The 56,682-nt window shown below is 52.6% G+C and carries 53 protein-coding genes, 1 tRNA gene, 1 other RNA gene and 1 pseudogene (2 of these 56 running past the window's edge); 30 read left to right on the forward strand and 26 right to left on the reverse strand.

Annotated elements, in window-relative coordinates; all coding sequences use genetic code 11:
• Positions 1-567: the 3' portion of a tryptophan synthase subunit alpha gene (gene trpA / locus GEAM_RS09805; RefSeq protein ID WP_034790994.1), read on the forward strand. Its footprint begins 240 nt before the window's first position; the window shows 567 of its 807 coding nt (coding positions 241-807); the start codon falls outside the window, past its left edge; it ends in the stop codon at positions 565-567.
• A gap of 238 nt (positions 568-805) precedes the next feature.
• On the forward strand, positions 806-1,120 hold the full coding sequence (locus GEAM_RS09810; RefSeq protein WP_034790995.1) for a BON domain-containing protein: 315 nt from the start codon (positions 806-808) through the stop codon (positions 1,118-1,120).
• An 83-nt stretch (positions 1,121-1,203) separates the two neighbouring features.
• On the opposite strand, the gene ompW is transcribed toward GEAM_RS09810, so the two are convergent.
• Positions 1,204-1,836, reverse strand: a complete 633-nt coding sequence (gene ompW, locus GEAM_RS09815; RefSeq protein ID WP_034790997.1) for an outer membrane protein OmpW — start codon at positions 1,834-1,836, stop codon at positions 1,204-1,206.
• Positions 1,837-2,124: 288 nt separating this feature from the next.
• On the opposite strand from ompW, the gene GEAM_RS09820 reads away from it, so the two are divergent.
• The 4 genes and pseudogenes from GEAM_RS09820 (at position 2,125) to yciA (ending at position 4,523) form a co-directional block, all read left to right on the forward strand.
• Complete coding sequence (locus GEAM_RS09820; protein WP_051899469.1) at positions 2,125-2,523, forward strand: YkgJ family cysteine cluster protein; 399 nt, start codon at positions 2,125-2,127, stop codon at positions 2,521-2,523.
• Between the two features lie 102 nt (positions 2,524-2,625).
• Positions 2,626-3,378 carry a YciC family protein gene (locus GEAM_RS09825; RefSeq protein WP_034791000.1) on the forward strand — a complete coding sequence of 251 codons (753 nt, stop codon included), beginning with the start codon at positions 2,626-2,628 and terminating at the stop codon, positions 3,376-3,378.
• A gap of 96 nt (positions 3,379-3,474) precedes the next feature.
• Positions 3,475-4,013: pseudogene (locus GEAM_RS09830) on the forward strand (septation protein A).
• 69 nt (positions 4,014-4,082) lie between these two features.
• The gene (yciA, locus tag GEAM_RS09835) at positions 4,083-4,523 is read left to right on the forward strand and encodes an acyl-CoA thioester hydrolase YciA (RefSeq protein WP_034791002.1); all 441 of its coding nucleotides are present in this window, start codon (positions 4,083-4,085) and stop codon (positions 4,521-4,523) included.
• 78 nt (positions 4,524-4,601) lie between these two features.
• Here the strand turns inward: yciA and GEAM_RS09840 are convergent, their stop codons facing one another.
• The gene (locus GEAM_RS09840; RefSeq protein WP_034791004.1) at positions 4,602-5,351 is read right to left on the reverse strand and encodes an energy transducer TonB; all 750 of its coding nucleotides are present in this window, start codon (positions 5,349-5,351) and stop codon (positions 4,602-4,604) included.
• A 214-nt stretch (positions 5,352-5,565) separates the two neighbouring features.
• Here GEAM_RS09840 and GEAM_RS09845 point away from each other — a divergent pair, with 214 nt between their 5' ends.
• A complete protein-coding gene (locus GEAM_RS09845; RefSeq protein WP_034791005.1) occupies positions 5,566-5,862 on the forward strand; it encodes a YciI family protein in 297 nt (98 codons plus the stop codon).
• A 172-nt stretch (positions 5,863-6,034) separates the two neighbouring features.
• Positions 6,035-6,196 (forward strand): YnfU family zinc-binding protein, encoded by a 162-nt coding sequence (locus GEAM_RS23435; RefSeq protein ID WP_218586968.1) that lies wholly within the window; start codon positions 6,035-6,037, stop codon positions 6,194-6,196.
• On the opposite strand, the gene GEAM_RS09850 is transcribed toward GEAM_RS23435, so the two are convergent.
• The gene (locus GEAM_RS09850; RefSeq protein WP_072009887.1) at positions 6,197-6,379 is read right to left on the reverse strand and encodes a YciY family protein; all 183 of its coding nucleotides are present in this window, start codon (positions 6,377-6,379) and stop codon (positions 6,197-6,199) included.
• A 271-nt stretch (positions 6,380-6,650) separates the two neighbouring features.
• On the opposite strand from GEAM_RS09850, the gene cls reads away from it, so the two are divergent.
• Both cls and GEAM_RS09860 read left to right on the forward strand, forming a co-directional pair.
• Positions 6,651-8,111, forward strand: coding sequence for a cardiolipin synthase (gene cls, locus GEAM_RS09855; RefSeq protein WP_034791010.1), 1,461 nt, complete (start codon positions 6,651-6,653; stop codon positions 8,109-8,111).
• Between the two features lie 71 nt (positions 8,112-8,182).
• Positions 8,183-8,506, forward strand: a complete 324-nt coding sequence (locus GEAM_RS09860; RefSeq protein ID WP_013575941.1) for an HI1450 family dsDNA-mimic protein — start codon at positions 8,183-8,185, stop codon at positions 8,504-8,506.
• A gap of 141 nt (positions 8,507-8,647) precedes the next feature.
• Here the strand turns inward: GEAM_RS09860 and oppF are convergent, their stop codons facing one another.
• From oppF to GEAM_RS09890, 6 genes are all read right to left on the reverse strand, one after another.
• A complete protein-coding gene (gene oppF, locus GEAM_RS09865) occupies positions 8,648-9,685 on the reverse strand; it encodes a murein tripeptide/oligopeptide ABC transporter ATP binding protein OppF (protein WP_051899470.1) in 1,038 nt (345 codons plus the stop codon).
• Entirely contained in the window at positions 9,682-10,707 is a 1,026-nt protein-coding gene (oppD, locus tag GEAM_RS09870; RefSeq protein WP_034791017.1) for an ABC transporter ATP-binding protein, read from the reverse strand. Before oppD ends, oppF begins: the two co-directional genes overlap by 4 nt.
• An 11-nt stretch (positions 10,708-10,718) precedes the next feature.
• Positions 10,719-11,627, reverse strand: coding sequence for an oligopeptide ABC transporter permease OppC (gene oppC / locus GEAM_RS09875; protein ID WP_034791020.1), 909 nt, complete (start codon positions 11,625-11,627; stop codon positions 10,719-10,721).
• 15 nt (positions 11,628-11,642) lie between these two features.
• Positions 11,643-12,563 carry an oligopeptide ABC transporter permease OppB gene (gene oppB / locus GEAM_RS09880; RefSeq protein WP_034791023.1) on the reverse strand — a complete coding sequence of 307 codons (921 nt, stop codon included), beginning with the start codon at positions 12,561-12,563 and terminating at the stop codon, positions 11,643-11,645.
• A gap of 175 nt (positions 12,564-12,738) precedes the next feature.
• Positions 12,739-14,385 carry an oligopeptide ABC transporter substrate-binding protein OppA gene (gene oppA, locus GEAM_RS09885; RefSeq protein ID WP_034791026.1) on the reverse strand — a complete coding sequence of 549 codons (1,647 nt, stop codon included), beginning with the start codon at positions 14,383-14,385 and terminating at the stop codon, positions 12,739-12,741.
• A 1,163-nt stretch (positions 14,386-15,548) separates the two neighbouring features.
• On the reverse strand, positions 15,549-16,196 hold the full coding sequence (locus tag GEAM_RS09890) for a YchE family NAAT transporter (RefSeq protein WP_034791030.1): 648 nt from the start codon (positions 16,194-16,196) through the stop codon (positions 15,549-15,551).
• Positions 16,197-16,726: 530 nt separating this feature from the next.
• Between GEAM_RS09890 and adhE the strand changes: the two genes are divergently transcribed.
• Complete coding sequence (gene adhE, locus GEAM_RS09895) at positions 16,727-19,402, forward strand: bifunctional acetaldehyde-CoA/alcohol dehydrogenase (RefSeq protein ID WP_034791032.1); 2,676 nt, start codon at positions 16,727-16,729, stop codon at positions 19,400-19,402.
• Between the two features lie 104 nt (positions 19,403-19,506).
• Here adhE and GEAM_RS09900 read toward each other — a convergent pair whose 3' ends face one another.
• Entirely contained in the window at positions 19,507-20,109 is a 603-nt protein-coding gene (locus GEAM_RS09900; protein ID WP_034791034.1) for a thymidine kinase, read from the reverse strand.
• 658 nt (positions 20,110-20,767) lie between these two features.
• Between GEAM_RS09900 and hns the strand changes: the two genes are divergently transcribed.
• Positions 20,768-21,175 carry a histone-like nucleoid-structuring protein H-NS gene (gene hns / locus GEAM_RS09905; RefSeq protein WP_034791036.1) on the forward strand — a complete coding sequence of 136 codons (408 nt, stop codon included), beginning with the start codon at positions 20,768-20,770 and terminating at the stop codon, positions 21,173-21,175.
• 221 nt (positions 21,176-21,396) lie between these two features.
• On the opposite strand, the gene GEAM_RS09910 is transcribed toward hns, so the two are convergent.
• The 3 genes from GEAM_RS09910 to rssB all read right to left on the reverse strand — a co-directional run bounded on the left by GEAM_RS09910 (position 21,397) and on the right by rssB (position 24,990).
• Positions 21,397-22,404 (reverse strand): NAD-dependent epimerase, encoded by a 1,008-nt coding sequence (locus GEAM_RS09910; RefSeq protein WP_034791038.1) that lies wholly within the window; start codon positions 22,402-22,404, stop codon positions 21,397-21,399.
• 8 nt (positions 22,405-22,412) lie between these two features.
• Entirely contained in the window at positions 22,413-23,756 is a 1,344-nt protein-coding gene (locus tag GEAM_RS09915; protein WP_034791040.1) for a UDP-glucose dehydrogenase family protein, read from the reverse strand.
• Between the two features lie 220 nt (positions 23,757-23,976).
• A complete protein-coding gene (gene rssB / locus GEAM_RS09920; protein WP_034791042.1) occupies positions 23,977-24,990 on the reverse strand; it encodes a two-component system response regulator RssB in 1,014 nt (337 codons plus the stop codon).
• A 209-nt stretch (positions 24,991-25,199) separates the two neighbouring features.
• Here rssB and GEAM_RS09925 point away from each other — a divergent pair, with 209 nt between their 5' ends.
• From GEAM_RS09925 to GEAM_RS22660, 4 genes are all read left to right on the forward strand, one after another.
• Positions 25,200-25,664 (forward strand): YchJ family protein, encoded by a 465-nt coding sequence (locus GEAM_RS09925; RefSeq protein WP_034791044.1) that lies wholly within the window; start codon positions 25,200-25,202, stop codon positions 25,662-25,664.
• A gap of 59 nt (positions 25,665-25,723) precedes the next feature.
• Positions 25,724-26,572 carry a formyltetrahydrofolate deformylase gene (purU, locus tag GEAM_RS09930; RefSeq protein ID WP_034791047.1) on the forward strand — a complete coding sequence of 283 codons (849 nt, stop codon included), beginning with the start codon at positions 25,724-25,726 and terminating at the stop codon, positions 26,570-26,572.
• A gap of 189 nt (positions 26,573-26,761) precedes the next feature.
• A tRNA-Tyr gene (locus GEAM_RS09935) sits at positions 26,762-26,846 on the forward strand.
• A 44-nt stretch (positions 26,847-26,890) separates the two neighbouring features.
• A non-coding RNA gene (locus tag GEAM_RS22660) (RtT sRNA) lies at positions 26,891-27,019 on the forward strand.
• 148 nt (positions 27,020-27,167) lie between these two features.
• Here GEAM_RS22660 and GEAM_RS09945 read toward each other — a convergent pair.
• Complete coding sequence (locus tag GEAM_RS09945) at positions 27,168-29,267, reverse strand: peptidase domain-containing ABC transporter (protein ID WP_034791051.1); 2,100 nt, start codon at positions 29,265-29,267, stop codon at positions 27,168-27,170.
• Complete coding sequence (locus GEAM_RS09950; RefSeq protein WP_034791053.1) at positions 29,254-30,540, reverse strand: HlyD family secretion protein; 1,287 nt, start codon at positions 30,538-30,540, stop codon at positions 29,254-29,256. The genes GEAM_RS09945 and GEAM_RS09950 overlap by 14 nt, the downstream gene beginning before the upstream one ends.
• Before the next feature lie 576 nt (positions 30,541-31,116).
• Between GEAM_RS09950 and GEAM_RS09955 the strand changes: the two genes are divergently transcribed.
• Positions 31,117-31,308, forward strand: coding sequence for a hypothetical protein (locus GEAM_RS09955; RefSeq protein WP_034791055.1), 192 nt, complete (start codon positions 31,117-31,119; stop codon positions 31,306-31,308).
• A 136-nt stretch (positions 31,309-31,444) separates the two neighbouring features.
• Here the strand turns inward: GEAM_RS09955 and GEAM_RS09960 are convergent, their stop codons facing one another.
• The 6 genes from GEAM_RS09960 to pspA all read right to left on the reverse strand — a co-directional run bounded on the left by GEAM_RS09960 (position 31,445) and on the right by pspA (position 35,562).
• Positions 31,445-32,512 carry a YcjF family protein gene (locus GEAM_RS09960; RefSeq protein ID WP_034791056.1) on the reverse strand — a complete coding sequence of 356 codons (1,068 nt, stop codon included), beginning with the start codon at positions 32,510-32,512 and terminating at the stop codon, positions 31,445-31,447.
• The gene (locus GEAM_RS09965; RefSeq protein WP_034791058.1) at positions 32,509-33,906 is read right to left on the reverse strand and encodes a YcjX family GTP-binding protein; all 1,398 of its coding nucleotides are present in this window, start codon (positions 33,904-33,906) and stop codon (positions 32,509-32,511) included. Before GEAM_RS09965 ends, GEAM_RS09960 begins: the two co-directional genes overlap by 4 nt.
• Entirely contained in the window at positions 33,881-34,129 is a 249-nt protein-coding gene (locus tag GEAM_RS09970) for a phage shock protein PspD (RefSeq protein ID WP_034791061.1), read from the reverse strand. The genes GEAM_RS09965 and GEAM_RS09970 overlap by 26 nt, the downstream gene beginning before the upstream one ends.
• Positions 34,130-34,216: 87 nt before the next feature.
• A complete protein-coding gene (pspC, locus tag GEAM_RS09975) occupies positions 34,217-34,576 on the reverse strand; it encodes an envelope stress response membrane protein PspC (protein WP_034791063.1) in 360 nt (119 codons plus the stop codon).
• Positions 34,576-34,803: an envelope stress response membrane protein PspB gene (pspB, locus tag GEAM_RS09980; protein WP_034791064.1), complete on the reverse strand. Its 228-nt coding sequence runs from the start codon at positions 34,801-34,803 to the stop codon at positions 34,576-34,578. Before pspB ends, pspC begins: the two co-directional genes overlap by 1 nt.
• An 87-nt stretch (positions 34,804-34,890) precedes the next feature.
• Positions 34,891-35,562: a phage shock protein PspA gene (gene pspA, locus GEAM_RS09985; RefSeq protein WP_034791066.1), complete on the reverse strand. Its 672-nt coding sequence runs from the start codon at positions 35,560-35,562 to the stop codon at positions 34,891-34,893.
• A 290-nt stretch (positions 35,563-35,852) separates the two neighbouring features.
• Between pspA and pspF the strand changes: the two genes are divergently transcribed.
• Complete coding sequence (gene pspF, locus GEAM_RS09990) at positions 35,853-36,863, forward strand: phage shock protein operon transcriptional activator (protein ID WP_034791067.1); 1,011 nt, start codon at positions 35,853-35,855, stop codon at positions 36,861-36,863.
• A gap of 232 nt (positions 36,864-37,095) precedes the next feature.
• Here pspF and zigA read toward each other — a convergent pair whose 3' ends face one another.
• The gene (zigA, locus tag GEAM_RS09995; protein ID WP_034791069.1) at positions 37,096-38,283 is read right to left on the reverse strand and encodes a zinc metallochaperone GTPase ZigA; all 1,188 of its coding nucleotides are present in this window, start codon (positions 38,281-38,283) and stop codon (positions 37,096-37,098) included.
• A 227-nt stretch (positions 38,284-38,510) separates the two neighbouring features.
• On the opposite strand from zigA, the gene sapA reads away from it, so the two are divergent.
• The 7 genes from sapA (at position 38,511) to dtpA (ending at position 47,392) form a co-directional block, all read left to right on the forward strand.
• Complete coding sequence (gene sapA / locus GEAM_RS10000; protein WP_034791072.1) at positions 38,511-40,181, forward strand: ABC transporter substrate-binding protein SapA; 1,671 nt, start codon at positions 38,511-38,513, stop codon at positions 40,179-40,181.
• Positions 40,178-41,143 carry a putrescine export ABC transporter permease SapB gene (gene sapB, locus GEAM_RS10005; RefSeq protein ID WP_034791074.1) on the forward strand — a complete coding sequence of 322 codons (966 nt, stop codon included), beginning with the start codon at positions 40,178-40,180 and terminating at the stop codon, positions 41,141-41,143. Before sapA ends, sapB begins: the two co-directional genes overlap by 4 nt.
• Positions 41,130-42,020 carry a putrescine export ABC transporter permease SapC gene (sapC, locus tag GEAM_RS10010; protein ID WP_034791076.1) on the forward strand — a complete coding sequence of 297 codons (891 nt, stop codon included), beginning with the start codon at positions 41,130-41,132 and terminating at the stop codon, positions 42,018-42,020. The genes sapB and sapC overlap by 14 nt, the downstream gene beginning before the upstream one ends.
• On the forward strand, positions 42,020-43,012 hold the full coding sequence (sapD, locus tag GEAM_RS10015) for a putrescine export ABC transporter ATP-binding protein SapD (protein ID WP_034791078.1): 993 nt from the start codon (positions 42,020-42,022) through the stop codon (positions 43,010-43,012). The genes sapC and sapD overlap by 1 nt, the downstream gene beginning before the upstream one ends.
• Positions 43,012-43,827 carry a putrescine export ABC transporter ATP-binding protein SapF gene (gene sapF / locus GEAM_RS10020; protein WP_034791080.1) on the forward strand — a complete coding sequence of 272 codons (816 nt, stop codon included), beginning with the start codon at positions 43,012-43,014 and terminating at the stop codon, positions 43,825-43,827. Before sapD ends, sapF begins: the two co-directional genes overlap by 1 nt.
• A gap of 254 nt (positions 43,828-44,081) precedes the next feature.
• Positions 44,082-45,293 carry a CMD domain-containing protein gene (locus tag GEAM_RS10025; protein WP_034791082.1) on the forward strand — a complete coding sequence of 404 codons (1,212 nt, stop codon included), beginning with the start codon at positions 44,082-44,084 and terminating at the stop codon, positions 45,291-45,293.
• 581 nt (positions 45,294-45,874) lie between these two features.
• A complete protein-coding gene (dtpA, locus tag GEAM_RS10030; protein ID WP_034791084.1) occupies positions 45,875-47,392 on the forward strand; it encodes a dipeptide/tripeptide permease DtpA in 1,518 nt (505 codons plus the stop codon).
• Positions 47,393-47,459: 67 nt separating this feature from the next.
• Here dtpA and GEAM_RS10035 read toward each other — a convergent pair whose 3' ends face one another.
• Positions 47,460-48,446 carry an alpha/beta hydrolase gene (locus tag GEAM_RS10035; RefSeq protein WP_034791086.1) on the reverse strand — a complete coding sequence of 329 codons (987 nt, stop codon included), beginning with the start codon at positions 48,444-48,446 and terminating at the stop codon, positions 47,460-47,462.
• Between the two features lie 17 nt (positions 48,447-48,463).
• Entirely contained in the window at positions 48,464-49,366 is a 903-nt protein-coding gene (locus GEAM_RS10040; protein WP_034791088.1) for an MBL fold metallo-hydrolase, read from the reverse strand.
• Positions 49,367-49,440: 74 nt separating this feature from the next.
• On the opposite strand from GEAM_RS10040, the gene GEAM_RS10045 reads away from it, so the two are divergent.
• From GEAM_RS10045 to gstA, 5 genes are all read left to right on the forward strand, one after another.
• A complete protein-coding gene (locus GEAM_RS10045) occupies positions 49,441-50,388 on the forward strand; it encodes a LysR family transcriptional regulator (protein WP_034791090.1) in 948 nt (315 codons plus the stop codon).
• Between the two features lie 120 nt (positions 50,389-50,508).
• Entirely contained in the window at positions 50,509-50,772 is a 264-nt protein-coding gene (locus tag GEAM_RS10050; RefSeq protein ID WP_034791092.1) for a hypothetical protein, read from the forward strand.
• A gap of 215 nt (positions 50,773-50,987) precedes the next feature.
• Positions 50,988-52,661 carry a sensor domain-containing protein gene (locus tag GEAM_RS10055; RefSeq protein ID WP_034791094.1) on the forward strand — a complete coding sequence of 558 codons (1,674 nt, stop codon included), beginning with the start codon at positions 50,988-50,990 and terminating at the stop codon, positions 52,659-52,661.
• A 112-nt stretch (positions 52,662-52,773) separates the two neighbouring features.
• Positions 52,774-53,640 (forward strand): 4-hydroxy-tetrahydrodipicolinate synthase, encoded by an 867-nt coding sequence (dapA, locus tag GEAM_RS10060; RefSeq protein WP_034791096.1) that lies wholly within the window; start codon positions 52,774-52,776, stop codon positions 53,638-53,640.
• A gap of 137 nt (positions 53,641-53,777) precedes the next feature.
• Positions 53,778-54,383 carry a glutathione transferase GstA gene (gene gstA / locus GEAM_RS10065; protein WP_034791098.1) on the forward strand — a complete coding sequence of 202 codons (606 nt, stop codon included), beginning with the start codon at positions 53,778-53,780 and terminating at the stop codon, positions 54,381-54,383.
• An 87-nt stretch (positions 54,384-54,470) separates the two neighbouring features.
• Here gstA and pdxY read toward each other — a convergent pair whose 3' ends face one another.
• Together pdxY and tyrS are read right to left on the reverse strand one after the other, a co-directional pair.
• A complete protein-coding gene (gene pdxY, locus GEAM_RS10070; RefSeq protein WP_034791100.1) occupies positions 54,471-55,331 on the reverse strand; it encodes a pyridoxal kinase PdxY in 861 nt (286 codons plus the stop codon).
• A 115-nt stretch (positions 55,332-55,446) separates the two neighbouring features.
• Positions 55,447-56,682, reverse strand: partial view of a tyrosine--tRNA ligase gene (gene tyrS, locus GEAM_RS10075; protein WP_034791103.1) — the 3' portion only. It continues 39 nt past the right edge of the window; the window shows 1,236 of its 1,275 coding nt (coding positions 40-1,275); its start codon lies off the right edge, out of view; the stop codon is at positions 55,447-55,449.

Genomic DNA, 56,682 nt, shown 5'->3' on the forward strand with positions numbered 1-56,682 from the left:
TGCTTTGGCATGCTGCAACGCATCCGTGAAAAGCACCCGGATATCCCGATTGGCCTGCTGATGTACGCCAATCTGGTGTTCCACAACGGCATTGATACTTTCTATCAGCGCTGCGCCGAAGTGGGCGTGGACTCGGTGCTGGTCGCCGACGTGCCATTTGAAGAGTCAGCGCCATTCCGTGCAGCAGCCATGCGCCACGGCATTGCGCCCATCTTCATCTGCCCGCCAAACGCTTCAGATGACCTGCTGCGCGAGATCTCTTCTCACGGCCGTGGCTACACCTATCTGCTGTCACGCGCGGGCGTTACGGGTACAGAGAAACGCGGTCTGCTGCCATTGAACCACTTGGTCGATAAGCTGCGTGAATACAACGCGGCTCCGCCACTGCAAGGCTTCGGTATCTCCGAACCTTCACAAGTGAAAGAGACGCTGGCCGCTGGCGCAGCTGGCGCTATCTCCGGCTCTGCTACCGTGCGCATCATCGAGAACAATGTCCACCAGCCGTCCGAAATGCTGGCACAGCTCTCGCGCTTCACCAGTGAAATGAAAGCCGCCACCCGCGCTTAAGTCATTTCCCACTTTTTAGAAGCCCAAGGCCTTATCTGTTTGCGCGGATAAGGCCTTGTTTCTTTATGGGTAAAATGAGGCGGAATGTGCTTTTTTAGCGTGGTGGATTTGTATATCCCGCGACCTTAAACCACAATCATACTACCCGCAGGATCAGTTCGGTTTTAGTGACCGCGCGGGAAGTGCGCGTTATGAATGATAAATGGTGAGTTTCAAACCTAGCATGGAGAGTTATTTTATGAAGCTATTCAAGACTTTGTCGGCATTTTGCATGGCAGCGGTGGTGGTAATGTCCGTTGCGGCCTGTGCGCCAACACAGAAATCTGAAGGGACTGGCGGATATATCGACGACACCGTGGTCACCACTAAAGTTAAGTCTGCACTGTTAGCTGACAAAAACATTAAATCTCGTGAAATCAGCGTGGAAACCTTCAAAGGCCGCGTGCAGTTGAGTGGCTTTGTGACCTCAACGGCTGAGGCGAATCGCGCAGTAGAAGTGACGCGTGGCGTGGCGGGTGTGAAATCTATCGAAAATGATACCCGGGTAAAATAACCCGAGTTTTAATGCACCACGTCAAACATCATAGAGGCGCCGAGAGCGCCTCTTTTTTTGGATATTCACACCAGACCGATTGATTAGAAACGATAACCCGCGGCGAACATAAATACCCAAGGGTCGATGCGCGTATGGATTGACTGGTCTTCCCCTGCCGCTTTGAATTTGATGTCAGTGTCGATGTCCATCCACCAGACCGACATGTTCAGCAGCCAGTTGTCGTTCAGGTTGTAATCCATCCCGACCTGCGTCGCCACGCCCCACGAGTCTTTAACACTCAAATCTGACAATCCGGCATCGCGCCCGGTTTGGTTGAAATCAGCATCATAGAAAGTGGTGTAGTTGACGCCTAGACCGACATAAGGACGCAGTTTGTCCTGACGGTCGCCAAAGTAGTATTGCGCCATTAATGAAGGAGGCAGCTGTTTCACTTCAGCAATGGTGCCGGTGCTGTTCAGGCCGACTTTGTGCTTGAAAGGCGTGGCGCCCAGTAACTCCACCCCAATGTTGTCGGTGAACATATACCCCAGCGTTAACCCCATCTGAGTATTGTTATCAATGTTGAACGATCCCAGACCCATTACGTTGTCAGACCCTTCGGTCGGACGTACCGTTGCGGTACCAACGCGGAAAATGATATCTCCAGCCTGATTGGCACTGGCGATTGACGGCAAAGCTGCCGCCGCGAGAAGAACCCAAGATGCTGCTTTCATATCCATTCCCTTTGTGTGGATTTATAACCAGCACGAATATACCTATTCTGGGTTAGGTATTGATCCGTGTCGGATCACATCTTTAAATGATTTATTAAGAAAATGCATCCCTAGCAATTCATTCTAAACTATTAAAAAACAAGGAATTGATCTAGATCAAAAACGGCCCCTCATCCGCTACCTCTCAACCTTGATAAATATCTATTGCTTAAAAAAAATGGCCTGAGTAATTTGCTTGCTCCTAGGTTGGTTTTGGGTCAGTGCCGTAAGGAGTCGGTGGCTTCCAAGATGAGCGAAATTAACAATCCCTGTGTTTCTTGTGGCGCGTGCTGCGCTTATTTCCGCGTTTCCTTTTATTGGGCTGAATCTGAAGAAGCCGGTGGCGTCGTCCCGCAAGCTTTGACGGAGCAAGTCACTCCTTTTCTAAGTTGTATGCAAGGCACCAACAGTAAATCTCCGCGCTGCGTGGCGTTGGAGGGTGAAATTGGCCAGTCTGTGTCTTGTTCTATCTATCTGAATCGCCCGACGCCCTGCCGAGAGTTCGACCAATCGGGTTTGAACGGCATCGGCAACGAATCCTGTGACCGCGCGCGGGCCAAATATGGTTTGCCGCCGCTGGAAATAGAGATCCCTATGCCACTGGTCGCCGCCGCAATGGCAACTCCCCTCACTTATCACGTCGATTGATAAGAAATCAGTGAGATAACCTATGGCGGGGTGCCACCTGTCCACATTACAGGGTACAATCCCCGCCTGATTGTCTTTTGATTATTTTGCCAAGGAGCGTTCATGCCTATCGCGGCCAATACCTTGTACCGTGACAGTTTCAATTTCCTGCGTAATCAGTTCACCAGCATCCTGCTGTTGGCGTTGCTGACCGCGCTGATCACCGTCATTTTGAATCAGATTTTCACTCCGAGCGCTGAGCAACTCAGCCTGCTGAGTGCTAACAGCGATGATTTGTCCGGTACCGCAGGCATGAGCCTTCAGGAACTTATCCAGAACATGTCGCCTGAGCAGCAGATGGTGCTGTTGAAAGTCTCCGGCGCGGCCACCTTCTCGGCGCTGGTCGGCAATGTGCTGTTAGTGGGCGGCATGCTGACGCTGATTCAGATGGTGTCCAGCGGGATGCGCACCAGCGCCCTGCGCTCAATTGGTGCTTCCACCCCAATCCTGCCTCGCCTGCTGGGCCTGATGCTGCTCTGTACCCTGCTGGTGCAGTTGGGTATCACCCTGTTTGTGGTGCCGGGCGTGCTGATCGCAGTGGCGGTTTCGCTGTCGCCGGTGATTAGCAGCGTCGAAAGAATGGGCGTGTTTAAGTCGATTAAAGTCAGCAGCAAGCTGGCCTTTAGCAATGCGCGTCTGGTGCTGCCAGCGATTATGTTCTGGCTGGCTGCCAAGATGCTGGTGTTGCTGGCGGTGAGCCATCTGAGCGCCCTGCCAACCATGGCAGCGACCATCGTGTTAAGTACGTTGAGCAACCTGATTTCAGCTTTCCTGCTGATCTACCTGTTCCGTCTGTACTCGAAGTTGCGTGCCTAATCTCGGCGATGACAAAAGGGTGCTCTGGCGCCCTTTTCTTTTGTCGAAGAAATGATTCCGGTATAGTCAAACCCTACATTAGATATGGAATGAAGTATGAAGCAGCTCCTCGATTTTCTTCCCCTGGTGGTTTTTTTGTTTTTTATAAGCTTTACGACATTTACTACGCGTCCGGTGCGCTGATTGTTGCCACCGCTCTTGCGCTGATTTTCACTTGGATTAAATACCGTAAAGTGGAGAAGATGACGCTGATCACCTTCGCCATGGTGGCCATTTTCGGCACCCTGACATTGGTCTTCCATAATGACGAATTCATTAAATGGAAAGTGACGGTGATTTACGTTCTGTTCTCCGGCGCGCTGCTGGTTAGCCAGTTGATCCTGAAAAAGCCGCTGATTCAACGCATGCTGGGCAAAGAACTGACGCTGCCGGATCATGTCTGGAATAAGCTGAACGTCAGTTGGGCCATCTTCTTCCTGCTGTGCGGTTTAGCAAATATTTACGTTGCGTTCTGGTTACCGCAAGAAGTATGGGTTAACTTCAAAGTGTTCGGCCTGACCGTGCTCACGCTGGTCTTTACCCTGCTGAGTGGGGTCTACATCTACCGGCATATGCCGGATGAAGAAAAAAAATAAGCATTCTCCTGCATGGGTCTTTCTGGTTGAAAGACCTTAATTTTGATTAATTCAGTGTGAAGCAACTCAATGAACGAAAAACATAGCTTACCTAATGGTGAAATGGTGTTGCGTACACTGGCTATGCCAGCGGATACCAACGCTAACGGTGATATTTTTGGTGGATGGCTGATGTCACAGATGGACATGGGCGGCGCTATTCAGGCGAAGGAAATCGCTAAAGGCCGCGTGGTGACTGTCCGTGTTGACGGCATGACGTTTCTCAAGCCCGTTGCTGTAGGTGATGTCGTATGTTGCTACGCGCGTTGTATTCGAACTGGGAACAGTTCGATCACCATCAATGTGGAAGTGTGGGTGAAGAAGGTCTCTTCTGAGCCGATTGGTCAGCGCTACCGCGCCACCGAGGCCGTGTTTACCTACGTGGCGGTCGATGACGAAGGTAAGTCGCGCAAGCTGCCGGATGGCAGAAGCAACTTCAGCGTGGACTCTGACGGCGTGTCGCAAGACTAAGCCGCCGGTTTTAAGCCGCGCCATAAAGCAAAAGGTCGCCCTCGAAGGCGACCTTTTTGTTTTCACCCAGTGAAAATCTTACTCGACGGATGACCCGCCGTTGATTTTGAACACCAGGTTTACCACCAGATTGTTGGCAGCTTTCGGCTCATAGCGCCATTTGCGCATCGCCTGTTTCACTTCGCGTTCAAACATATTGCGCGGCTCGGCGGACAGAATGCGGATGTTATCCACCCGACCGTCGCTGTCGACGTCAAACTGCACGCGAACGCGCCCTTCTATCTGTAACGCGAAGGCTCGGGCCGGATACTGTGGCTTAGAGCGATCTAACGGGCGCGGCCCGCTGCTGGCACTTGGCGTGGACTGCGCTGGCGGCTGGGCCGCGGGCTTGACGTCCGGCTTGCTGTTGTTGAACGGCGACGCGTCATCAGTGACTTTCGGCTTATCAACCTTCTGCACCGGCTTCTCAACAGGTTTAACTTTTGGCTTCGGCTTCTCAACCGGCTTTTTGACCGGCTTAGGTTTTGGCTTTGGCTCAGGAAGTGCGACGGCCTCTGGCGGCGGTGGCGGCTCAGGCTTCACTTCTGGCTCGGGTTCAGGTTCGGGCTCTGGCTCCGGTTGCGGCTGAATCTGTGGTTTCGGCGGCGGAGCGAAATCCGCTGGGTTCACCATAGTGACGCTCATGACCTGCTGCTCTTGTTTGGGCAGTGTTACGGCGTCTTTCATGGTGACATAAAGCAAGGTGCCAATAACCGCGCTGTGGAAGGCGACAGAAAATACCAGTGGCAGTGTGACCTTGCGAACAAATCTAAACTTTTTTAGCGGCATAATGAGTCTGTTTCCCCGTGAAGCCGCAAGTTTAAATGCAAATAGCAATCATATTCAACACCGCAATGACAACTATTCTCAAATCAAAGCTGAATTGATCCAACGCAAAGCACTTTCCTACGACTACGGGTTTCGCTATGGTGTTAACACCTGCCGTGATGACAGGCATTTTCGCGTTATTCCCTGTTAAAGCTAATGATTTTAAAGGTGATGCATGCTCTATGTAATTTATTCTGAAGATGTACCCGACTCTTTGGAAAAACGTGCCGCTGCGCGTCCTGCACACGTCGAACGTCTGCAAAAGCTTCATGATGAAGGCCGTGTGATCGTCGCTGGCCCAACGCCTGCGATTGATAGCGCAGATCCGGGCGCGGCAGGTATGTCAGGTTCCGTGGTTATCATTGAATTTGAAACCCTGAAAGATGCCCAGACTTGGGCCGATGCAGACCCTTATGTCGCCGCTGGGGTCTATAAGAGCGTGACCGTGAAGCCGTTTAAGCGCGTTTTCTAATTCCGCACTTATTTACCCGCAATTAATTCCCCGCGCTATAAATGACAAAGGCCACTCATGTGGCCTATTTTTTTGCGGGTACTCTGGGATATGTCATAGACGCAAAAGCAATCACAGTGCGCGAGCCGTTGCTGTGATAGACTGCTTTCCCCTACCCCAGAGGTAAGCTCTTATGTCATTCTTCGACGGATTGAAGTTTCTTTCTAGCCAGAAAACCAAAGTCACCTGCCCGGAATGCAAAGCAGTGAGTGAACAGATGAGCACCAAAGTGCGCAAGAACTCAACGCTGGTCTGCCCTAAATGCGGTGCTTTATTTCAGCCGAAATCACAGTGATCACGAACGCCATTCGTAAGTAACGGCATATAAAGAAAGACGTTGATGTTGCTGGTGGTGGATCTGCCGAATGCGGTAGATGTGGCGATAACGTCTTGATTGACCTTCCAGCCAGCGGCTTCTGCGGCGCTGAGACTGGCGTAGCATGCGCCAGCGACCAACTTCATTCTTACTACGTTTCATGCACATTGTTCCCGTTGACAACTTTCCCTGCGTTTTAAAACGCAGAATGCGTGCACATTATAGGCCGATGAAATTGTGATCCAAGCCCTGTTTCACCCTAATGTGTCAGTTATCAGCTACCCTTGATGACAATCAGATGAAATTCACGGTTTCTGATAATGATTTCAGAGGTAGCTGATTGATTGAAAGGTTTAAATTCGTTAAAAAGTTTCCCCTTTCATCGACTCTGCGTACACTCTCTCAACGGCTCGCGAACAGGACTTTTCGCCCAATGACAACTTTTTATGCGGTAATTAGCTGGCTTCTTATTTTTGGCTACTGGTTACTGATTGCCGGCGTGACGCTGCGCATTTTAATGAAGCGCCGCGCGGTGCCTTCGGCTATGGCATGGCTGCTAATCATCTATATTATTCCGCTGGTTGGAATTATTGCTTACCTGTCGTTTGGCGAACTGCATCTCGGGAAACGCCGTGCAGAGCGCGCCAAGGCAATGTGGCCTTCTACCGCACGCTGGCTGAATGACCTCAAAGGCTGTCACCGAATTTTCGCCACCGAAAATAGCGAGATTGCCAGCTCACTGTTCCAGCTTTGCGAACGCCGTCAGGGCATCGCGGGGGTGAAAGGTAATCAGCTGCAACTGCTGACCACCAGCGACGACACCCTGCACGCCATGATGCGTGACATCGAGCTGGCGCGGCATAACATCGAGATGGTGTTTTACATCTGGCAGCCCGGCGGTTTGGTTGACCAAGTGGCTGAATCCCTGATGGCGGCCTCGCGCCGCGGCATTCATTGCCGCCTGATGCTCGACTCCGCGGGCAGCGTGGCCTTCTTCCGCAGCCCTTATCCCGCCATGATGCGCAATGCCGGGATTGAAGTGGTCGAGGCGCTGAAGGTCAGCCTGTGGCGTGTCTTCTTACGCCGCATGGACTTGCGCCAGCACCGTAAAGTGGTGCTGATTGACAACTACGTGGCATACACCGGCAGCATGAACATGGTCGATCCGCGCTATTTCAAGCAGGACGCGGGCGTGGGCCAGTGGGTCGATTTGATGGCGCGTATGGAAGGCCCGGTCGCCACCACCATGGGTATCGTCTACTCCTGCGACTGGGAAATCGAAACCGGCAAACGCATTCTGCCGCCGGAGCCTGACGTCAATCAGATGCCGTTTGAGCAAGAGAGCGGCCACACCATTCAGGTTATCGCCTCCGGTCCGGGCTTCCCTGAGGATATGATTCATCAGGCGCTGCTCACCGCCTCCTATTCGGCGCGCGAGCAGTTGGTGATGACCACCCCTTACTTCGTGCCGAGTGACGATTTGCTGCATGCGATTTGTACCGCAGCCCAGCGCGGCGTTGACGTCAGCATCGTGATGCCGATGAAGAACGACTCGATGATGGTTGGCTGGGCCAGCCGCGCCTTCTTCAACGAGCTGCTGGAAGCCGGTGTGAAGATTTACCAGTTCGAAGATGGTTTGCTGCATACCAAGAGCATTTTGGTCGACGGCCAGCTGAGTCTGGTAGGCACCGTGAACCTTGATATGCGCAGCCTGTGGCTGAATTTCGAAATCACGCTGGTAATTGATGATGATGGTTTTGGCAACGATTTGGCGCAGGTTCAGGCTGATTATATCGCCCGTTCGCACCTGCTGGACGTCGAGGCTTGGTTAAAACGCCCATTCTGGCATCGCATTATTGAACGGCTGTTCTACTTTTTCAGCCCGCTGCTGTAAAAGCCGCAGCGAGAATGTTCTAATAGCGCGAGACACACTTTTACTGATTAACATTTATTGATGGGAACGTTATGGATTTAAATAACCGCCTGACCGAAGACGAAACCCTTGAGCAAGCCTACGACATTTTTCTGGAACTGGCGGGCGACAATCTCGATCCGGCGGATATCTTGATCTTCAATCTGCAATTTGAAGAACGCGGCGGCGCCGAGCTGTATGACCCAGCCGAAGATTGGGTTGAGCACGTCGATTTCGACCTGAACCCGGACTTCTTCGCCGAAGTGGTTATCGGGCTGGCCGATGCTGAAGATCAGCCAATTAATGATATTTTCGCGCGCGTTCTGCTGTGCCGCGAAAAAGACCACAAGCTGTGCCATATTTTGTGGAAAGAATAATCCTCCTGCATCCTTCAACCTGACTCGGCGTTGGCTGCCGGCTTGATTCAGGTCGAATGATTTTGGGTATGCAGTTAATTTATAAAAAGAAAAACCTGCCAATGGCAGGTTTTTTTATGCTTCAACACTGACGCCAGTGGCTTAGAGCGGGTCCACTTTCAAGCAAGAGACGGCGTGGCGGAAGCTGCCTTCCAGCAGTGGGCGAGTTACCGCGCACTCTGGGCCAGCAATCGGGCAGCGGGTGCGGAACACGCAGCCTGACGGCGGGTTGATTGGCGACGGCAAGTCCCCTTCCAACAGCTGAATCACTTTATTGCGCTCTTTGTCTGGATCTGGCACCGGCACGGCTGACATCAATGCGCGGGTGTAAGGGTGCTGAGGATTGTGGTAAACCTCATCGTAAGTCCCTAACTCCACGGCGTGACCGAGGTACATCACCAGCACGCGGTCGGAGATGTGTTTCACCACAGCCAAGTCGTGCGCGATGAAGATCAGCGACAGGCCCATCTCACGCTGCAAGTCTTGCAGCAGGTTAACCACCTGTGCCTGAATCGACACGTCGAGTGCAGAAACCGGCTCGTCACAGATAATCAGTTTCGGCTCGAGGATCAGCGCACGGGCGATACCAATACGCTGACACTGGCCGCCGGAGAACTCGTGCGGGTAACGGTTGATCAGGTTTGGCAGCAGGCCAACCTTCAGCATCATCGCCTTCACTTTCTCTTTAACCTGAGAGCGAGGCATTTTCGGATGATAGGTTTTCAGCGGCTCAGCAATGATTTCGCCGATAGTCATACGCGGGTTAAGCGATGCCAGCGGGTCCTGAAAAATCATCTGGATATCGCTACGGGTGTGTTGCCACTCCGCCGCAGACATGCCCAGCAGGTCTTTACCCAACCACGCCACTTTGCCGTCGGTGGCTTTCACCAGACCGATAATGGCGCGGGCGAAGGTCGATTTACCGCAGCCTGACTCGCCTACTACGCCCAGAGTTTCCCCTTCGTAGAGACGTAGCGTCACGCCATCAACCGCTTTCAGGGTTTTGGACGGCTGCCAGAACCACTGTTTGCCATCTTTGATATCAAAGTGGACTTTTAAATCAGCCACTTCCAGCAGAACTTTTTTGTCTGGTGGCGCTTCGTGCTTAGACGGGCTGTGAATTACTGTGTGATCTGTCATACCAACTCCTCAACCGGCTTAAAGCAGGCGCGCAAACGCCCTTCACCGAAACGCTCCAGCGGAGGTGCGGTGTTACAGATTTCCATCGCGTGCTGGCAGCGAGGCTGGAATGGGCAGCCTTTAGGCAAGCGCAGCAGGTTTGGCGGGTTACCGGCAATGGTGGTCATCATGCCACCCTCGGAATCCAAACGAGGAACGGCATTAAGCAGGCCGATGGAGTACGGGTGAGACGGCTGGTAGAACACGTCGCGCGCCTGACCATATTCCATGGTGCGCCCGGCATACATCACCAGCACTTTGTCACAGATCCCAGCGACCACGCCCAGATCATGGGTGATCATGATGATGGCGGTGTTGAACTCGCTTTTCAGCTCATTCAGCAGGGTCATGATCTGCGCCTGAACGGTCACGTCCAGTGCGGTAGTCGGTTCGTCGGCAATCAGCAGTTTTGGACGGCACAGCAGCGCCATCGCAATCATCACGCGCTGGCGCATACCGCCAGAGAACTCGTGCGGGAACATCTTCATGCGCTTGCGCGCTTCAGGCATTTTTACCGCGTCGAGCATGCGTACAGACTCATCGAAGGCTTCACGACGGCTCATGTGCTTGTGCAGCATCAGGACTTCCATCAACTGCTCGCCAACACGCATGTACGGGTTCAGCGAGGTCATTGGGTCCTGGAAAATCATCGAAATCTGCTCGGCACGCAGCTTGTTCAGCTCGCGTGGCGGCAGGTTGAGGATTTCACGGCCATTAAATTTAGCCGAACCGCCGATGCGGCCGTTGCTGGCCAGCAGCCCCATCAGCGCGAACGCGGTCTGAGATTTACCCGAGCCGGACTCGCCCACGATGCCCAATGTTTCACCGGCGCGCAGGTCGAAGTTCAGGTCGTTAACCGCCGTCACGTCGCCGTCTGGCGTGCCGAAAGTGACGCGCAGGTCTTTCACATCAAGCAGGATTGGCGGCACTTTGCCGTCAACGGACGCCGATGACGCCAACGTTGTATGTTCAATGGTGCTCATGATTGCACTCCTTAACGATCTTTCGGGTCGAGGGCATCACGCAGGCCATCGCCGATAAAATTGAAACAGAACAGAGTTACAACCAGGAAGCCTGCCGGGAACAGCAGTAACCAAGGTGAAACTTCCATAGAGTTGGCGCCGTCGCTCAGCAACGCACCCCAACTGCTTAACGGCTCTTGCGTACCCAACCCTAAGAAGCTGAGGAAGGATTCGAATAAGATCATGCTCGGTACCAGCAGGGAGGCGTAAACCACCACCACGCCCAGTACGTTTGGCACGATGTGACGCAGAACGATATTGCGGGTAGACACCCCGCTCACCAGCGCCGCTTCGATGAACTCTTTACGCTTCAGGCTCAGGGTCTGTCCACGCACGATACGCGCCATGTCCAGCCATGAAACCATGCCGATGGCGACGAAAATCAGCAAAATGTTTTGGCCGAAGAAGGTCACCAGCAGGATAACGAAGAACATGAATGGGAAGGAGTTGAGGATCTCCAGGAAACGCATCATCGCGGAGTCAATTTTGCCGCCAAGGTAGCCGGAAACTGTGCCGTATAAGGTGCCCAAGATAACCGCGACCAGTGCCGCCGCCACGCCAACCATCAGAGAGATACGCCCGCCGATTGCCACGCGAACCAGCAAGTCACGGCCCGAGGAGTCGGTACCGAAATAGTGGTGAGACGCAAAGTCCGGCGCAGCTGACATCATGTTCCAGTCAGTATCTGCGTAGGCAAATTGTGAAATCATTGGCGCGAAGGTCACGAATAACGCAATCACCGCCAACACGATCAGGCTGGTAACAGCCGCGCGGTTGCTGATGAAGCGACGACGCGCGTCCTGCCATAAGCTGCGCCCTTCAACTTCCATCTTCTCGGTGAAGTTTTCCAGAGCTTCGCTGTTTTTCTTACTTAACATCATTGACAAGCTCCAGCATTAATAACGGATTTTTGGATCGATAACGGCGTAAAGCACGTCGACGATCGCATTGAACAAAATGGTCAGTGCGCCAACCAAAATGGTCAGACTCAGAACCAGCGAGTAGTCACGGTTAAGTGCGCCGTTAACAAACAGCTGGCCGATGCCCGGCAATCCGAAAATGCTTTCGATAACCATTGAGCCGGTGATGATACCGACGAAGGCAGGTCCCATATAGGACAGTACCGGCAACAGTGCAGGCTTCAACGCGTGGCGCAGAATAATGCGGCGCAGCGGCAAACCTTTAGCACGAGCTGTACGGATAAAGTTGGAGTGCAAGACTTCAATCATTGAACCGCGGGTAATACGCGCGATGCTGGCGATATAAGCCAGTGACAGAGCCACCATTGGCAAAATCATAAATTTGATCCCACCGCCGTTCCAACCGCCGCCCGGTAACCACTTCAGGGTAATGGCGAAAATCAGCACCAATAAAGGTGCAACCACAAAGCTCGGGATAACAACGCCGGTCATGGCTACCCCCATTACCGTGTAATCCCATTTAGTGTTCTGATTAAGCGCGGCAATCACGCCGGCGGAAACACCAAATACAATCGCCATGATGAAAGCAGCCAGACCCAATTTCGCAGAAACCGGGAAAGAAGCGGCTACCAGATCATTAACGGTATAGTCTTTATATTTGAACGACGGGCCGAAATCACCTTTCGCCAGTTGCCCTAAATAGTTGAAGTACTGCTTATAGATTGGATCATTGAGGTGATATTTCGCCTCAATGTTCGCCATAACTTCTGGCGGAAGATTACGCTCACCTGAAAATGGACTTCCCGGTGCGAGACGCATCATAAAAAACGAGATGGTAATTAAGATGAATAGCGTCGGAATCGCTTCCAGACAGCGGCGTAAAATAAACTTTAACATTGCCCGTACCTGTTTCTAAGCCTGCACTACAGCTTGATAGTTTTGGCTTTATCGTCGCAATAATAAAAATATTGCGACGGTGGCTCTCTGCTTCAGCGCTGAAACGGTCAGCGCCAAGAACGATACCTTTATCAAAATAGGCAGGGCATCTCGGGGATACCCTGCCAGTCACTAATTAGTGTTTGATAATGTACAGATCTTTAACGTAGACGTTGTCCTGTGGATCTTTACCGGTGTAGCCACCCACGTATGGTTTCACCAGACGGGCGTTCACGTAGTAATAAACAGGAACGATGGCGGAATCTTTATCCAGTTGCTGTTCAGCTTTCTGGTACAAAGATGCGCGCTCTTCGTCAGTCTTGGCAGTCAGAGTGTCAGCAATCGCTTTGTCGAAGGCTGCGCTCTTGTAGTGAGCCGTGTTGTTGCTGCTGTCAGACAACAGCATGTTCAGGAAGGATGAAGGTTCGTTGTAGTCAGAACACCATGCCGCACGAGAAACATCGAAGTTACCCTGATGACGGGTATCCAGGAAGGTTTTCCACTCTTGGTTTTCCAGTTGAACGTTCACACCCAGGTTTTTCTTCCAGATTGCAGCAGCGGCGATAGCCAGCTTCTTGTGCAGGTCAGAAGTGTTGTAAAGCAGTTTGAAGGTCAATGGCTTAGCATCGGTGTAACCCGCTTCTGCCAACAGTTTCTTCGCCTGTGCGTTACGTTGATCCTGAGTCTCTTTGAACCAGGCTGGAGGCGTCAGTTTGCCGTCAGCGCCGTCAGTGTATGGCGGGGTGAAGCCGTAAGCTGGCAGGTCGCCCTGTGCTTTCACTTTATCAACAATGATGTCGCGATCCAGACCCAGTTTCAGAGCTTCACGAACGCGCTCGTCGGTGAATGGCGCTTTCTGGTTGTTGATTTCGTAATAATAAGTACACAGATATGGGTCAACATGGACTTCAGTTGGGATTTCTTTCTTCAGTTTCTGGAACAGTTCGATCGGCATGTTGTTGTAAGTCATGTCGATTTCGCCGCTGCGGTAGCGGTTAACGTCAGTCACTTCTGAAGAGATTGGCAGGTAAGTTACCTGATTGATAACAGTGTCTTTGTTATCCCAATATTGTGGGTTACGTTCCAGAACGATGCGTTCGTTGACGGTCCAAGTTTTCAGTTTATAAGCGCCGTTGCTCACATAGTTTTCTGGTTGAGTCCATTTGTCGCCAAATTTCTCAACAGCATTTTTGTTTACCGGCTTCATCGCGGTGTGAGACAGCATTTTAACGAAGTATGGAACTGGCTCAGTCAGAGTCACTTCCAGAGTGTGGTCGTCGATAGCTTTCACGCCCAGCGTGTCAGGGCTTTTCTTGCCAGCAATGATGTCATCGATGTTAGCGATGTGGCCATATTGCAGGTAGCTCTCGTACGGGGATGCAGTTTTCGGGTCAGCCAGACGCTGCCAGCTGTAAACGAAGTCAGCAGCGGTTACTGGGTCGCCGTTTGACCATTTAGCGTCTTTACGCAGGTGGAAAGTCCAGACTTTAAAGTCTTTGTTATCCCAAGTTTCAGCAACGCCTGGGATCACGTGGCCGTCTGAGTTAGAGGTGTTAACCAGACCTTCAAGCAGGTCACGGATAACGTTGGACTCTGGAACACCTTCCACTTTATGTGGGTCCAGTGATTGCACTTCAGAACCGTTGTTACGAACCAGCTCTTGTTTGTCAGCCAGTTGCACACCAGCTGGTACGGTAGCAGCGAAAGCGCTGCCCGCGGTCGCCACGCCCAACGCTGCTAAAACACAGGCAGCGAGGATAGTTTTTTTTGTGATGTTGGTCATTTTATATTCAACTCCAGTTTTTATTATGAACTTGCGCACGGTGGAGCAAGATAAACCCTTGCTGGGCTTTTGGTTTATCGCGGGCAGGAACGAATTACCCGATAGAAAAACCGCATGTATTAGTCGCTGTGAGTAAGACGACTATCCCCTACTACATTTCTAACGTTTGAAATTTGAGACTGTTAATCGTCTTTCAACTTCAGAGATCCTTTAAGGAAGACCTCGCTCCTTTTGCTCGCCCTGTTTAAAAGTATTTCACGCAGAGTGGTAATACCTTTTTCAAACACGGCAGGCTAATGCTTAATTTGACTTAATATTGCAATTTCAGGCGAACACGCGCGGACTGCGATTTTTAGCAGTCTGAAAAAATAGTATTAGTGGGAACTAATGCGCTGTGTTTCTGACTTAACCGACGACATGCATCAACAGTGCCAAAGATAGCCTTTGGGAAAAGCTGTGACACCAAGAGCGCTTTGGCTCTGAAAGGATGCAACGTTGCGACCACGACATTCTCCAAAAACAAATGAAATTGCTAATTCTAAATCTCTTTGCAAGATCCATTCTCACTTCGGCATATGCCCGAAACAACTTTCCATTTGTGAAGACGTCCCGAAAATTATCAGAAGCCTGTTAACTGCGCCAATAAATTTTGCGAAAATGTTACGCGTTTCTCCTTTACTGAGTATCGAAGCCTTTTAGCCATCTGGCATGCCACTGACAAGCAGTAAATCAACGCGTTGTTTTTATTAAATATTTATAAGTTTTCTTCTGGCAGTCATCCCGCGCTTCTGTTTAAAAATTCGACTGATACAAAAAGTTAACATTCTGTAGCTTTGAAGAATAAACGGCTGTTTCTGACTGAGTAAACACTAATAACATCTCGATACAGCATGCACAAGCCCTACAGAATGATGTGATTAAATTAACATCGATTCGGGCAGAGAAAGTGATAAAAAAGGGATTTTTCGGGCGGGGAAACTTATATAAATAGCAGTTTGGGGTAGAAATATGCTTAGGAATGGAGTTTAAGCTACATTTAGGTGCAACTGGTCATTAATAAGTCATTAGTTGCACTATATTGAGGCATCCGGTTATTAGCAAAGTTAATAACGTCATTGCCAATAACCGAATGTTAAGAAAGATAAAGAGTAGATTCAGGGGTCTTATTGCAGCAGACCGGGGAAAATCGCCTTAATGCCGGTCACAATAAATTCAATGCCCAGCGACATCAGCAATAAACCCATAATACGGGTAATAACGTTAATGCCGGTCTGCCCTAGCAGTCTCACCAATAAAGGTGCGGCGCGGAACAATAGCCAGCAGCTGAAAGCAAAAACCGCGATGGCGACCGTCAGCCCTAACAGATTCTGCCAGCCGTGAAAACGCGAACTCCAGACAATGGTCGAACTGATAGCGCCCGGCCCGGCCATTAAAGGCAATGCCAGCGGCACAACGCCGACGTTTTCGCGGATCGCCGTTTCCGACTTCTCTTGCTTGTTCTGCTTATCCTCACCCAACTTGCCGCTGATCATCGACATGGCAATGGTCACCACCAGAATGCCGCCCGCGATGCGGAAAGAATCAATAGAGATGCCGAAGATATGCAGGATGGCGTCGCCGAGGAATAAAGCCGTCCACAATATAATGGCCACCGACAGGTTGGCGGTCATATTGGTTTTATTTCTACCGGCGGCGGCTTGGTAGCTGGTCATGCTAATGAAGACCGGCAAGATCCCCACTGGGTTGACCAATGCGAAAAGCCCGACGAAGAATTTGATATAGCCTGAAAGATCTAACAGAGATTGGCTCACGCAGAACTCCGCACAATACGCCAGAAGAGGAAGGTTTCAATGGGCGCTAATGTACTGTAATTGTCGTTGGGATTCCACGAGACTTTTTAGCGTGTATAACCAGATTTTTTAATATAAGCAGTGATAAATGCTGATGTTAAAAATAATAGGCGTCAATCCGACCAATAATCGCACATTTTGTTAAATATAATTGGGTTAATGATAACCAATCTCATCACCAACCTGCTGAAAGGTGTCAGCAAATCACTTTACTGATCCAGATCAAAAATAGCCTGCCTCCAAGTGAGTATGCTTTTCACGTAGTCAGTGAGTAGGCGACAGGATAAACACCTTGCAAGCTGGCGAAGTTAACTCGGTTTCTCCTACAGGATGTTCAACCTTTATAAAAGCTGTTTGAGCAAATAATGAGACAGATATAACTGACTGAAAATAAATGTGTAAATTTGTTTCGGGCAGTGGGCTATAGCACAGCTATACTGAATTCTGGCGGATTATTTACTAAAAGAGTTTAACTTTATCAGGAGAGCATTATGGCTGTAACAAATGTCGCTGAATTGAACGCACTCGTAGCACGAGTCAAAAAAGCCCAGCGCGAATATGCTAACTTCACCCAAGAGCAAGTTGATAAGATCTTTAGTGCCGCCGCGTTGGCCGCCGCTGATGCCCGTATCTTACTTGCGAAACTGGCTGTCGAAGAATCTGGCATGGGGATTGTTGAAGACAAAGTCATCAAAAACCACTTCGCCTCTGAATACATTTATAACGCGTATAAAGACGAAAAAACCTGCGGTATCCTGTCACAAGATGACACCTTCGGTACCATCACTATCGCCGAACCTATCGGCATCATCTGCGGTATCGTCCCAACCACTAACCCAACTTCTACTGCGATTTTTAAAGCGCTTATCAGCTTAAAAACCCGTAACGGTATTATCTTCTCCCCACACCCACGCGCTAAAAATGCGACCAACAAAGCCGCAGATATCGTTCTGCAAGCTGCTATCGCTGCTGGCGCACCGAAAGACCTGATTGGCTGGATTGACGAGCCAAGCGTTGAGCTTTCTAACCAACTGATGCATCACCCAGACATCAACCTGATCCTCGCGACAGGTGGTCCAGGCATGGTGAAAGCAGCTTACAGCTCTGGTAAACCAGCAATCGGCGTAGGTGCAGGTAACACCCCAGTAGTGGTTGATGAAACCGCTGACATCAAACGCGTTGTTGCTTCAATCTTGATGTCCAAAACCTTCGATAACGGCGTTATCTGTGCGTCTGAACAGTCCATTATCGTGGTTGATTCCGTCTACGACGCCGTGCGTGAGCGCTTCTCAACTCACGGCGGTTACTTGCTGCAAGGCAAAGAGCTGAAAGCCGTTCAAGACATTATCTTAAAAAATGGTGGCCTGAATGCCGCTATCGTGGGTCAGCCAGCAACTAAAATTGCCGAAATGGCCGGCATCAAAGTGCCTTCACACACTAAAGTATTAATTGGTGAAGTGAAAAACGTTGATGAGTCAGAACCTTTCGCTCATGAAAAACTGTCCCCTACCCTCGCCATGTACCGTGCTAAGAACTTTGAAGACGCGGTAGAGAAAGCTGAGAAACTGGTAGAAATGGGCGGTATCGGTCATACCTCTTGCCTCTACACCGACCAAGATAATCAGCCTGAACGTGTGAACTATTTTGGCGACAAAATGAAAACCGCGCGCATCCTGATTAACACCCCAGCATCTCAGGGTGGTATCGGTGACCTCTACAACTTCAAACTTGCTCCATCACTGACTTTAGGTTGCGGCTCATGGGGTGGTAACTCCATCTCTGAAAACGTCGGTCCTAAACATCTGATCAACAAGAAAACTGTAGCGAAGCGAGCAGAAAACATGTTGTGGCATAAACTTCCGAAATCTATCTACTTCCGTCGCGGCTCACTGCCTATCGCTCTGGAAGAAGTGGCGACCGATGGTGCAAAACGCGCCTTCATCGTAACCGACCGTTTCCTGTTTAATGCCGGCTATGCCGACCAGATCACCAGCGTGTTGAAAGGTCACGGCATCGAAACTGAAGTGTTCTTCGAAGTTGAAGCTGACCCAACCCTGAGCATCGTTCGTAAAGGTGCTGAGCAGATGAACTCCTTCAAACCAGACGTGATTATCGCACTGGGTGGTGGTTCACCAATGGACGCAGCCAAAATCATGTGGGTTCTGTACGAACATCCGCAGACTCAGTTCGAAGATTTGGCACTGCGCTTTATGGACATCCGTAAACGCATCTACAAATTCCCGAAAATGGGCGTGAAAGCGAAAATGATCGCCGTCACCACCACTTCAGGTACAGGTTCAGAAGTTACACCATTCGCCGTGGTAACCGACGATGCTACTGGTCAGAAATATCCACTGGCTGACTACGCGTTAACTCCAGATATGGCAATCGTTGATGCCAACCTGGTGATGAACATGCCTAAGTCACTCTGTGCCTTCGGTGGTCTGGACGCAGTAACCCACGCCTTGGAAGCTTATGTTTCTGTTCTGGCTAACGAATACTCTGACGGTCAGGCTCTGCAAGCGCTGAAACTACTGAAAGAGTTCCTGCCAGCTAGCTACAAAGAAGGCGCGAAAAACCCAGTGGCTCGTGAACGTGTTCACAACGCTGCAACTATCGCGGGTATCGCCTTCGCCAACGCCTTCTTGGGTGTCTGTCACTCCATGGCCCACAAACTGGGTTCAGAGTTCCACATCCCACACGGTCTGGCCAATGCGATGTTGATTGCCAACGTTATTCGCTATAACGCCAATGACAACCCAACTAAACAGACAGCTTTCAGCCAATACGACCGCCCACAAGCGCGTCGTCGCTATGCAGAAGTCGCCGACCATTTAGGTCTGAGCGCACCGGGCGACCGTACTGCACAGAAAATTGAGAAACTGCTGAACTGGTTGGATGACATCAAAGGGGAATTGGGTATCCCAACCTCTATTCGCGAAGCGGGTGTTCAGGAAGCTGACTTCTTGGCGAAAGTGGACAAACTGTCTGAAGATGCCTTCGATGACCAGTGTACCGGTGCTAACCCACGTTACCCACTGATCTCCGAGCTGAAACAGATTCTGATGGACACTTACTACGGTCGTAAATTCACCGAAGAAGAAGAAGCAGAAGTGGTTACTGCTGCTCCAGTAGCGAAAGCTGAAAAGAAGTCTGCTAAAAAATAATCTTTAAGTCGTTATAAAGAGTGATTATGCAAAAACCCGCCTGATGGCGGGTTTTTTTATTTGTCCTGAAGCTTGCAGGCTTACGCTGAATATCACGCGGCTTATTACTCCTTAGAAGCTTTCTCAGCGCAGGTAGCCATTGCCTCTTTGAAGTGTTTACGGCACACCGAAACATAGCTCTCATTGCCGCCTATCACCACCTGTGCGCCATCGTGCATAGGCTCGCCCTGCTCATCTAAACGCAGCACCCTGTTGGCCTTACGGCCGCAATGACAGATAGTTTTCAGCTCGACCAACTTATCGGCCCAAGCCAGAAGGTATTCACTGCCTTCAAACAGCTCACCGCGGAAGTCGGTACGCAGCCCGTAGCAGAGAACCGGAATATCTAAGCTGTCGACCACATCGGTTAATTGTGCAATTTGTGCTTTAGTCAGAAACTGACTTTCATCTATTAATACACAGTGCACGGTTTGCTCACGGTGCTCGTGCGCCACCAGCCCAAACAGATCGCTATCTTTATTATATAACTGGGCTTGGGAAGACAACCCTATGCGCGAGCTCACCTTACCCACACCAAAGCGATGGTCAAACTCTGCGGTTAATACCAGAGTGCGCATACCACGTTCTTGGTAGTTATAAGATGATTGCAGTAGAGAGGTCGATTTCCCTGCATTCATGGCCGAATAGTAGAAATAAAGCTGAGCCATAAAATGGTGACTCCGTAAGTATATTGAAAGGTTAACCGCTAAGTTGCCAATTGTATCATAAGGCTTACGCTGACTGACATTCGCTTGTTAGCGCACAGCAAGTGGCCTGAAAACAGTGCTTTATTTCAAATTTTAAAGTCACAGTTATTTACAATCCAATATTAGGATTAAGTTTAAAGTTTATAAGACGTTTGCTTTTTTTGTGGGTTTTAGACGCCGCGCCCAGACCCATATAACAGAACTAAAACAACATTTAGCCTTATTAACCACCAACCTTTAACCTCGGCGGCCTAAGCATTTAGTGTTCCTAAACTGCTCAGCGGTGGCACTAATAGACAAGAACTCGTTAAGCCAACCCTTACATTACAAGCCGCCATACACAGGGCTTAGCACCAATTTTATTTGTGAACTCTGACCACTGAGTTATAAAAACTCCCGCATCAGGTCACAAAAAAACGTCTGCCCTGATATTGAAATTTAGCTTACAGCCACCAGTTAAATAGGGCTCTTTAAGACGGTTATATTTTTATCAGCTAATGTAATTATGCTTTTAATTGGTAAATTCGAGTGTACAAAACAAATTGGCTATTGCAGAACGCTAAAGAGCAATCTATTATTACCTCAACGCCCCCCACCAATATAATTCGAGACTAGTATAATGAGCGAAGCATTAAAGATTCTGAACAACATCCGTACTCTGCGTGCGCAGGCAAGAGAATGTACTCTGGAAACATTGGAAGAGATGCTTGAGAAATTAGAAGTTGTAGTTAACGAACGTCGTGAAGAAGATACTCAGGCAGCTGCTGAAATCGAAGAACGCACTCGTAAACTGCAACAATACCGTGAAATGCTGATTGCTGATGGCATTGACCCGAACGAATTGCTGCAAACTATGGCTGCTACTAAAGCGACTGGTAAAGCGAAACGTGCTGCGCGTCCTGCTAAATACAAATACATCGACGAAAACGGCGAAAACAAAACTTGGACCGGCCAAGGCCGTACTCCAGCCGTGATCAAGAAAGCTATCGAAGAGCAAGGTAAATCGCTGGACGATTTCCTGCTGTAATCTTTCTGTTGTAATAAAGTATTACCGCTTCTGCTTAATACGTTTTGAAAAAAACCTGCCTCTCGAGGCGGGTTTTTTCATTTCTATCTCTAGATAACTTTCATTCTATGAATACTTGAGACCTGTTAACCCTTCGATGAAATATGCATCAAGGCCTAATCCCCCTAAAAGCCAGACATAAAAAAAGGCCGCCGAAGCAGCCTCTTTCGTCCGAAGGGTGTTTAGCGCTGATAAAACTCGCGATACCACTCCACAAAGCGTTTCACGCCCTGCTCTACTGACGTCTCAGGACGGAAGCCAATCGCCTGATACAGTGCTTCTGTATCCGCGCTGGTGTTGAGCACATCACCCGCCTGCATTGGCAGCATGTTCTTATTCGCTTCAATGCCCAGAGCCGTTTCCAGCGCCTTTATATAGGTCATCAGGCTAATAGGATCGCTATTACCAATGTTGTACACCACGTAAGGCGCGGAGCTTTCAGCGGTCGAGCCTTCTTCTACCGTCCACTCTTTATTGGCGACAGGAACCACGTCCTGAAGGCGAACCACGGCCTCAGCGATATCATCAATATATGTGAAGTCACGGTTCATTTTGCCGTGGTTATAAACATCAATGCTCTCTCCCGCCAGAATAGCCTTAGTAAACTTAAATAAGGCCATGTCCGGACGCCCCCAAGGGCCGTAGACGGTAAAGAAGCGTAGCCCAGTGGTTGGCACCCCATAAAGGTGCGAATAACTGTGAGCCATTAGCTCGTTGGCTTTTTTGGTCGCAGCATACAATGAAATAGGATGATCAACCGAGTCATCAGTCGAGAACGGCTGCTTTCTATTTAAGCCATAAACCGAACTGGAAGACGCGTACAGCAGGTGCCCCACTTTATTATGGCGACAGCCTTCCAGCACATTAACAAAGCCAATCAAATTAGAATCAGCATAAGCTAAAGGGTTTTGCAGCGAATAACGCACACCGGCCTGAGCACCCAAATGAATCACGCGCTCGAACTGGTGGGTAGCAAAAAGATCCGCCATACCGCTGCGATCCGCCAGATCTAATTTAATAAATTCAAAATTTGAATTATTCGTCAGAAGCTCAAGACGGGATAATTTCAGATTAACGTCATAATAGTCATTGAGATTATCAATGCCGACGACCTGATGCCCCTCTTCCAGCAACCTTTTGGCCACAAAGCATCCAATAAATCCAGCAGCTCCTGTCACTAAAAACTTCATATACTCCCCTATAAAACTGGATTAATTGAGGCGCCACGGCCAATCGCGTAGTAAGTAAAGCCACGCTTAAGCAAACGCTCAGGGTCAAACAAATTACGACCATCGAAAATAACCGGATTTTTTAGCGCGTCTTTTAACACGTCAAAGTCTGGCGCACGGAAGTTTTGCCATTCGGTACAAATTACCAAGGCATCGGCACCGTGAAGCGCAGCTTCTTTGGTTCCCATTAATTCTAAATCGTCGCGATGACCATAGATGCGTTGAGTTTCATTCATCGCCTCGGGATCATAAGCCTTAATTTTTGCGCCTGCGGCCCACAATTGTTCCATCAGTACCCGGCTTGAGGCTTCGCGCATGTCGTCGGTATTAGGCTTAAATGAAAGCCCCCACAATGCGAAGGTCTTACCTTGCAGGTCTTTACCAAAGTGGCGGTAAATAAATTCAGGCAGTTTATATTTCTGCTGATAATTAACCTGCTCAACGGCTTGCAATATTTTCGGCTGGTAACCAATCTGCTCAGAGGTGCGAATAAGCGCCTGAACATCTTTCGGGAAGCAAGAACCGCCGTAGCCACAGCCCGGATAGATAAAGTGGTAGCCAATGCGGGAATCGGAACCAATGCCCTGACGCACTTTCTCAATATCAGCACCCAGCAGCTCGGCCAAATTAGCCATTTCATTCATGAAACTAATTTTGGTCGCCAGCATGCAGTTAGCAGCATATTTCGTCAGCTCGGCGCTGCGAATATCCATCAGGATCATGCGATCATGGTTGCGGTTGAAAGGTTCGTACAGTTCGCGGATAGGGTCGATAGCGTTTGGGTTATCAGTACCGATAACAATACGCTCAGGACGCATACAGTCGGCGACTGCCGCACCCTCTTTGAGGAATTCTGGATTGGAGATGACGTCAAAGGTAATGTCGCAGCCGCGAGCAGCAAGGGCAGCGCTCATCACTTCGCGAACTTTATCCGCGGTCCCGACAGGCACGGTGGATTTATCAATCACCACTTTTGGCGAAGTCATGTGTTCGGCGATGGTGCGAGCTACGGCGGTGACATATTTCAAGTCGGCAGAGCCATCTTCATCCGGCGGCGTACCCACGGCGATGAATTGGATCTGGGCATGCGCCACGCCCTCTTTGGCGTCAGTGCTAAAACGCAGGCGGCCAGCTTCATAGTTCTGTTGTACTAAAGGCGTCAGGCCAGGCTCAAAGATCGGGATTTGACCATTTTTCAGGTTTTCGACTTTTTTCGCGTCGACATCGATGCAGAGGACTTCATGACCTACTTCTGCCAAAACTGCAGCTTGTACCAGTCCAACATAACCGATACCAAAGACAGTAACTTTCATTGGAAAATTCCTAGCGTAAAAATTTCTTAAGGGGATTTCGGACACCCACTATTATTACTGCCGCGCAGTATAACAGGTTCGCTGTGTGGCGCGCCTTGAATGGTCTATTTTGCATAACAAAACAGCGGATAAGAATGAGAAAAACCAGAAAAAAGGCGTCCAAAATCTATCACTTGGCTATTCAGTAGGCGGTTTACTTCCTACGCCTGCTGCCAGCCGATTATTCATTCGAAAGCATTAACCTGAGGCGGCCACCGGCCCCCCATACTTGGCACTGGAAGGCGTCACAGCGCTGGCTTATCTGATTCGAAAAGGTCGAGCCGGTGGTGCCCAGCGGCACGCCATTGCTCAATTGAATCTGATTACTGCCGGTATTGACGTTGGCGTGCAGACCCGCACTGACCAAAATCAGGTTCTTTTGCTCGGCGTGATAATACCCCAACAGCAGGGGAAACTGGCCCTCAAGTCGTGCCTGTTTGAAGACTTGATTAACTTGTTTAAGCAGCGTTGACATCTGGGGAAGGCGTTGGTGCTGGTTGCTCAAGTGGTCGCGCAATAATCCGTTGAAAATCGCCCGCAGCAGCAGCGCCGCCAACACGCCATTCTCTTTGGCTCGCGTCACATCAAGGCAGTAAAATCCGAGGTCTTTTGAGGAGAGCGCCGCGATGTCCAGCACTAAGCCAGCATTTTCGGCCATGGTCAGTTGACGATAGTTAATCCGGCAGCCAGCCAAGGTTTGTTGCACCGGTGGTTGGAGCTCTTGCAGCAGTCTGGCAGCCTCATTGGGGTTACGGCACAAGGCTTCCCAGTCATTCATCAGATCGCTTTTTTGCAAAACGTCAGAAGAGAAGAGTTTTGGATAGAGGATAGTCAGCAAGGCGTCGCGCAGCCGCTGGAGGTCATTGATTGGCTTTAGCAGCACATCCTCCACGCCTAGCCTGAGCATGGTGGCGACATCGGTCATTTTATCGGTGGCGGAGATAACCAGCACTGGGATTTTTATCCCCTGTAACCGCAAATTTTCCACAAACTCAATGCCGCCCATCTCGGGCATCGCCAAATCACACAAAATCAGGTCCGGGGGATGGTCTTCCACCAGCTCAAGGGCATCGAGGCCATTGACTGCTTCCGTGTAAGTTGCCCCCAATGAGCTCACGAACCCCGCCAGCACTGACCGGAAAACGGCTTCGTCTTCGACGATCAGAATGTGCTTGCTTGTAAGTGGCTTATCCATCGGGGTCCCCCTGCGTATATTCTTCTAATAGTGGCCCATAAAACCCGATTCTGCTTGTCAGAATTGTCAGATTCGTGCAATGACGAGTGAATGACCGAGGAAGTCGCCTCAGTAAGTGCGTTGTCAGCCAGCGAGGTTGTTAGGTAACATATCGACAACACGCATTCAATAGCGCGCTTTGCGCTGCCAAACGCCATTCAGGAGCTATTTTGTCACAGCCATGCCCTTGCGGGAGCGGTGAAGTATACGAAAAGTGCTGCCAGCCTTTTTTACTCAACGCCCAGATTGCCCCGACTCCGTCAGCCTTGATGCGTTCTCGCTACAGCGCTTATGCCATGCAAGACGCTGACTATTTGATTGCCACTTGGCACGCGGACTGCCAGCCGGAGCGCTGGAGAGAAAACTTAGAAGAAGGCTTTAAAAACACCCAATGGCTGGGGTTGAACGTCATTGACGCCCAGCCGGGTAAACAGGCTGACGAAGGCTATGTTGAGTTTGCCGCCCGCTTCCAAGAGCCGGATTCAGCAGAGATTCATCTGGTTCACGAGCGTTCGCGCTTTCTTCGCGTGAATGAACGCTGGTACTATATTGACGGAATTAAACCCCAGACGGGCAGAAACGACAGTTGCCCCTGCGGTTCAGGTAAAAAATATAAGAAGTGTTGCGGTCGCTGATTCTGCCCGCACTATTTTAACGATATCCAGTAGACGCTTAGGACAGGATCCACACCCCCATGCCGCAACAAAATATACAAACTAAGGTATTACGCACCATTTGCCCTGACGCTAAGGGCCTGATCGCCAAGATCACCAACATTTGCTACAAGCACGAACTGAATATTGTGCAAAACAACGAATTCGTCGATCACCGCACCGGGCGCTTCTTCATGCGTACCGAGCTTGAGGGGATTTTTAACGATAATACGCTGTTGGCCGATCTGGACAGCGCGTTGCCGAAAGGCTCTGTGCGCGAGTTGCACAGCACCGATCGCCGTCGCATTGTGATTTTGGTGACCAAAGAAGCCCACTGTCTGGGCGATCTGCTGATGAAATCAGCATACGGCGGTCTGGATGTTGAAATCGCCGCGGTTATTGGTAACCACGACACGCTGCAAACGCTGGTCGAGCGTTTTGATATTCCCTTCCACTTGGTGAGCCACGAAGGCTTGACCCGCGAGCAGCACGACAGCGCGATGATGGAGCAGATTGACCAGTATCAGCCAGATTACGTGGTATTGGCGAAATACATGCGCGTGCTGACGCCGGGCTTTGTGCAGCACTATCCGCATCAGGTGATCAACATTCACCACTCCTTCCTGCCAGCCTTTATTGGCGCGCGCCCTTACCATCAGGCCTATGAGCGCGGCGTGAAGATTATCGGCGCGACGGCGCACTATGTGAATGACAGTCTGGACGAAGGTCCAATCATCATGCAGGACACCATCAACGTCGATCACACCTATACCGCTGAAGATATGATGCGTGCCGGTCGTGACGTGGAGAAAAATGTGTTGAGCCGCGCGCTTTATCGCGTACTGGCCCAGCGCGTGTTTGTTTACGGCAATCGCACCGTTATTTTGTAATTGCTCAAATTGGCGGTGTTTTCTGTACAGAGAAGCACCGCCAAGGGCAAAAAAACAACAAACGAACATTTTTAGCGGTTTCAGGGCTTTACACCGCAGTTCCATTTGGTATTATGCGCCCCGTTCACCGCAACAGCCGAAGCGTTGAATGCAGTATGTAGTAAACAATTCGAAATCCACGAATTTCGTGGTGGGGTTCCCGAGCGGCCAAAGGGAGCAGACTGTAAATCTGCCGTCATCGACTTCGAAGGTTCGAATCCTTCCCCCACCACCATCTTAAATACTCCTGCATTACCTCTCAAAAAAACCAACCTAAAATAGAATATCGCGCTGGGAAGGATGGAGAAGCTTCGATTGAAGGTTCGAGCCGAGCGAAGCGAGACAGCGTTGCGCAGCAACGACCCGAAGGGCGAGGCCAGCGGCCGAGTAATCCTTCCCCCACCACCATCTCAAAGCATCAAGTCTGAGTTCCTTCTCAACTATTAAAAACCATTCCCTAATTACTTCCGAGTCTGCTTTTTTCTCTGATTTTATTTCATACTCACCGTAATCCAAGCCTTCCCCCCAATCCCGAAGAGAAGACCTGATTCAATCCCTATCCGAGCTTAATCACCCGGTCTGCCGTTTCTATGGTGGAAGGCCGATGGGCGATGAAGATGCGGGTGATATCCAGTTCCCTGATGGCCTGATTGATTTTGGATTCATTATCCAAATCCAAATGGCTGGTCGCTTCATCAAGGAACAGAATTGCCGGGCGGCGATAGAGCGCGCGGGCAATCAATAGCCGCTGTTTCTGCCCGCCGGACAAGCTGTTGCCGAGTTCGCTTATCAGCGTTTCATAGCCCATCGGCATCTTTTCGATATCAGCATGAATGTTGCAGCGGCGGGCACAGTCAACAATCCGCGCCTCATCCTTCTGCTCATCAAAGCTGGCAATATTCTCGCCAATCGAACCGGCAAACAGCGTGTCGTCCTGCAACACGCAGGCTATGCAGCTGCGGTAATTATTTAGACCGGCGGTGGTGATATCCATGCCGTTAATCAGCACCCGGCCCTGCGTCGGAGCCAGCAACCCGGTCATGATCTTCATTAGCGTGGTTTTACCCTGTCCCGACGGCCCGACAATTGCCACGCTCTCGCCCGCCGCGACGGACAGATTCAGGCCGTTGATTAATGGCGCAGATAGGCTGTCATACTGGAAAACCAAATCGCGCACGTCGAGCGACGCCGCCTCGCCGCCGCGCAGTAACTCGCGCTCCGGCAGGCTTTTCTCGGTGTCAGTCAGCGCAATATCCGCAATACGGTCGCGATGCAGCGAAAGCATCCGCAGCTGTAAAACCATGTTGAGCAGGTTGGCCGCACGTTCGGAGAATTGGCCGCGATAGGTGTTGAAAGCGACGAACATCCCCAGCGTCATATGGCCGTCAATCACCTGACTCGCCCCCAGCCACAGCAGCGCCACCTGATCGAGAGTGGCAATCAGCGTGTTGCCGCCGGTGAACATCATCTCGAACTTGGTTTTGCGCACCGTGGCGTTGGCGTTATCAATGTTCATGTTGAGCCAGAAGTTAGCGCGCGTCTTCGACAGCCCCAGCGCCTTCAGCGTACTGATGCCATACAGGGTTTCCATAAAGTGGGAACCGGCACGGGCGCTTTTGACGATTTGCTCCTCGGACACCTGCCGATAGGCGTTATAAGTGGAAAGCCTAAAGATGACGTAAATTGCGGTGAAGCCAAGAATCACCCAAATCAGCCAGCCGCCGTACAGCACCATCATCACAATCAGGCCGATGGACATGATGCCGTCGATAATACTGTTGACCACGTTGGTGGTCAGCGTGGTGCGCAGCGTGTCGAGAGAGGTAAAGCGCGACTGAATATCGCCGAGTTTGCGCTTCTCGAAATAGTCCAGCGGCAGCTTGAGCAGGTGGTCAAACAGCCGCGCTTTCCACTGCACGTCAATCAGCGTACTCATCACCAAAGAGGTCCAAGCACGCAGCATGCTCACGCCTGTGCGGAAGATGATAAAGAACAGCAGCCCGAGGCAAATCAGAGTCAGCAGGTCGGGGTCTTTGGCCGGGATCACGTGGTCCATTACCAACTGCATGCCCACCGGCAGCAGCAGGTTGACCGACTCGATCATCAGCGACAGGCAGAAGATCTTGGTCAGCGCGGGGATTAAGCCGCTGACATTGCCCATCATTTTGCGCAGATTTAGGCGAACGCGCGGCTTTTCCGAAGTAAATCCGCTGTCCGGCCACAGCTCCAGCGCCACGCCGGTGAAATGCTCCGACACCTCGCGGATACCCAGCGAGCGCTGGCCAAAGGCCGGGTCGTGAATAATCACTTTGCCCTGCTTCACCGCCACCAGCACCACGAAATGGTTAAGATCCCAGTGCAGAATGCAGGGGGTTTTCAGCGCATTCAGCTCATCAATGTCGAGCTTCAGAGCGCGGGATTTCAGCTCCACCGAGGTGGCAATATCCATCAGGGTACGCAGGGTCGCGCCACGGGATGAAATGCCAAAACGCTGGCGCAGACTCTGCAAATCAACATGCTTGCCGTGGTAACCGCAGACCATCGCCAGACAGGCCAACCCGCACTCGGCGGCCTCGGTTTGGATGATTTGCGGGACTTTATGACGGAAGCCGAAATGCAGACTGTTTGCCAGTTCGCGCACGTTATCGAGATTCATTTATCGGCCCCACCACACTTTTCTTCATGCTGTAATACGGAGATAGCATCCACTGATAGAGCGGGCGTTTTTCGAGGAACATCGTAGACTCCGCTTTCATGCCACTGGATAAATTGAGCGTTTCGCCATGCCAGTTGAGCTGGCTTTTATCTAAGGAGACGATCACTTTGTAATAAGGCCCGCTGACCGTGCCATTGGGGTTTTTCGGCGCGCTGGAGTAGGAATTCAGCTCCTGCTCGGAGACCGGCGCGGAGGAAACAGATTCTACACGCCCGGGGAACTGGCCATATTTTTCAAATGGATAGGCTTCATAGCGAATATTGATCTCTTCCCCTGGTTTGACGTAAGGCACGCTCTCATTTGGCAACCATGCCACCAAGAAGAAAGGCGAATTCTTGGCCGGAACCAGCTGCGCCAGACTGTCACCGGCATTGACCATCTGCCCCGGCGTCACGCTGAGTGAGGAGATCTTGCCGTCGGTCGGCGCGGTGATCAGCAGCGAGCCTTTGGCATCGGCCTCGGCCAACTGGCGGTCTAAATCATTGCGCTGCACGCCGTATTGCGAAATTTGATTGTCGAAATCGGCGGCGCGGGTCACCAGCTCGCTGCGCAAGTTGGTTATCTGCAATGACTCTTGGATAGATTGGGTGTTGAGGCTCTGGAACGAGGTTTGTTGCTGGTAGAACAGGTAGCGCTGGTTATTGAGCTGATCGGTGTTAATCAGCCCTTTACGCTGATAAGCGCCGTAGTTCTGCATGCTTTGCTTCATCGCATCCAGCCCCTGCTGCGCCGACGCCACCATGTCCTGGGACACCTTGTGCGCCTTCTCATACTGCTCGAGCTGCTGCTGCAAATTGTCCAGCGTCGTGCGCTTGTTGTTTTGCAGTTGAGTGATGATGGTGTCTATCTGGTCGCGCTGTTTATTGATTGCTGACAGCGTGGTGGTGCTGACATTACCGGCCTGCGTCACCCGGCTGACATCAATTTGATACAGCGGCTGGCCCTTTTTGACCGTTTTGCCGGTTTCCACCATTAAATTGGTCACCACGCCCTGCTCCGGGCTGAATAAATTAATGCTGTGCGGCTGGGTGATCACTTCACCACTGACATTAATTCGGCGAGTGTAATTGGAGAAAATCAAGAAACTAAGCAGTGCGATAAGAAATAGCGCGGTCAATGAGGTGACTACCCAAACGGGCCATCCCGCTAATAGCAGCGCCTTACCGGCCCAGTGGTTTTGTTGATGTTCATTCACTTCTTTACGAAAGAGCATCTAGCTTAACCCTCAATGAACATGATGTTGAAACCTCTGGATAATGTTCATTGAAAGATAGTCAGCAGTTGGATAACTGGCAACTGTGATTCATCTGAAATAGATGAATTTATTGGTAAAGTTGACCACTGCTCTGTTTATCGCCAATGTCATAATATCTTCCCAGCAATCCAATCACGCAGCGTTAATATTTCCTTTGCTGATTATCTGCTAAGTAATAGCGAAATATTTATATCCACACAGACTTAGAAATAAATAACAACACTTGGCGCTGGGCGGTTAAAAATAGAACTTTGCGTAACGTTCTCATCAGGTTACTTAATAATCATCAATAGTGATAAATGGCGGGTAAATATAAAAACTCAAAAATGTTTAATTTTAATTTATTACATATCAACAATTTACATAAATATTACATTTATGGAGATTATTCCTAATCACCTCAGCCGCTGAGTGTCCTAGGCTTAAGTCACATGAGGACATGAGTACGAAAACAAATATCTTTCTTACTCCTGTATTCATCGGATCTCAGGAAGTCGGGATCTCAGTTTTCACAAACTAAGAGGATGACCCAAGATGAAACAGTTAACAGAACGTGACATTGAAATGGTTAATGGTGCTGGTTGGTCGGAAGATGTAAATAAAGTTGCTGACCGCCTGTCAAACTTTGGTCAAAAAGCGGTAGATGATACCGGCAATGCGGTGAATAAGGCTTACGGCCAAATTTCAGACGCGCTGGGTAGAGCTAACGATTACCTGACCTCCTAGTCTGACGGTAAATAGTATCTAAACCTAATAGCTCACAACCTGAGTTTATAATTGGGTTCATGCAGGCGCTCACCTCGGTGAGCGCCTTCTTTTTGGTGCATGTTTTTACCGCACCTTTTTGCCGCAAAGCAATTCGCTAAACCCCAACATTGCGTTTGTCGGTTTTGGTCATGCTGGCCTTGAGTTTGCCGATTAACTCACTGCGAAAATCCCCCAGCTTCGGCTTATCCCCTTCCAGCCAAGGCAGCGGGCGGCAAAGCTCCATGGTCTTGATACCCAAACGGGCGGTCAGCAGCCCGGCACCAATCCCCTGAGCCGCACGGGCCGAGAGGCGAGCCGCCAAGTCTTGCGACATCCAGTCCATGCCGACTTCGCGCACCAGCTCAGAAGCCCCGGCAAAAGCGATATTTAACAGCACCAGTCGGAACAGGCGCAGTCGGCTGAAATAGCCCAACTCAATGCCGTACAGCACCGCGATGCGATTCACCAGACGCAAATTGCGCCAAGCGATAAAGGCCATATCCACCAGCGCCAGCGGGCTGACGGCGATCATCAGCGCCGACTCGGCCGCCGAGTTGCTGATTTCGCGTCGCGCCTGAGCGTCCAATACTGGCTGAACCAGCCGGGCGTAAAGCTCGACCACTTCGCGATCATTCTGGGTTTCATGCAGAGAAGCCTGCCAGCGCTGCAAGGCCGGATGGCTTTTATCCAGCCCGGCCTGCCCGGCCAATTTTTCGCAGAACGCGCGCCCCTGCCCTAAACCGTGGCTGTGCAGCAAATCGCGAGCAACGTCGCGCTCGTCGGCACGCTGGCGCAGGCGATACAAACGCCGCCACTCGGTGAGCAGTGAACCCACGCCCGCCACCACGATCAGGCCACCGGCGGTGCAAGCCCCCAGCGCTACCCAATCCTGCTGAACCCACGCGGTATGCACCCATTCTACACCCTGAGCTATCACGCTGACGCCAAACACGGCGGCACCGAGACGCACCATTTTGCCCCACAGGCTGCGGCGCGGCTTCAGCGCGCGGTTAATCACCGCCTCGGCTTCGCCCTCTTGCTGCTCAATCTCAGCCTCGCTGGAAACCGGCAGAAAGCGCTCGGCCTGAACGCCGTCAAACGCCTGCCCAGCGCGCAGAACCGGCTGTTCCGGCTCCTTAATACTCTGTTCGAAATCGATACGCGGTTTGATAGGTTCGCTCATCGCATTTTATCTCCCAGTAAAAACTCCATCACGGCGTCCAGCCGAATGTGCGGCAAAGGCGCGTCCACGCTGGTTTCGCGCGGGCGGAACTCATCAAAATGGAACCCCTGCTGCTGCCAGAACGCCGCGCCCGGCAGTCTGGCAGGCACTTCTCCGGGGAACACGGTCAGCGGCGCGCCGTCTTGCAGGCGATGGCCCTTCAAGGCAGGCACTGACTGCCCCTGATATTCCACAATCCCAGTTTCGGTGGCCTGCACCGAGGCCAAGCCCGCGCAGTCCATACTGATCCCTTCAAAGGCGGCGTTCTGCCACGCCTCCTGCACCAACTGCTGGAGCAGCGACACCAGATTGGCATGCTGATCGCCCGTAATATGGTCAGCCTTGGTGGCGGCAAACATCAGTTTGTCGATGCAAGGGTTGAACAGGCGGCGGAACAGCGTGCGTTTGCCATAGTGGAAACTCTGCATCAGCTGCGTCAGCGCCAGCCGCATGTCGTTAAAGGCCTGCGGCCCGCTGTTTAAGGGCTGGAGGCAGTCCACCAACACTATTTGGCGGTCAAAACGGACAAAATGGTCTTTATAGAAGCCCTTGACCACTGACTGGCAGTAATAGTCAAACCGCGCGCGCAGCATGCCCAAATTACTGTTCTTGTCAGCCTGCGCCAGTTGGGCGTCGCTGTACTTTTGCATCTCAGGCCAGGGGAAGAATTGCAGCGCCGGTGCGCCGGCCAAGTCACCCGGCAGCACGAAGCGCCCCGGCTGAATGAAGTGCAAACCTTCCTGTTTGCAGCGATGCAGGTAGTCGGTGTAAGCCTGCGCAATAGCCGCCAGCTGGTTTTCGTCCGCCGGAGCCAAAGGGTCACATTGCTGACAGAGTGCTAACCAAGGCTTGGCCCATTCGGCGCGATCCCCTTGCAACAGGCCCGCCATCTGCCGCGACCAGTCGAGATAGTTCTGCTCCAGCATCGGCAAATCCAGCAGCCATTCGCCGGGATAGTCGACAATTTCCAAATAAAGGGTGGAAGTATCTTTGAAGTGGCGCAACAGCGACTCGTTGGAGCGATAGCGCAGGGCCAATCTAATCTCACTGACGCCGCGCGTTGGGGTCGGCCAGTTCGGCGGCGTGCCGTGCAGCTGGGCGATGCCTTCATCATAGGTAAAGCGAGAGATACCGAGGTCGCGCTGCGGCACGCGCTTGACGCCAAGCAGGCGCTCTTCGCGCGCGGCGGAGAAAAGGGGTAAACGTGCGCCGCTGTGTAAGTGCAGCAGCTGATTGACGAAGGCGGTAATAAAGGCGGTTTTGCCGCTACGGCTAAGACCGGTCACCGCGAGACGCAGGTGCCGGTCCATACCGCGATTGACCAGTGAATTAAACTCGTTTTGTAGTCTTTTCATTGCTCTCCGTGGCGTAGCGCCCAAATAACGCGGTCAAAATTCTTTTGAACAGGGGCTCTAATAATAGTGCTAAAACATAGCGCAGTGGACCTTTTCCTACCACGCCCAGCACGCGAGCGGCCATCCCAGCGGGCACGAAAGTCAGTGCGACCATGACGGCGAATCTGAACACTTTCTTCAGCAGGCTGCGATTGCCCGGCAGCGAGGAAGTCAGAGTACGCATAAATACACTCCTTTTGCGGGGAAAACCCTTAGCGGATGGAAGGAAAGGCCCGAAGCCGCCGCACGGCAGCTTCGGCAAATAGGGACATTACAACTGGCGGAAACGGCTGCGAACGCCAAAGGTTTCCGAGGTCACGTAACGCTCAACCTGGCGTAAACGCTGCTCGCTGGCTTTTAATTCGCGGTCGGCTTCATCCAGCAAATTTCTTGGTGACGGCTGATTTTCATCATCAAACTCGTGGGCTGGTGCCGGTTCTAGCACAAAGCACAGCACGATGTAGGCCACCACGGTAAACATAAACAGGCCGAAGAAAATCGACAGTACGGCCATCACGCGCAGCAGCATTACCGGCACGCCAAGGTAGTGAGCAAGCCCGGCCAGCACGCCTTTAAACACGCCCTCTTCCGGCACGCGGTACAGCTTACGTTCTGCAAGACTTCTCGCCATTATGACTGCCTCCAGCTTGGGTGCTCGGCATCCAGAATCTCTTCCAGCGCCTGAATTCTTTCGCGCATGCGGCGCGCGTCTTGGGTTAACTGCGCGAGATTTTGCTTCTCATGCTGGGTTAACTGATTACCACTTTGCGATCGGTTGCTGTAGTGCAGCCACAACCAGATAGGTGCGACAAAAAGCACAAAGATGGTCAGTGGAATGGCTAAAAACAGGAAGCTCATTGCATCTCCTTATGAGTCTTATTACTGCCGGGAACGACATTTATCCTGCAACAACCTGCCTGCGAACAGGCAGGTTTTTCAAGCGAATTACGCGTCCTGATTGCCTTGCATCTTAGCTTTCAATGCCGCGATTTGCGCACTGATTTCATCGTCAGCTTTCAACTCAGCAAACTGCTGGTCCAGCGACTTCTTTTTACCAATGCTAACGCTTTCTGCTTCAGCTTCCATGTGGTCGATACGGCGTTCGAACTGCTCGAAACGCGCCATGGCTTCATCAATCTTACCGCTGTCTAACTGGCGGCGAACGTCGCGTGAAGAAGAAGCTGCCTGATGGCGCAGCGTCAGCGCCTGCTGGCGTGCACGGGTTTCGGTCAGTTTATTTTCCAGCTCACCAATTTCCGACTTCATGCGATCCAGCGTCTCTTCAACCACGGTAACTTCATTTTTCAGCGTGGCGACCAAGTCAGCCAGCTTTTGCTTTTCAATCAGCGCGGCGCGAGCCAAATCGTCTTTGTCTTTACGCAGAGCCAGCTCGGCTTTGTCCTGCCATTCGGCCTGCTGCGCTTCACCCTGCTCGATACGGCGGTTCAGCTGTTTCTTTTCCGCTAAGGCGCGAGCCGAGGTAGAACGCACTTCCACCAGCGTATCTTCCATTTCCTGAATCATCAGGCGCACCAGCTTCTGTGGATCTTCGGCTTTGTCCAACAGGTTGTTGATGTTGGCATTTACGATGTCAGCGAAACGAGAAAAAATACCCATAGTCAAAATTCCTCTTTGATTCTGTTGTCCTCCGGTAACCCCGGGCAACAAGTCATAAAACGTCCGGCCAAGTGTTACCGGTGAATACTGCCAGCCATTAATCAGTTAACGACTGCGTGTAATACCTATATCAAATCCCGTGCCAACTTTTTTAATTCTTATATCATATTGAATTATAGCGATTTTTATTTTTCCGTCCATTTAGCGATATTTGACGTATGATTAAATTAACTAAAAATTAGTTTTTTTCACCACCTCAAAACCGCCAATTAGCATCAAAGGGAGCAAGGATGGCCGAAACTACCGACAACCTATTGGGCGAAGCCAATGCGTTTATCGAAGTATTGGAGCAGGTTTCTCAATTGGCGAAGCTTAATAAGCCGGTGCTGGTGACCGGCGAGCGCGGCAGTGGCAAGGAGCTGATCGCCCACCGCCTGCACTATCTGTCTCCGCGCTGGCAGGGGCCGTTTATCTCCTTGAACTGCGCGGCGCTGAATGAAAACCTGCTCGACTCCGAGCTGTTTGGTCACGAGGCGGGCGCCTTTACTGGCGCGCAAAAGCGCCATCTTGGGCGATTCGAGCGCGCCGACGGCGGCACCCTATTTCTTGACGAGCTAGCCACCGCGCCAATGCTGGTGCAGGAAAAGCTGTTGCGAGTGATTGAGTATGGGCACTTGGAGCGCGTGGGCGGCAGCCAGCCGCTACAGGTGGATGTGCGTCTGGTCTGCGCCACCAACGACGACCTGCCCGCGTTAGCCGCCGAGGGGAAATTCCGCGCCGACCTGCTCGACAGGTTGGCTTTCGACGTGGTCCAGCTGCCGCCATTGCGCGAGCGCCAGCAGGACATCATGCTGTTGGCCGAGCACTTCGCCATCCAGATGTGCCGCGAGCTGTCTCTGCCGCTGTTCCCCGGCTTCACCCCTCACGCCAAGCACACTCTGCTGACCTATCGCTGGCCGGGCAACGTGCGTGAGCTGAAAAACGTGGTGGAGCGCTCGATGTACCGCCATGGCAGCAGCGACTTCCCGCTCGACAACATTATTCTTAACCCTTTTGCTCGCCATAACGCGGCCTCTGAGGAGCCTGCACCTGAGACTTCCTCCGCCAGCGCTTTACCCACCCTGCCGGTGAATTTGAAGCAGTGGGTCAACACGCAGGAGAAGCAGTTAATTGAGCAAGCCTTGCAGCAGGCGCGATTTAATCAGCGCAAAGCCGCCGATTTGCTGGATGTGACTTATCACCAGCTGCGCGGAATGCTGAAGAAACATGATATTCAGGTGAAGGGCGAGGAGAACGGCTAAAAAGAGGCAAAAAAAAAGCCAGCACCCGAGCTGGCTAAGTAATACTGGAAGCAATGTGAGCAATGTCGTACCGATTAAGCGAGGCCCAAGCAGGTCTCCCTCAAGCGATGAAAGGATGATAATGGTTATCAGTATCGTCTGTAAAGTGGTTTGTTGAGAATTTTTCTCATTACCACACTAACCATGCAACTACTTGTTTCTTTTGAACTAATAGCCCTAATGTCCCTGTGGATCACCACTCCGGGAAGGGATCGGCCATTTCTAGCCATCTATCAATGCCTTCCGCCATTTGCTCGACGCTCAACAGGCAGTCGTCGAGCCTGCGCACGATCTCTTCCTTATTTAAGTTCTGCCCGATAAACACGATCTCTTGGCGCATATCGCCAAACGGCTCCTGCCACTTTTCCATAATATGGGCTCGGGTTTCTTCATCTTGCGGCCAGTCGCGCTCCGGCAAGGCTTTCCAGAAGGTGCCCGCCAGACCATAGCGCGCGATGCCCCCGGCCTGACTCCAGTTTCCCGCGTGGCGCGGGCGAGTGGCAAGCCAGAAGAAGCCTTTGGAGCGCAATAAGGTGCCGCCGCCCCAGTCGCCATGTACCACGCGATAGAACTTATCGGGATCAAACGGCCTGCGCGCGGTGTAGACAAAGCTGCTGATGCCGTACTCTTCGGTTTCCGGCGTGTGCTCGCCGCGCAGCTCTTTTAGCCAGCCCGGGGCTTGCTGCGCTTTGGCAAAATCAAAGCGATGGGTGTTGAGCACGCGGTCCAGCGGCAAGGTGCCCGGCGCAATCGGAATAATGTCAGCTTCTGGATTGAGGCTTTGCAGCAGCGCAATCACCTCGCGCTGCTGGAAGCTGTCGAGCAAGTCGGTTTTGCTCACCAGCAGCACGTCGCAGAATTCGATTTGGTCGATAAGCAGGTCAGTCACGCTGCGCTCGTCATCTTCGCCGAGGCTCTCCCCCGCCTCCTGCACGCTGCGCGCCTCTTGATACTGCTGCATAAAGTTGACGCCATCGACCACCGTCACCAGCGTGTCGAGACGGGCAAATTTCGACAGGCTCTGCCCCTCTTCGTCTTCAAAGGTGAAGGTTTCAGCCACCGGCAGCGGCTCAGAAATGCCGCTCGACTCAATCAATAGATAATCAAACCGCCCGGTCTGCGCCATCTCGCGCACGGAAATCAGCAAATCCTCGCGCAGGGTGCAACAGATGCAACCATTGCTCATCTCCACCAGCTTCTCCTGCTGGCGGTCAAGAGTGATCTCATTGGAGACTAGCGCGGCATCAATATTCACTTCACTCATATCATTCACGATAACCGCTACGCGCAGCCCTTGGCGGTTATTCAAAATATGGTTGAGCACGGTGGTTTTACCTGCGCCAAGAAAACCTGACAGCACGGTAACGGGTAATAACGCCATAAAGACCTCGAAAGAAATGATGCAGGCCGCAACGGTTCAACCTACATTATGATGAATTGTTATATTATAACATTACAATTGACGTAGAATTTCAAGGCCTTTATTTCACGTCGTTGCATTAAATTGCGTGAAGTCTCGACAGATCAACCGGAGTTTGACGCAATGGATTGGGGAGGCTGGCAGAGTACGGTACACTTAAGCCATTGCTACTTAACATTGAAGCCCTTATGCGTCGTCTAACATTGTGGATGCTATTACTGGGTGGTTTCGCGAATGCGGCGATTTCTGCCACACCGCCCGAACAGCCACCCGTCACCAGCCCGCGCCCCGTGGTGCAAAACGCCGATATCCGCCAGAGCGGTTTCGTCTATTGCGTGAATGGCATGGTGAATACTTTTAACCCGCAGAAAGCCAGCAGCGGCCTGATTATTGATACCCTTGCGGCGCAGCTGTATGACCGGCTGTTAGACGTTGACCCTTATACCTACCGGCTGATCCCGGAGTTGGCACAGAGCTGGGAAGTGCTGGATGACGGCGCGACCTATCGCTTCCACCTGCGCAAAGACGTGCCGTTCCAGACCACAGCGTGGTTCACCCCGACGCGTAAAATGAACGCGGATGACGTGGTGTTCAGCACCCAGCGCATTATCGATCCGCAGAATCACTATCACAGCGTCAACGGCGACGATTATCCCTATTTCGACAGCCTGCAATTCGCCCACGCGGTGAAAAGCGTCAAAAAGCTGGATGACTACACGGTGGAGTTCCGCCTGAACAAGCCGGACGCCTCTTTCCTGTGGCATTTAGCCACCCACTACGCGCCTATTCTGTCGGCGGAGTACGCCGATGATTTGCAGAAAAAAGGCAATGAAGAGCAGATTGACCGCCAGCCAATTGGCACCGGTCCCTTCCAGCTCAGTGAGTACCGCACTGGGCAATATGTGCGTCTAGCGCGCAATGGCGAATACTGGAAAGGCGTGCCGCGCATGGCGCAAGTGGTGATTGACATGGGCGTCGGTGGTACCGGGCGTCTGTCCAAATTGCTCACCGGCGAGTGCGACGTGCTGGCCTATCCGGCGGCCAGTCAGCTCTCTATTTTGCGCGATGACCCACGGCTGCGGCTGACCCTGCGCCCCGGCATGAACGTGGCTTATCTGGCCTTCAATACCAATAAAGCGCCGCTCAACGATCCGCGCATTCGTCAGGCGATTGCCCTGTCTATCAACAACCAGCGCCTGATGCAGTCGATCTATTACGGCACGGCCGAGACGGCGGCGTCTATCTTGCCACGCGCCTCTTGGGCCTATGACAGCAACGCCACGGTTACCGAGTACAACCCGGACAAAGCGCGGCAAATTCTCAAAGATCTCGGTCAGGAAAAACTCACCCTGCGCCTGTGGGTGCCGACCGTTTCGCAGTCTTACAACCCTAGCCCGCTGAAAACCGCCGAGCTGATCCAAGCGGATTTAGCTCAGGTGGGGATCAAAGTGATTATCGTGCCGGTCGAGGGGCGTTTTCAGGAAGCCCGGTTGATGGAGATGAACCATGATCTGACGCTGGCGGGCTGGGCGACGGACAGTAATGACCCGGACAGCTTCTTCCGCCCGATGCTGAGCTGCGCGGCAATCCGTTCGCAGACCAACTATGCTCATTGGTGTGATCCTGACTTCGACCAGCTGCTGCGCCAAGGCTTGCTGTCTCAGCAGCTTTCCCAGCGCATTGAGTATTATCAGCAGGCGCAGCACATCCTTGAAGAGCAGTTGCCGGTGCTGCCGCTGGCCTCCTCGCTGCGCCTTCAGGCTTATCGCTACGACATTAAAGGGCTGGTGCTGAGTCCGTTTGGTAACTCCTCGTTTGCCGGGGTATTCCGCGATACCGAAACCAAGGAAGCGCCATGATTATCTTCATTTTACGGCGTTTGCTGCTGCTGATGATCACCCTGTTCTTACTGAGCATGGTGGCCTTCAGCCTGAGCTATTTCACGCCGAATGCGCCACTGCGCGGAGCATCCTTATGGGACGCCTATCGCTTCTACTTCACCAGCCTGTTCCAGTTTGACTTCGGCGTCTCGAGCATTAATGGCGAGAACATCAGCAGCCAGCTGAAAGCCGTGTTCCCGGCGACCATGGAGCTGTGCGTTCTGGCATTCACGCTGGCCTTGTTGGTGGGTATTCCACTAGGGATCACCGCGGGCGTGATGCGCGGCAAATGGCCCGACGTGGCCATCAGCACGCTGGCCCTGCTCGGCTTCTCCATTCCGGTGTTCTGGCTGGCCCTGCTGCTGATGCTGTTCTTCTCGCTACAGCTCGGCTGGCTGCCAGTATCCGGGCGGCTGGATTTGCTCTATCAATTGAAAACGGTGACCGGACTGACGCTGGTTGACGCCTGGATGTCAGACTCGCCTTATCGCCATGAGATGATAGTCAGCGCCATTCGCCATATGATCCTACCTATCGCCGCGCTGGCGGTGGCACCGACCACCGAAGTGATCCGCCTGATGCGCATCAGCACCGACGACGTGCTAACCAAAAACTATGTCAAAGCCGCCGCCACTCGCGGGCTGTCGCGCTTGACCATCATTCGCCGCCACGTGCTGCACAACGCCCTGCCGCCGATTATCCCTAAGCTGGGCCTCCAGTTCTCCAGCATGCTGACGCTGGCGATGATCACCGAAATGGTCTTTAACTGGCCGGGAGTTGGCCGCTGGATGATTAACGCCATTCGCCAGCAGGATTACGCCGCCATTTCCGCCGGGGTGATGATTGTTGGCAGTCTGGTGATTGTGGTCAACGTCCTGTCCGACATCCTCGGTGCATTAACCAACCCATTGAAACATAAGGAATGGTATGCCCTTCGATAACGTATACCGTGAAAAACAGATGCCAAGCCCGTTCCGCCAGATGTGGGGGATTTTCTATCGTGACACCTTGTCGATGATTGGCTTTTATGGCGTGCTGGGTTTGCTGTTCTTATGTATTTTTGGCCACCTGCTGGCACCTTATGCCCTCGACCAACAGTTCTTGGGCTCGCAGCTGCTGCCACCTTCATGGTCGCGAAACGGCAACGTGGCCTTCTTCTTGGGCACGGACGACCTTGGCCGCGATTTGCTGAGTCGCATTTTAACCGGCGCGGCCCCGACCTTCGGCGGCGCAGTGCTGGTGACGCTCGCCGCCGCCTTCTTCGGGGTGATTATCGGCGTGCTGGCTGGCATTACCCGCGGGCTGAAGTCGGCGGTGCTTAACCATATTCTCGACACCTTACTGTCTATCCCGTCGCTGCTGCTGGCGATCATCGTGGTGGCCTTTATCGGCCCGAAACTTGAACACGCCATGCTCGCGGTCTGGATGGCGCTGTTGCCTCGCATCGCCCGTACTATCTATAGCGCGGTACACGACGAGCTGGAAAAAGAGTATGTCATCGCGGTGCGACTGGACGGCGCGTCGACTTGGCAAATCCTGCGTTACGCGGTGCTGCCAAATATCGTGGCGGTGTTAGTCACCGAGTTTACCCGCGCGCTGTCGATGGCGGTGCTGGACATCGCGGCGCTGGGCTTCCTTGATTTAGGCGCGCAACTGCCGTCGCCGGAATGGGGAGCCATGCTCGGGGATTCGCTCGAACTGGTCTATGTTGCTCCTTGGTCGGTGATGCTGCCGGGCGCGGCGATTTTGGTCAGCGTGTTGCTGATAAACCTGCTGGGTGACGGTATGCGTCGGGCAATTAATGCGGGAGTGGAATAATGCCGTTACTCGATATCCGCAATCTGACCATTGAATTTATGACCTCCGACGGCCCGGTAAAAGCCGTCGACCGAGTGAGCATGACGCTCAACGCCGGCGAAATTCGCGGGCTGGTGGGCGAGTCTGGCTCAGGCAAGAGCCTGATAGCCAAAGCTATTTGCGGCGTCACCAAAGACAACTGGCGGGTTACCGCCGACCGTATGCGTTTCGACGACATTGACCTGTTGCACCTGTCGCCGCGCGAACGCCGCCGCCTGATTGGTCAGAACATTTCGATGATTTTCCAAGAGCCGCAGTCCTGTCTCGACCCGTCCGAAAGCATCGGCAAGCAGCTGATGCAGGCGATCCCCGGATGGACTTACAAAGGCCACTGGTATCAGCGTTTCGGCTGGCGCAAGCGCCGCGCCATTGAGCTGCTGCACCGCGTCGGGATTAAAGATCACAAAGACATCATGGCGAGCTTCCCCTATGAGCTGACCGAGGGTGAATGCCAGAAAGTGATGATTGCCATCGCGCTGGCCAATCAGCCACGGCTGCTGATTGCCGACGAACCGACCAATGCCATGGAGCCGACCACGCAGGCGCAGATTTTCCGCCTGCTTTCGCGGCTCAACCAGAACAACAACACCACCATTTTGCTTATCAGCCACGACCTGCAAATGATGAGCAAGTGGGCCAATCGGGTTAACGTGTTGTATTGCGGGCAAACGGTGGAAAGCGCCATTTGTGAAGACCTGCTGGTGGCGCCGCATCACCCTTATACCCAAGCCTTAATCCGCGCCATGCCGGACTTTGGCCGCTCGCTGCCGCACAAAAGCCGCCTAAACACCCTGCCCGGCGCCATTCCCTCGCTGGAGCATCTGCCGGTGGGTTGCCGTTTGGGGCCGCGCTGCCCTTATGCACAAAAGAAATGTATTGAGACACCGCGTCTGCGAGTGGTTAAGACTCACGCCTTCGCCTGCCACTTCCCGCTCAACATGGAGGAGCAATGATGGTTGAGACCCTGCTTGAAGTTCGCAATCTGAGCAAAACCTTCCGTTATCGCACCGGACTGTTCCGCAAAATGGACCTTGATGCCGTGAAACCGGTGAGTTTCACCCTGCGCGAGCGCCAAACGCTGGCGATCATTGGTGAAAACGGTTCCGGCAAGTCGACGCTGGCCAAAATGCTCTCGGGGATGATAGAACCGACGGGCGGCGAGATCCTGATTGATGACCAGCCGCTGAACTACGGCGATTACCGTTTCCGCAGTCAGCAAATCCGCATGATTTTTCAGGACCCGAGCACCTCGCTCAACCCGCGCCAGCGTATCGGCCAACTGCTGGAAGCCCCGCTGCGCCTAAACGGCGAGCTGGACGGCCCGCAGCGCGAGCAGCGCATCAACCAGACTTTACGTCTGGTGGGCATGCTGCCGGACCACGCTTATTATTATCCGCACATGCTGGCCTCCGGGCAGAAGCAGCGCGTGGCGCTGGCCCGCGCGCTTATCTTGCAGCCAAAGGTGATTATCGCCGATGAAGCCTTGGCCTCGCTGGACATGTCGATGCGTTCGCAAATCATCAATATGATGCTTGAGTTGCAAGAGAAGCAGGGTATCTCCTACATCTATGTGACTCAGCATCTGGGCATGATGAAGCACATCAGCGATCAGGTGATTGTGATGCACGGCGGTGAAGTGGTGGAGCGCGGAAATACCGCCGAAGTGCTCGCCGCGCCGCTGCATGACCTGACCAAACGGTTAATTTCCAGCCATTTCGGTGAAGCATTAAGCGCTGACGCATGGCGACGCGATGGTGGGAAAAGCTAAAGTAAACTTCATATCCAGTGAAATTAAGCAAAAATTTGCGTTAGTGCGCAGCGAATAAGAGCCGGCGGTAAATTTTTTACTGGCCGGTTTTTTTATTCTCTGCCAGTAGAAAGCCCCGCCTTATGGCTTTCTGTCGCGATTCCTTAGCTTTCTATTCTTTTTAGCTATTATTTATCGCTTAACATTATTTTATATGGCAACGCGTATCAGCAAGGATAGGGTCTGAAATTTTGCCTCATGCAAAGGACCCGATCATGGAACAACAGCGCCGAGCCGTTCATAACGGCTGGTATCACGAAACACAATCCAGTCAGCATGGTCATTTGCCGCATGACCCGCACGCTGCTCTTGTGCAAGATCGTTTTCTTCTTGGGCTAGATGCCCAACTCGACCCAACATTACGTCGTCTTTTTGCCGAACACTCCGGCTTGCTGGAAGGCTCGCGCGCGGCCTATGACGCGCTATTCCCGGAAAAAGTGGTTTTATCGCGCACTGAAACGCTGTCTCTCTACGACCGTTTAAGCAGCGCGCTGACCGTCGCTCAGGTGACCGGGGTGCAGCCACTTTGTAGCCATTACGCTGCTCGCCTCGCCCCCCTCTCCAGCCCAGACGCCTCCCGTGAAAGTAATATCCGCCAAACCCACATTACCCAGTTCGCCCGCCTGTTGGCGACCCACCCGACGCTTATCACGCCGCCGATGCTCACCCAACTGACCGAAGTCGGCCTGAGCACCAAGGATATCGTCACCTTTACCCAGCTGATCGGATTTGTTAGCTATCAGGCGCGGGTACTGGCGGTGTTGGGTGCCCTGCGCGGGCGCGTGGCTGCCGTGCTTCCCGGTTTCCCGGCGCCTGAAAACTGCGCGCAAAACGGTTTCTCACTGACCCTGCGCCAGTGGCAATCTCGTCTGCCAGAAGTAGATTTGGAGAAAGCCAATAAGTACCAGTTGGACGTGCTGGACCTGATCGCGCCAGACGCGCGCTCATCCTCCTTCTACCGGCTGTTAGTGCAGGATGCGCCCTGTCTTAGCGAATTCTCCGCCGTGTTTAACCACGTGATGCACGCCCGCGAGCAGCAAAAAGCCACCTGGCGCGAGCTGGCGGCGGTGACCACTTCACGGCTCAATGGCTGCCTGCACTGTGCCAGCATCCACGGCCGCTTCTATCTGGAAGCCGGTGGCGAAAAAGGTCTTATCGAGTCACTGTTTGATGAAGAGTGCGATGTCAGCAAACCCGGTGCTTTAGCCGCCAAAGCGCCTGTAGACGCCTCGCCGGAGCAAATTCTGTTGCACACCACCGCGTCGCTGACTCGCACCCCGGAACGCTTTAATGTTGAAGCCTTGCAGGCGCTTTCTGACGCAGGCTACAGCGCGGCGCACTCTCTGGATATTCTGCTGACCAGCGCCCTTTTCGCTTGGTCAAATCGCCTGATCCAGACGCTAGGCGACACCACCGAGCAAGGTTAAGACGCCTTTTTACCCCGCGCTATTTTCAAAGCTATCGGCAGAGTTTTAACCTGCCGGTAGCTTTTTTGTTACAGCCTTTTCCCTTCATAACCGCTATTAGTCGTATTAATCTTATTTCCTAGCGAAAATTTAGTGTTAAAAAGTGAAGTAGATCACACTACAATCGCCGCCGTCTTTGTAAAGACTCTCCCTGCACATCCTCATAAATACAATAAACTAGCTAAAAAACCTTACGCGGCGTTTATGCACGGTTTATTCATTGAAAATCAAACACATTCACTATCAAAACTAATCAACCCCATATATTAGGTGGATAATTTATTAGTTTGTTATTTGAACGATAGAATCATTTGCTGCACGACAAAAACATAATTTTTAATTCTGCATAACATTTCGAACACAGTTTCATCAGCATGGCCGAGTTATATGTAACAGAAGATGTCAAACTCCTTGCCTCGTTTACGAAGATAGGGAACATTACCCGCCGTCATCCCATCTTATAACAATGCAAAGGGTGCTTATTTCGCGCCACTTATGTGTCTCCTGTCGTTCAGGGCAGGGAGTGATAAACCGAGGTTCTAGTGTCAACAGCAAACAAAAACACATCCAAAGAAGAAAGCGTCAGTTTGAACGCTTTCAAACAACCTAAAGCGTTCTACCTGATCTTCTCTATCGAGTTGTGGGAGCGTTTTGGTTACTACGGCCTGCAAGGGATCATGGCCGTCTATCTGGTCAAAATGCTTGGCCTCAGCGAAGCGGACTCCATTACCCTCTTCTCTTCCTTCAGCGCGCTGGTCTACGGTTTCGTGGCTATCGGTGGCTGGTTAGGGGATAAAGTTCTCGGCTCGAAACGTGTGATTGTTCTCGGTGCTATCGTTCTGGCGCTTGGCTACTCATTCGTTGCCTATTCTGGCCACGACATCTTCTGGGTCTACTTAGGTATGGCGACTATCGCCGTCGGTAGCGGCCTGTTTAAAGCAAACCCATCCTCATTGCTTTCAACCTGCTACGAAAAAGATGACCCGCGTCTTGATGGCGCATTCACCATGTATTACATGTCGGTGAACATCGGCTCCTTCTTCTCTATGCTGGCGACGCCTTGGTTGGCGGCGACTTACGGCTGGAGCGTCGCGTTCTCCCTGAGCGTGGTGGGTATGCTGATCACCCTGCTGAACTTCATGTTCTGCCGCAAATGGGTTAAGCGCCAAGGTTCTAAGCCTGACTTCCAACCGCTGCAATTCAAAAAATTGCTGATGGTGCTGGTTGGCGTGGCGGTGCTGGTGTTTATCTCCAGCTGGTTGCTGCATAACCAAACTATTGCCCGTCTGGTGCTGGCAGTGGTGTCTGTGGGTATCATTATTGTCTTCGCCAAAGAGACATTTGGTATGCAAGGCATTGCCCGTCGCAAGATGATTGTCGCGTTCATTCTGATGTTAGAAGCCATTGTGTTCTTCGTGCTCTACAGCCAGATGCCGACCTCTCTGAACTTCTTCGCTATCCATAACGTCAATCACGACCTGCTGGGCATTAACTTCCAGCCGGAGCAGTTCCAGGCGCTGAACCCGTTCTGGATCATGGTGGCTAGCCCGATTCTGGCGGCGATTTACACCAAAGTCGGCGACAAAATGCCAATGCCGCACAAGTTTGCGATTGGTATGGTGCTGTGTTCTTGTGCATTCTTGGTTCTGCCTTGGGGCGCAACCATGGCGAGCGAGCAAGGCATCGTCTCTGTTAACTGGCTGGTGCTGAGCTACGCGCTGCAAAGTATTGGCGAATTGATGATTTCCGGTCTGGGTCTGGCGATGGTGGCACAGCTGGTTCCACAGCGCCTGATGGGCTTCATCATGGGTGCGTGGTTCCTGACTACCGCGGCGGCGGCGATCATAGCTGGTTACGTTGCGGGTCTGACTGCGGTTCCTGCCACTGACATCACGGACAGCCACGCTTCACTGGCGATTTACAGCCACGTGTTTATGCAAATCGGTATTGCTACTGGCGTGATTGCACTGCTGATGCTGCTAACAGCGTCTAAACTGCATCGCATGACGCTCGATCGCGAAGATGACAATAAAGAGCACGAGCTGGCTGCTGCCCGCTAATCACGTACTCTCTATCCAGATGGTTGACGAACGCCTCCGCAAGGAGGCGTTTTTTATTGCCTGAACCTCAGTTCACATAGAAATCCGCCACCGCGCGGAACACCTGCCAGCGATTTTTCTCCATCAGCATCATGTGCGTCGCCTCGCCGATTTCCACCCAGCGCCTTTCCGGCGACGAGGTGAATGAGGTGAAGTAAGGCGTCATCAACTTCAGCGGCACGTCGGCATCCCACTCTCCGTGGACCAGCAGCACCGGCCGCGTAATGTCCTGCGGGCGATAAAACGGCCGATTGGCTCCCCAGTAGTCGCGCACATCCTGAATGGTGCCGTTGACCGCGCGCAGCGTCGGTGGCTGGGTCTGCTGGCTTTGTGGCTCTTCGGCCAGCGAGGCCGCCGCCCACGCCTCAAACCAGCCGTCTGGGATCAGGTCATGGCGATGCGCCTCGGGTGCGGCGTTAACCCAGCGCGGCCTGCTCTCTCCCACCGCCACTCGGCGATAAGCTCCCAGTTGCCCGCCTTCGTCCAGCCGCGAACCTCCTTCATTTACCCACTGCGGTGCCAGCACCACCAGCCGATTCACTTTTTCATTATTCTGGCTGGTATAGGCCGCCGCCACGCTGCCGCCCCACGACATGCCAAACACCTGCACGCGCTCCAGCCCGAGTTTTTGCCGCACCCAGTCCACCGCGCTACCCAAGTCACGCACGCCAGTTTCAGTGCCAAACAGCGGCGGGTTGTCGAGCGGCGGCGCGTCCATTTCGGCCGGGCGAGTTGAATGGCCGTAGCCGCGCACGTCGACGGCGTAGACATTCAGACCGCGCAGCGCCAGCGCGTCCATAAAGGAGACGCCGTCGAGCCTGACGTCATACAAACTGCCCGAGGAGTAAGTCGCGCCGTGCACCATCACCAGCGTGTTGTCGGCAGTAAAAGCATTTGTCGACGGTAAATATTTGTGGCGCAGGTGCAGACTGATCCCCGGCGTGTCGCTATTAATCATCAGGGATTCGCTGTGGATCTCATCCACCCGCGCCTGATTGTGATCTTGTGATTTCATCTGGTTATTCTCAATGATTAGGCTTGAAGAAAGGTCCACTGGAAGTCATTCCCCCGCTGGGTAACGCGCCCCACAGAGCTGTCGGCGAAGTGGGTTGAAAACCAGGTCACCCGCTTATCCGCCGCGTGGTGCAGCGCCCACAGGCGCGAGGCCCGCGCAATGCCTTCGAAGTCGCAATACATTGAATTCAGCTCCGGGTAGTAAACCTGTAGCGGATGGTGCAGCAGGTCCCCGGCGAAAAATGCCTCTTCCCCCTGTGACTCAATGCTAATCGACATATGGTCAATGCTGTGGCCCGGCGTTGGCGTAAAGCGGATGCCCTCCAGCACTTCTCCACCGCCCGCAGGTACCAGTTGGAACTGCCCGGCGTCGATGATTGGCTGCACGCTGTCGGCAAATACCTGACGATTGCCCACCACCGCCGGGTTATCGCTTTCGCTATCGCCATAGAACTGGGCCTCGGTTTGCGAGAAGAAATAGGTGGCGTTGGGGAATGTCGGCTGCCACTTGCCGTCCAGCAGTCGGGTGTTCCAGCCCACGTGGTCAACGTGCAGATGGGTCAGCAGCACATAATCGACCGACTCCGGCGCGACGCCCGCGCGCTCTAGCTGGGCAAGAAAGTCGGTCTGCAGACGGTGGAAAATCGGTTTATTTGGTCGCTCTTTATCATTGCCCGACGCGGTATCCACCAGCAGGGTGAAGTGAGGCGACTGCACCAGCCATGCGTGGGTGCTCTGGATCAGCTTGCCGCTGGCGAAGTCGAAGTTTTGCGGGCTGAGCCAGTGGCGGTGCTGCTCTAAGGCTTCGGGCTGCCAATCGCCCACGAACAACACCTCGGGAGCCGTGCCGGTCAGGGTTAACTCATCAAGGCGGGTTATGGTTAAATCGCCGACGTGAAACACATTATTTGTACGTTTCATTGCATACCTTCACTTGTGGAGTCAGTAAAAGCATCGTATAAACAGTAGAACCATTACTCAAATCGATACCAAGCATGAAGACTATCGACCATTTCAATTTACGTAATTTTGACCTGAATCTGCTGATTGCTTTCGACGCGATGATGGAGGAGCTGAACGTCACCCGCGCCGCCGCCCGGCTGAAGATCCAGCAACCGGCGATGAGCCATGCTTTGAAAACCCTGCGCATGCTGTTTGACGACGAGCTGTTTGTGCGCGTGGGGCAAGTGATGAAACCGACCTCGCGGGCGATAAGCCTCGCCAGCCGAGTGCGCTCGGTGCTGCAAAAGGCCGAAGACGCCCTCTCCTTCAGTGAACAGTTCTCGCCGCTGACCGAGCAGCGCACCTTCCGGCTGGGCTTCTCCAGTGAGCTGGAAGTGCATCTGCTGCCGGAGCTGATGACTCATCTGCGCAAGGTCGCACCCGGCGTGCGGGTTATCGCCAGCTATGCCGGGCGGCAGAATCTGCACGGCCTGCTGGAGCGCGGGGAGATAGATTTGGCACTCGGCTGCTTTGGCGAGCAGGGGCAGTGGCATCGCAGTGAAGTGCTGTTCGCCGAGCAGTTGGCCTGCTGCTTCAACCCAGCGCTGATGCCCTTCAGCACGCCTTTGTCGCAGGACGATTATCTCAACCAGCCTCACGCGCTGATGTCATTTTCGGGCAATTTGATGGGCTGCGTGGAGAATGCCTTTAACCGCGCCGGGGCGACGCTGAACGCGGTATTTTCGGCACAAAATTTCTTGGCTCTGCTCTCTTTCGCACAGAATTCGCCGGTGCTGGTGACCCTGCCGAATCGCATTGCGCGCCGCTACTGCGCCATGTTCGGACTGGTCTATTGTGAAGTGCCGCTACAGCTTGAAGTCTTCCCTAATTCGATTGTCTGGCCGGTGAATGCCGAGAACGATCCGGCGCTAGAGTGGTTAAGAGAGCAAATAAGGGCCGTTAATCAACGAATTGAATCCGCTGACGTCATGTTACATTAATGCGATAATGAGACGTTTCTATCTGCGCTCGACCCAGCAATAATTAACCAAAGTCTGTAGTAATGTCATGTCGGATGCAGCGTTGCATCTTTTCTCCCAACGAATACCAGGAAAGCAGTGATGGAAAAAAATAAGGTCCTGGATGAAGGGCGGCAGTTAAAACGACTTAATGCGGAAATTCGCCGCCAATCGCACATGCATAAATGGTTTGCCATGGTGGCGGCATTGGATTGCGTATTAGTCATTTTCTATGACCAAGATATGCGCAATATCATCTTCTCCGCTGGGGTTTGTATTGTCTGTACTTATTTATGGCTGAAAGGCCGCCGCCAGTCGCGCAAATATCGCCGCGAGTGGGATGAGAAGTATGGCCCGAAGCCATAACGCTTAAGCGGCTGTTATATCGCCATATATTATCTGGCACACCCGACTTAAGTCGCGATAACTGATTGAAATAGCAAATTTAAAAACAACCGTAATCTTCCTACAGCAATGTAGGCAATAATCAGAATTCTTAACGATTTTTAAGGTCACTCTTATTTCGCGTTGGTCTTATTAAACGCCACGATCTCTTCATTTTCCGTCAGGGTTTTTAACTCATGTTTACTGATATTGCGATATGCCAGGCAGTTCTCGACGCGCTTACTGAAGCCACCGTCTTGAAAGATGATCAGCGCAAATTGGTCTTTCTTAATCAGAAAGCCTGTGAGTTATTTGGCCGGCGGCGTGAAGATCTTATTGGCCGCGACGTCTCCTTCTTCACCGAAGAAAACCAGTCGGCGCGCCAGCGAGAGAGAGATATTGAAGTGCTGACCAGCGGCATTAAAAACGTCAGCGAAGAGATGTTGATTGATGCCAATGGCAAGATTCGCAATGTTCTCGTGCGCAAATCCCGCGTGACGCTGGAAAGCCGCCACTATATTTTGACCTCCATTATGGATATTTCATTGCAGCGCAGCTCCGAGGCGCAGATTCGCTATTTGGCGCGCCACGACGTGCTCACCGGCCTGCCAAACCGCACCGCGCTCAATGAAGACCTCAGCCAGATCGCCGCCCAGCGGATGTACCGTCCCGAGCCCTACGCCTTGTTTCTGCTCAATCTGAATGAATTTAACTATATCAATGACACCTACGGCTACCAGGCTGGCGACGCCATCCTGTGCGAATTCGGCCAACGGCTGCGCAATGAGATTGGCAGCAGCGGTACGGTGTCGCGCATTGGTGGCGATGAGTTCGCGATTATTCTGCGCAACAGTCCGACGCAGGAACAGGCTAATAATCTGGCGTTAGAAATTCTGGTGATGATGCGCCAGCCTTTTAGCCTGACGCGGGCCAATCCGATGGTGACGCTCTCGCTGGGTATTGTGATGTTCGGTGCGGAAAATATTACGGCCGGTGAAATCATGCGCCGGGGCAATACTGCCCTGCTGGAAGCCAAGCAGCGCGGCAAAAATATGTTCTCGTTTTATTCCGAATTGCTGGATGCCAGCAGCGTGAGTAAGCGAATTATGGTGAAAGCGCTGGCGGAATCCCTCTCCCGCCAAGGGGATTTGACCTGCGTCTATCAGCCGATTTTGCGCAGTTCCGATGAGAAAGTGGTGTGCGTCGAAGCCCTCGCCCGCTGGAATCACGGCGTGCTGGGGGCAGTTTCTCCGGTACAGTTTATCGCGCTGGCGGAAGAAACCGGCTTGGTTATCCAACTGGGTGAAATCATTCTGCGTCAAGCCTGTCAGGATATTCTCGGCCTTGAAGAACTGAATCTGGCGATTAACGTCTCTGCCGTGCAACTGGGCGAAAGCAACTTTGCCGACCGAATTCTGACCCTGCTCGAAGAAGAGGGTTTCCCGGCTAATCGCCTTGAGCTGGAACTGACCGAAACCTCGGTGATGAATGCCAACTGCACCAGCCTGACCCATCTGGTTGAGCTGCGCAAAGCCGGGGTGAAAATCTCTCTCGACGACTTCGGCACCGGCTATTCCAGCCTCAGCCTGCTGAAGGATATTTCGGTAGATAGCGTGAAAATCGACCGTTCTTTTGTTCAGTACGTCACAGAAGTGAATGATACAGCGGCCATCGTTTCAGCGGTTTCCCAATTGGGTAATAAGATGAAATTAAACGTGATTGCCGAAGGCGTGGAAAATCAGCTGCAAAAAACTTTCTTAATATCAGCGGGATGTTCGCATCTTCAGGGCTATTTGTTCTCTCGCCCGGTGCCAATCGAAGTATTGCGCACCTTGCTGGATAGCTCACTAAATATGCAAAACGAAGCCTGATATTAGCCTGACAAATAACTCAAAACCCGCGATAAATTCTTTCAATTGGCGTTGCCCCCCGATCTCCTGACATGATCGCGGGTAATAATCACGCCGTCGAAGGAAGTAAATCATGCCATCTTTTTCAGGTATTTGGGTTCCGCTAGTCACACCATTCCATCAGGGAGAGATTGATTTCCCGGCTCTGCGCAAGCTTTGTGTTCATTTGCTGAAACAGGGGGTGGACGGCGTTGTGGTATGTGGCACGACCGGCGAATCCCCGATGCTGACCAAAGATGAGCAGCTGCAAGTCCTCGATACCGTGCTAGAAATTGTGCCGGGTTCTCAAGTGATGATGGGCCTGTCGGGCACTCACCTGCCGACCGTCAGAGCCATGCAGGATGCCATTCAGCAGCGCCCTATTGCTGGGGTCTTGCTGCCCGCCCCGTACTATATCCGCCCGTCACAGGCCGCCCTCAGCGCTTGGTTTACCGAGCTGGCTAACCACTCCAGCGTGCCTATCGTGCTGTACAACGTGCCTTACCGCACCGGAATTCACCTTGAACTGGCGACCCTGCGCGAACTGGCTGCTCACCCACGCATTGTGGCAGTAAAAGACTGCGGCGGAAGCTGGGATCTGACGCTGTCACTGATTGCCGACGGCCAGCTGGACGTGCTGTGTGGCGAAGACGCGCAGATCCTCGCCACCCTTAGCCACGGCGGCACCGGGGCGATTGCCGCCTCTTCACATCTTTATACCGATGAGTTCGTGCGTTTAGTGAAAGAGGTGAAATCTTCCGATTTGGCTGCCGCACGCCAAACCTTCTTCAAGCTACTGCCGATGATCCGTTTGATGTTCAGCGCCCCTAACCCGGCAGCGATAAAATACGCGCTCTCCCTCTCCGGGATGATGCACAACGAGCTTCGCGCCCCGCTGCTGCCCGCGCCGGAGAGCGTCGAACGCGCAGTCCGTGACCACTTGAATCAGCATTCTCGCTAACATCACGATTCTGTCACTGACATTTGTCAGCGGTAGATCTAGGATAGCGGCAGCTTTATTTTTCCCGCGGCGCTGAGGCTTATTTCAGCTCAGGTCGCGGGTCTGCACGCTACTCAAGGTAACCTCACGGAGTCACTATGAAACTTTATTACAAACCCGGCGCTTGTTCCCTTTCTCCGCATATCGTTCTGCGCGAAGCCGGTCTGGATTTCAGTATCGTCAAAGTCGATTTGGCGACCAAGAAAACCGAACACGGCGATGACTTTTTTGCCGTTAACCCTAAAGGCCAGATCCCGACTCTCGAACTGAACGACGGCACATTGCTGACCGAAGGCGTGGCTATCGTGCAGTATCTGGCTGACCAGAAGCCAGACCGCAACCTGCTGCCAGAGTTTGGCACTCTTGCGCGCTACCACGCGCTAGAGTGGCTGAACTACATCGCGACCGAGCTGCATAAAGGCTTCAGCCCGCTGTTCAACCCTAAGACGCCGGATGACTTCAAAGCCGTGACCCGCGAAGCGCTGATGAAGAAATTCGCCTACGTCAACGAAGAGCTGCAAGGCCAGCAATTCCTGCTGGGCGCGCGCTTTAGCGTGGCCGACGCTTACCTGTTCACCGTCATGGGCTGGGCCAAAGCCCTGAAGTTTGATTTGAGCGCCTTCACCGACTTGAACAGCTATCTGGATCGCGTTGCTGCGCGTCCGGCGGTAGATGCCGCGCTGACTGCCGAAGGCCTGAAGTAAGAGGTTTGGCCCTAAGCTTAAGGCAATAAAAAGCCCCGCACAGTCTGCACTGGCGGGGCTTTTTTATATTCTAAATGCAGCGGAAATTTACAGCTTTACCGCCGCGAAATGGTGCTCTGGCGTGACCATCTTGTCTTGCGCTGCGACCACCTGAAGCTCATATTCGCCCATCGCGTGGGTCGCCAACATCACTTCATAGACTGCCGCAGTGACGTGCTCCAAGGCTTTATCCAGAGCTTCGCCTTTTAGCAAGTTCACCAGCAGCAGGCCGCTGGTCAAGTCGCCGACGCCAACCGGCTGGCGCACGCCGAAATCCACCAGAGGGCGGTCGATGTGCCAAGCTTCTTCGGCGGTCACCAGCAGCATTTCGAAACGGTCGGTGTGATAGCCCGCGCGGCTCAGATGCTTAACCAGCACGATTTTCGGTCCTTTGGCAATCAGCTCGCGCGCCGAGGCAACGGCCTCTTCGACGTTTTGCACCGAGTGACCACTCAACAACTCCAGCTCAAGCAGGTTTGGCGCGATAATATCGCAGTTCAACAGCGCCTGATTGCAGTGGAACTCCGCCACGCCCGGCGCCACGATACAGCCTTTCTCCGGGTGACCCATCACCGGGTCGCAGAAATACCATGCGTTCGGATTGGCCTCTTTTACCTGACGGACAATCTGCAAAATGCTCTGGCCCTGCTCCGGCGAACCGATGTAGCCACTGAGCACCGCGTCGCAATCCTTCAGACGATCGATATCGGCAATTCCCTGAGCAATTTCAGTCAGATGGCTGGCAGGCATCACGCAGCCAGTCCATTTACCATATTGCGTATGGTTGGAGAATTGCACCGTGTTGAGAGGCCAAACGTTTGCGCCCATGCGGCGCATTGGGAATTCTGCTGCACTGTTTCCGGCGTGTCCAAAAACGGTATGCGACTGGATAGAAAGGATATTTTTCATTTGGAATGTCCGATAGCAACGTCATCGGTGGATGGCGCATATAAAGATGATGAAACACTGCCTTTGGCGGAATAGATAAAGGGGCCCAAAAGCCCCTTTTCTTACTGCTGCTCTCTTAGTTCCAGATAAGCAGGCTGTAGTTCTTTTTACCACGACGCATCAGGGCATAGCGGCCAAACAGACGGTCGCTGTCGCTGAAGCGGAACTCAGGATCGGTCTGCTTTTCGCCGTTCAGGGTGATAGCGTTAGAGGAGATCATGGTGCGAGCCTGACCGCGAGACGGCGCCAAACCACCGGCGACCAGCGCCTGTTGCAGGTCAGCGTCCGCTTCCAGATTCACTACCGGCATCCCGTCTTGCTCCAACTGAGCCAGGTCAGCCTCGGTCATGTCGTTCAGCGCGCCAGAGAACAGGCTTTCGGTGATACGGCGAGCCGCCGCCAAACCTTCTTCGCCGTGAACCATGCCGGTCACTTGCTCTGCCAACACGTACTGGGCGCGTGGCGCTTTGCCGCTGGCCTTGTCTTCTTCTTCCAGCGCATTGATCTCTTCAAGGCTCAGGAAGGTGAAGAATTTCAGGAAGCGATAAACGTCGGCATCCGCGGTGTTGATCCAGAATTGGTAGAATTTGTACGGGCTGGTTTTCTTCGGATCCAGCCACACTGCGCCACCTTCGGTTTTACCGAATTTGGTGCCGTCAGACTTGGTGATCAATGGAACGGTCAGGCCGAATGCTTGTTGCTGATGCAGACGACGGGTCAGGTCGATACCTGACGTGATGTTGCCCCACTGGTCGGAACCGCCGATTTGCAGAACAACTTTATGGCGGTTGTACAGCTCAGCAAAGTCATAACCCTGAAGCAGGTTGTAAGAGAACTCGGTGAAGGAGATGCCGCTGTCGTCACGGTTCAAACGCTGCTTAACCGCTTCTTTGTTGATCATCTGGTTAACGGAGAAGTGTTTACCGATGTCACGCAGGAAGGTCAGCACGTTCATGCCGCCAAACCAGTCGTAGTTGTTGGCAGTGATCGCGCTGTTGTCGCCACAGTTGAAATCAAGGAAAGGCGACACTTGCTGGCGGATTTTCTCTACCCACTCGTTAACCGTTTCGTTGGTATTGAGCTTACGCTCGGTGGCTTTAAAGCTTGGGTCACCAATCAAACCGGTGGCTCCGCCGACCAGCGCAACGGGCTTATGGCCGTCTAACTGGAAGCGCTTCAGGCAAAGCAAAGGCACCAGATGACCCAAATGCAAGCTGTCTGCGGTAGGATCGAAACCGCAATAGAGTGCAATTGGCCCTTGCGCCAGTCGCTCTGCTAACGCTTGTTCGTCCGTCACCTGGGCAATGAGGCC

The organism is Ewingella americana ATCC 33852 (genome assembly GCF_000735345.1).
GTDB lineage: Bacteria > Pseudomonadota > Gammaproteobacteria > Enterobacterales > Enterobacteriaceae > Ewingella > Ewingella americana.

What these genes read in the sequence shown, in the direction of transcription:
- GEAM_RS09810 (WP_034790995.1), top strand. Translation starts at nt 806, where the DNA reads ATGAAGCTATTCAAGACTTTGTCGGCATTTTGCATGGCAGCGGTGGTG.
- ompW (WP_034790997.1), bottom strand. Translation starts at nt 1,836, where the DNA reads ATGAAAGCAGCATCTTGGGTTCTTCTCGCGGCGGCAGCTTTGCCGTCA.
- GEAM_RS09820 (WP_051899469.1), top strand. Translation starts at nt 2,125, where the DNA reads ATGAGCGAAATTAACAATCCCTGTGTTTCTTGTGGCGCGTGCTGCGCT.
- GEAM_RS09825 (WP_034791000.1), top strand. Translation starts at nt 2,626, where the DNA reads ATGCCTATCGCGGCCAATACCTTGTACCGTGACAGTTTCAATTTCCTG.
- yciA (WP_034791002.1), top strand. Translation starts at nt 4,083, where the DNA reads ATGAACGAAAAACATAGCTTACCTAATGGTGAAATGGTGTTGCGTACA.
- GEAM_RS09840 (WP_034791004.1), bottom strand. Translation starts at nt 5,351, where the DNA reads ATGCCGCTAAAAAAGTTTAGATTTGTTCGCAAGGTCACACTGCCACTG.
- GEAM_RS09845 (WP_034791005.1), top strand. Translation starts at nt 5,566, where the DNA reads ATGCTCTATGTAATTTATTCTGAAGATGTACCCGACTCTTTGGAAAAA.
- GEAM_RS23435 (WP_218586968.1), top strand. Translation starts at nt 6,035, where the DNA reads ATGTCATTCTTCGACGGATTGAAGTTTCTTTCTAGCCAGAAAACCAAA.
- GEAM_RS09850 (WP_072009887.1), bottom strand. Translation starts at nt 6,379, where the DNA reads ATGAAACGTAGTAAGAATGAAGTTGGTCGCTGGCGCATGCTACGCCAG.
- cls (WP_034791010.1), top strand. Translation starts at nt 6,651, where the DNA reads ATGACAACTTTTTATGCGGTAATTAGCTGGCTTCTTATTTTTGGCTAC.
- GEAM_RS09860 (WP_013575941.1), top strand. Translation starts at nt 8,183, where the DNA reads ATGGATTTAAATAACCGCCTGACCGAAGACGAAACCCTTGAGCAAGCC.
- oppF (WP_051899470.1), bottom strand. Translation starts at nt 9,685, where the DNA reads ATGACAGATCACACAGTAATTCACAGCCCGTCTAAGCACGAAGCGCCA.
- oppD (WP_034791017.1), bottom strand. Translation starts at nt 10,707, where the DNA reads ATGAGCACCATTGAACATACAACGTTGGCGTCATCGGCGTCCGTTGAC.
- oppC (WP_034791020.1), bottom strand. Translation starts at nt 11,627, where the DNA reads ATGATGTTAAGTAAGAAAAACAGCGAAGCTCTGGAAAACTTCACCGAG.
- oppB (WP_034791023.1), bottom strand. Translation starts at nt 12,563, where the DNA reads ATGTTAAAGTTTATTTTACGCCGCTGTCTGGAAGCGATTCCGACGCTA.
- oppA (WP_034791026.1), bottom strand. Translation starts at nt 14,385, where the DNA reads ATGACCAACATCACAAAAAAAACTATCCTCGCTGCCTGTGTTTTAGCA.
- adhE (WP_034791032.1), top strand. Translation starts at nt 16,727, where the DNA reads ATGGCTGTAACAAATGTCGCTGAATTGAACGCACTCGTAGCACGAGTC.
- GEAM_RS09900 (WP_034791034.1), bottom strand. Translation starts at nt 20,109, where the DNA reads ATGGCTCAGCTTTATTTCTACTATTCGGCCATGAATGCAGGGAAATCG.
- hns (WP_034791036.1), top strand. Translation starts at nt 20,768, where the DNA reads ATGAGCGAAGCATTAAAGATTCTGAACAACATCCGTACTCTGCGTGCG.
- GEAM_RS09910 (WP_034791038.1), bottom strand. Translation starts at nt 22,404, where the DNA reads ATGAAGTTTTTAGTGACAGGAGCTGCTGGATTTATTGGATGCTTTGTG.
- GEAM_RS09915 (WP_034791040.1), bottom strand. Translation starts at nt 23,756, where the DNA reads ATGAAAGTTACTGTCTTTGGTATCGGTTATGTTGGACTGGTACAAGCT.
- rssB (WP_034791042.1), bottom strand. Translation starts at nt 24,990, where the DNA reads ATGGATAAGCCACTTACAAGCAAGCACATTCTGATCGTCGAAGACGAA.
- purU (WP_034791047.1), top strand. Translation starts at nt 25,724, where the DNA reads ATGCCGCAACAAAATATACAAACTAAGGTATTACGCACCATTTGCCCT.
- GEAM_RS09945 (WP_034791051.1), bottom strand. Translation starts at nt 29,267, where the DNA reads ATGAATCTCGATAACGTGCGCGAACTGGCAAACAGTCTGCATTTCGGC.
- GEAM_RS09950 (WP_034791053.1), bottom strand. Translation starts at nt 30,540, where the DNA reads ATGCTCTTTCGTAAAGAAGTGAATGAACATCAACAAAACCACTGGGCC.
- GEAM_RS09955 (WP_034791055.1), top strand. Translation starts at nt 31,117, where the DNA reads ATGAAACAGTTAACAGAACGTGACATTGAAATGGTTAATGGTGCTGGT.
- GEAM_RS09960 (WP_034791056.1), bottom strand. Translation starts at nt 32,512, where the DNA reads ATGAGCGAACCTATCAAACCGCGTATCGATTTCGAACAGAGTATTAAG.
- GEAM_RS09965 (WP_034791058.1), bottom strand. Translation starts at nt 33,906, where the DNA reads ATGAAAAGACTACAAAACGAGTTTAATTCACTGGTCAATCGCGGTATG.
- GEAM_RS09970 (WP_034791061.1), bottom strand. Translation starts at nt 34,129, where the DNA reads ATGCGTACTCTGACTTCCTCGCTGCCGGGCAATCGCAGCCTGCTGAAG.
- pspC (WP_034791063.1), bottom strand. Translation starts at nt 34,576, where the DNA reads ATGGCGAGAAGTCTTGCAGAACGTAAGCTGTACCGCGTGCCGGAAGAG.
- pspB (WP_034791064.1), bottom strand. Translation starts at nt 34,803, where the DNA reads ATGAGCTTCCTGTTTTTAGCCATTCCACTGACCATCTTTGTGCTTTTT.
- pspA (WP_034791066.1), bottom strand. Translation starts at nt 35,562, where the DNA reads ATGGGTATTTTTTCTCGTTTCGCTGACATCGTAAATGCCAACATCAAC.
- pspF (WP_034791067.1), top strand. Translation starts at nt 35,853, where the DNA reads ATGGCCGAAACTACCGACAACCTATTGGGCGAAGCCAATGCGTTTATC.
- zigA (WP_034791069.1), bottom strand. Translation starts at nt 38,283, where the DNA reads ATGGCGTTATTACCCGTTACCGTGCTGTCAGGTTTTCTTGGCGCAGGT.
- sapA (WP_034791072.1), top strand. Translation starts at nt 38,511, where the DNA reads ATGCGTCGTCTAACATTGTGGATGCTATTACTGGGTGGTTTCGCGAAT.
- sapB (WP_034791074.1), top strand. Translation starts at nt 40,178, where the DNA reads ATGATTATCTTCATTTTACGGCGTTTGCTGCTGCTGATGATCACCCTG.
- sapC (WP_034791076.1), top strand. Translation starts at nt 41,130, where the DNA reads ATGCCCTTCGATAACGTATACCGTGAAAAACAGATGCCAAGCCCGTTC.
- sapD (WP_034791078.1), top strand. Translation starts at nt 42,020, where the DNA reads ATGCCGTTACTCGATATCCGCAATCTGACCATTGAATTTATGACCTCC.
- sapF (WP_034791080.1), top strand. Translation starts at nt 43,012, where the DNA reads ATGGTTGAGACCCTGCTTGAAGTTCGCAATCTGAGCAAAACCTTCCGT.
- GEAM_RS10025 (WP_034791082.1), top strand. Translation starts at nt 44,082, where the DNA reads ATGGAACAACAGCGCCGAGCCGTTCATAACGGCTGGTATCACGAAACA.
- GEAM_RS10035 (WP_034791086.1), bottom strand. Translation starts at nt 48,446, where the DNA reads ATGAAATCACAAGATCACAATCAGGCGCGGGTGGATGAGATCCACAGC.
- GEAM_RS10040 (WP_034791088.1), bottom strand. Translation starts at nt 49,366, where the DNA reads ATGAAACGTACAAATAATGTGTTTCACGTCGGCGATTTAACCATAACC.
- GEAM_RS10045 (WP_034791090.1), top strand. Translation starts at nt 49,441, where the DNA reads ATGAAGACTATCGACCATTTCAATTTACGTAATTTTGACCTGAATCTG.
- GEAM_RS10050 (WP_034791092.1), top strand. Translation starts at nt 50,509, where the DNA reads ATGGAAAAAAATAAGGTCCTGGATGAAGGGCGGCAGTTAAAACGACTT.
- GEAM_RS10055 (WP_034791094.1), top strand. Translation starts at nt 50,988, where the DNA reads ATGTTTACTGATATTGCGATATGCCAGGCAGTTCTCGACGCGCTTACT.
- dapA (WP_034791096.1), top strand. Translation starts at nt 52,774, where the DNA reads ATGCCATCTTTTTCAGGTATTTGGGTTCCGCTAGTCACACCATTCCAT.
- gstA (WP_034791098.1), top strand. Translation starts at nt 53,778, where the DNA reads ATGAAACTTTATTACAAACCCGGCGCTTGTTCCCTTTCTCCGCATATC.
- pdxY (WP_034791100.1), bottom strand. Translation starts at nt 55,331, where the DNA reads ATGAAAAATATCCTTTCTATCCAGTCGCATACCGTTTTTGGACACGCC.